Here is a 57,671-nt window from a genome sequence, read left to right as displayed (position 1 = left end):
TCTGATAGAGTAGAGATATGAGGGTACCTCAAATAAACTGCAGCCTAGTTGTACGTAGGGATAGACGGCCCATTAGCGTTAAGGCTTGGAAAACCAAGAACATCTTCGTATAATGGAATATATAATATAGCTAGTAAATGGCGAAATGGTGCAATGATTATCGATAGACGATCTAGGGGGTTTTTTAATTGAAGGTTATGGCGATTGTGCTTGCTGCTGGACAGGGCAAGCGAATGAAATCGAAGTTATATAAAGTGATGCATCCGGTATGCGGCAAGCCGATGGTCGGTCATGTACTGGACGTAGTTAAAGAAGCGGAAGCAGAACGTGCAGTCGTAATCGTTGGACATGGTGCGGAAATGGTGAAGTCGTATTTGGGAGATCGTGCAGAATATGTGCTGCAAGAGCAGCAGCTCGGTACGGGCCATGCCGTAAGCCAAGCAGAAGCTCTGATTGGCGATGAAGAGGGTACGACGATCGTTATTTGCGGCGATACTCCGCTTGTGAAAGCTGCAACAATTACAGCAATGCTTGAGCTCCATCAATCGAGCGGTGCGGCTGCAACCGTACTGACGGCAGCTTTTGCCGATCCAACCGGTTATGGACGCGTTATACGGGGTACTGACGGCACTGTGCAGCGGATCGTAGAGCAGAAGGATTGCTCTGCCGAGGAAGCAGGCGTTAAGGAAATTAATACAGGGACATATTGCTTTGATAACAAAAAGCTATTCGCGGCCCTCGCAAAGGTAACAAACAATAATGCGCAGGGTGAATATTATTTACCCGATGTGATCGGCATCTTCCGCGAAGCTGGAGAATCGGTTCAAGGCTATTGCACGACTGACTTAGCCGAAGCGATTGGTGTAAACGACCGCGTTGCGCTAGCAGAAGCTGAAGGCTTTATGCGTGAGCGGATTAATCGCAATCATCTGCTAGGCGGCGTAACATTAATTGATTCAACTTCAACCTATATAGAGGCTGATGTTCAAATCGGACCGGATACGGTTATTTACCCGGGTACCGTACTGCGAGGTGCTACGGTTATTGGAGAAGATTGTGTAATCGGCCCTCAGGCGGACATTGCAGATAGTACAGTAGGCGATGGCGTAGCCATCAAATATTCGGTTGTTGCAGACTCAATTATTGGCGATAAGAGCGCAGTGGGTCCTTATGCCAATCTGCGTCCAGGCTCAAAGCTCGGCATAGGCTGCAAAATCGGCGATTTCGTCGAGCTTAAAAATGCGTCGCTTGATGACGGCAGCAAGGTGTCCCATTTAAGCTACGTCGGCGATGCAAAGGTCGGCAAAGACGTAAATATTGGCTGCGGCGCGATTACGGTCAATTATGACGGCTACAATAAATTCGTAACCGAGATCGGCGACAATGCTTTCGTCGGTAGCAACGTCAACTTGATTGCTCCTGTGAAAATCGGTGACGGCGCGTATGTTGTGGCTGGCTCAACGGTAACGCATGACGTGCCAGCCGGAGATCTTGCAATCGCGCGCGAGCGTCAAGTCAACAAAGCGGGCTACGCGGATAAAATTCGTGGACGTGCCAAAGCGAAGAAAGATAAAGGCAAGCAATAATTAGTCCTAAGCGACAACATGCAGGGAAGAATTCGTAATCGAATTCGTTCCTGCATGTTTTTTTATGTGGTGAGAAGGAATTAAAAGTTTAATTTTTGGTGGGAGTGGGTAAGTTATAGGGAAATGATTTACGATGCTTCGTTTAGTTCTTCTAAACAAAGCAAACTCTAGGAGGTAATCGATATGGCGATAGCTATGAAGGCGGATCAACGAACGGTCGCGACGAAAGGCGAGTTGCGCCAATTGCGGCTCCAAGGAAAAATACCAGGTGTGATTTATGGAAAACAATTAGACCAAGCAGCGCAAGTAGCTGTGGATGGCAAAGAGCTGCAGGCGCTACTGCGCAGCCAGCCGAATGCTGTGCTGGAGATTAATATTCCTTCACACGGCAAAACGTCTGTGATGATATCGGAAATCCAGCGGGATTCGTTAAGCCGTCAAGTGCTGCATGTGGATTTCCATCAAATAAATATGAATGAAAACGTCCGTGCCAATGTCCGCATACAAGCGGAAGGAGATTCGCAAGGGGTGCGCGAAGGCGGAATCCTCCAAATCATCCTTCATGAGCTTGAGGTACAATGCTTGCCGGGCAGTATTCCTGATGCGGTAGCTGTAGATATCTCGGCGCTAGAGGTTGGCGGAAGCTTGCTGGTTAGCGACTTAAGCCTGCCGAAAGGCGTAGAGGCGCTAGCTGATCCAGAGCAGGTTGTCGTGACTATACTTGCGCCGCAGAAGGAACTTACCGAGGAAGAAGCAGAGAATGCTGCAGTGGAAGCTGCAGAGGCCGATGCTCGTTCTGAGGAAGAGAAGCTTGAAGGCGTCAAAAGCTTGTAGGGATAGCTTATTAGCAGGGAATAGATGCGTAGCGCAATCGGCGCCGTCCAAAATAAGGACGGCGTTGTTTGCTGTTTGTTTGAAAATATAAGACTTTATAGGTTTCAAGCGATAAAGTATTCTTCTATTTCTACGAGAAACGGATACCCTCCTCTTACAGAGGACGGAGAAGCCATTTCTTCTTGGAGGCTTAATCGAAATAATACTGCCTCCGCCGGATACCTCCACGTGTTTACGCTTGCAATAGATTGTGTTACATTTGTCCGTAAAGGAGTGGAGCAAGCGATGAGGTGGATTGCAGGGCTAGGCAATCCCGGCGGCGCTTATCAAGGGACCAGGCATAATGTCGGATTTATGGTCATTGACGAGCTGGCAAAGCGCTGGGGAATTAACGTAACGCAAAATAAATGCAAAGCATTAATCGGCGAGGGCAATGTGCAAGGGATGAAAGTCATCCTTATAAAGCCGATGACATATATGAATTTATCGGGCGAGTCCGTTCGTTCGTTCCTCGATTACTTCAAGGCGGATCTCGAAGACGGGGTCGTGGTATATGATGATTTGGATACTGAAATCGGCAAGCTGCGTCTTCGCTATCAAGGCAGTGCTGGGGGCCATAATGGAATCAAGTCTCTCATCCAGCATTTGGGCACGCAGACGTTCGATCGCGTTCGAATGGGCATTTCCCGGCCACAGCCGGGAATGAATATTGCCGATTACGTGCTTTCGTCATTTCCGAAAAGTGAGCAAGAGAAGCTGTCTGCAATGATTTCAGACGCCTGCGATGCAATAGAATTCAGGCTGAAAGCACCTTTCGAGGAAACAATGGCAAAGTTTAACCGTTAATCTGTTAAATTGCCATTAAGCGGGCATACTGAAGGGAATAACAACCCTTCAGGAGGCATACATATGGCTGTAAACTATATCTGTCGGCATTGCAGAACGTCAATCGGTACCCTTAGCGGGTCGAATATTACCGAGCAGCAGCTCGGTTTCCATTTCTTGACCCCCGAAGAACGCAGCGATATAATAGCGTATGACCCAAATGGAGATGTAACGGTAAAGGTCGTTTGCGATTATTGCCGAGAGGCGATTGATGCGAACCCAGAGCTTCATTTGGTAACAAGTCCACTTCAATGAAGGCAAGTAAATATTGTGAGCCTTAGCGGTTTGGCTGAGGCTTCTTTTCAATGTACAGGGAGCGATCGTATCACTCTCCGATTGTGTATAGAAACGGGGTGTCGCATAAGTTGAAAGCGTTAATTAATGCTTTTGCCGCGGATGCGGACGTTCAGTCCGTCATATCCGGTATTCGTAAAGGCATGCGTGAACAGATGATATCTGGACTCGCAGGCTCTTCCAGGCAGGTGCTTATTGCAGCACTGCAGGAAGATGTAGAGCGTCCAATGCTCGTAGTTACCCATAATATGTTCTCGGCACAGAAAATTGCAGAGGATCTGCAGGAATGTCTTTCCCCAGATAGCGTATTGTTATATCCCGCCAATGAGCTGGTGGCTGCAGAAGCGGCGATCTCGAGTCCTGAGACGCTGGCGCAGCGAATGGACGTGCTGATCAAGCTGTCTAAAGGCTATCGCGGGATTGTTGTCGTGCCGTTCTCCGGAGTTCGTCGTTATTTGCCGATCAGCAGCGTTATGGCAGAAGCGCAAATCGATGTAAAGGTCGGGGATTCACTGCCGATTGACACGTTCCTTCGCCAAATGACGGCGCTCGGCTACACGAGAGCTGACCGGGTTGAGCTTCGCGGCGAGATGAGCGTGCGCGGAGGCATTGTTGATTTTTATCCATTAATGGCTTCTCATGCGTATCGAATCGAATGGTTCGGAGACGATATCGATTCCATTCGTACCTTTGACCCGGCGGATCAGCGTTCTTCCGACAGGTTGGAGTCTTTTGTCGTTCCGCCATGCCAGGAACTGCTGGCCGACGGTCACCGTATGGAAATTGCGGCTGGACACGCGCAGCAGCTTCTAGAGAAGCAGCTTGACAAAATGACGGACCGTACCGCGAAGGACCGTCTTAGAACAGAGCTCGGCGGCGAGATTGAGAGATTGCGCGAACATGTTTATTTCCCTGAGATATATAAGTATGTTTCATTGCTGTATCCAGAGCGGCAAACCATTGTCGATTATATGCCGAGCGATACGCTGCTTATATTAGATGAGCCGACCCGCCTAATCGAGACGTCCAAGCAGTTGGAGCGGGATGAGGCGGAATGGTCGATGCATCTGCTTCAGAACGGCAAATCGCTGCCAGGCTTTGTATTGGCGCGCGATACGGAAGAAATCTTGCATCAACGTCCGTTCCCGACTTTGTTCTTATCCTTGTTTCTAAGACAAATTCCACATTCGCAGCCTCAAAACATCTTAAATATGACCAGCCGTTCGATGCAAAATTTCCATGGACAGATGAATGTGCTCAAGACGGAAATGGAGCGTTGGCATAAAACAGGGGCAACGGTCATGATGCTTGCCGGCAACGCGGAGCGCATGGAACGGATGCGGCGTGTTCTGGATGATTACAGCATTGAAATGCCGACGCTGCTGGAGGGCAACCTGCAGTCCGGATTTGAGCTGCCGTCTTCCCACCTTGTCATTATTACGGAAGGCGAGATGTTCTCGCAGAAGCAGCGCAAAGCTAGGAGATTGGATAAAAAGGTAGACAATGCCGAGCGCATTAAAAGCTACACGGAGCTTAAGGTTGGCGACTACGTCGTTCACCATAATCATGGTATCGGCAAATACGTAGGCATCGGTACGCTTGAAATTGCAGGCATTCATAAAGATTATTTGCATATCCTTTATGCGGGCGGGGATAAGCTGTCCGTTCCGATCGAGCAAGTGGACATGATTCAGAAGTATGTGGGCAACGAGGATAAAGAGCCAAAGGTCAACAAGCTCGGCGGCAGCGAATGGACGCGGGCCAAGAGCAAAGTAAAGGCATCTGTGCAGGATATTGCAGATGATCTCATAAAGCTGTATGCAGAGCGGCAAACGGCGCCAGGCTATTCCTTCGGACAAGATACCTCGTATCAGAATGAGTTCGAGGCGATGTTCCCTTATGATGAAACGCGTGACCAGCTTCGCGCAATTGAAGAAATTAAGAAGGATATGGAAAAAACGCAGCCGATGGATCGACTCCTTTGCGGCGATGTGGGTTATGGCAAAACAGAGGTCGCTATCCGTGCAGCATTTAAAGCGGCGATGGACAGCAAGCAGGTTGCAGTACTGGTGCCGACCACTATTCTGGCACAGCAGCATTATGAGACGTTCCGGGAGCGTTTTGCCGGATATCCGATTAATGTTCAGGTGCTCAGCCGTTTCCGCTCGCGCAAAGAGCAGAACGATACGATGAAGGGTCTAAAATCAGGGACGGTTGATGTCGTTATCGGTACACATCGCTTGCTTTCACAGGATATTATATTCAAATCACTGGGACTGCTGATCGTCGACGAGGAGCAGCGTTTCGGTGTTTCGCATAAAGAGAAGCTGAAAAAGCTGAAAACAAATGTCGATGTACTCACGCTGACAGCGACGCCAATTCCGAGAACGCTGCATATGTCGATGCTCGGCGTACGCGACTTGTCGGTCATTGAGACACCTCCAGAGAATCGCTTTCCAGTTCAAACGTATGTCGTGGAATACAGCCCGTCCCTCGTGCGAGAGTCGATCGAGCGGGAGCTTGCGCGCGGCGGCCAAGTCTATTATCTCTATAACAGGGTGCAAGGCATCTATCAAATGGCCGAGCAGATTAATGCTCTTGTACCAGGAGCTAGAGTTGCGGTTGGGCATGGGCAAATGTCCGAGCAGGAGCTGGAGAAGACGATACTCGATTTCCTTGATGGCGAGTCGGATGTTTTGGTCAGTACGAGCATTATCGAAACAGGCGTAGATATTCCGAACGTCAATACGCTAATTGTGCATGATGCTGATAAAATGGGACTCTCGCAGCTCTATCAGCTGCGCGGCCGTGTTGGACGCTCAAACCGAATTGCGTATGCTTACTTTACGTACCAGCGAGATAAGGTGCTTACCGAGGTAGCAGAGAAGCGTCTGCAGTCGATAAAGGAGTTTACGGAGCTTGGTTCCGGCTTCAAAATCGCAATGCGGGACTTGTCCATACGCGGAGCCGGCAACCTGCTTGGGGCCGAGCAGCATGGATTCATTGCTTCAGTAGGCTTTGATATGTATTCACAGATGCTTGCTGATGAGATTGCGAAGCGCAAGGCAGAGATGAGCGGCGAGGAAATAAAAGAAGAGAAGCCGGTAAGCACGGTAATCGATGTCAGCATCGACGCTTATTTGCCTTCGGATTACATTTACGACAGCATTCAAAAAATTGAAATTTACAAAAAAGTCGCTGCCATTCGCACTTTCGAAGAGTCGGATGATGTAATTGACGAGCTGGTAGACCGGTTTGGCGATCTTCCGCAGGCAGTAAGCAATCTGCTTGCCGTAGCGCGAATGAAAGTATACGGGACGCAATACGGAATGGAGCAAATTAGCGGCAAGGGTGACGATATTCTCCTTCGCTTCGCGACGGGCGAGAAGCGCCGCATTGACCGGAAAAAGGTCGATCAGCTATGTCTGAAGCACGAGAATCGATTCAAGCAGGGAAGCGACCAAGAGCCGAATCCAAGCATCCTGCTGCGAGGCAAAGGATTGAACATGGAGCAGAAGATTCATATGATCGAGCAATTTTTGCAAGGCTATAAAGATACGCTGCTGTATCAGGACCAATTGCAAAATGTGACCCCATAGACAATATTCGCTTTATATGTTCCTTTTCTGATACAATACTATCAAGCTCACAAAATGAAAGGGGATTCAACATGTTACACAATTCACGCAAATTGGCATGGCGCAAGAGCGCGCTGCTTATCGTGGCAGTGCTGCTAGTCATGACAATGGCGGCTTGCGGCGCGAAAGAAACGGAAGTAGCGACTTACAAGGGCGGCAACGTAACCGATAAGGAATTCAATAAGTATTTGGATGTATTCACGGTTATCCAGCCAACTTACGCGCAGCTCATTGAAATTCCGCAATTTAAGGAGCAGTTGCTCCAGCAGTATATTTCTTACAAAATTCTTGGTAGCCAGGCTTCCGATGAATCGGTTAAGACCGCTGAAACAGAAGTGGCTGAACAAATGAAGCAATTCAAGGAGCAGCTAAAAACGAATACGGAATTGAAAGCGGCTCTGGACGAGAAGAAATTGAAAAACAAAGATATGGAAAACTACCTGCTGCTTACCTCGAAGGTTGTGGCACATATGAATTCCCAAGTAACAGATGAGCAAATGAAGTCGGAATATGAAACGAATCTAGTCAATTACGCTACCGTTTCGGTGCGTCATATTCTAGTTGCAACAAAAACAACAGATCAAACGACGCAAGAGGAGAAAGAACTTCGTACAGCTGAAGAGGCTTTGGCACGTGCCAAAGAAGTGAAGCAGAAGCTTGACGCAGGCGGAGATTGGACTGCCCTTGCCAAAGAATATTCTGACGATCCAGGCTCTAAGGAAAAAGGCGGGCTTTATGAAGATCAGAAGAACGGCAATTGGGTAGAAGAGTTCAAGCAAGCTTCATTCAAACAAGAAATTGGCGTTGTGGGTGAGCCGGTTGAAACCGAGTTTGGCTACCATGTTATACTTGTTGAAAAACGCGATACGCCGGCATACGACAAAGTGACGGATGCGACTAAAGAAGAAGTAAAAAGTGCTGTCGCATACACGCTAATGAACAAATATATGACGGACGAGCTGCCTAAACAAGAGATTGTCAGCAAGCTGCCGAAAGCTGAAGAAGAAACACCAGCAAGCGACGCGCCTGCTGGTGACGATGCAGCGGCAACCGATGCTCCAGCTACGGATGCACCTACAGAAGCACCTGCAACGAAATAAGAAATATAAAGGCTTGTCAGACCCCTTAACCGTTCTATGGTTAAGGGGTCTTTTGCAAAAGTATGGAGGTAAGGAAGGATGGCAGGGTGAAAACAAATCATTATTTGCTCTGCAAGGCGACAAGTCTCGTGTGTAAAGCTGCCGATGCGTTTACTGTGCTTGATATATCAGCAAGTGTGTCAATTAACATGCAATTACGGAGCAGATAGATCTATTCGTCAACATGCTGATTCAGCGATCCGAGGAAAACAAAAAATAAAAGATGCAAAAAACTCACCTTGAGCTTAAAGCTAAAGGTGAGTTTTTAATTATATGTAAGCAAATGTGTCATAAAGGAAAGGGATTAAGCATAAATAAGTAGAATGTCATGCATATGTGTAAATATACCTAACTCAATATCAATAAATTTCCCCCTAATAGCCTATTATTGATTAAAAATCTATCCATTTAAAATTTTGGTGTAAAGTATATTGACATACATATTCTGGTCATTCTATAATGAATCCACGAACGTTAGAAAGTGTTTTATAGAGATTGTTCGGAAATAGAGACAAATATAAAGAATTGGGGAGTGGGAAAATGAAAAAGAGAATGTTTTATCAATTCAGCTTGTTGCTAGTCGCGGTGACGATCGTATTGGCAGGCTGCGGAGGCAATAACAACAAAACGGCATCTACGAATGGGGAGACAGATAAAGCAACAAACACAGCGAATTCGGGATCGAGCGCGGAGGGGGAAATTAAAGTAGGCATCTTGCACTCGCAGAGCGGCACGATGGCCATCAGTGAGGTTTCTGTCATTGACGCAGAAATGATGGCCATTGACGAGATTAATGCAGCCGGCGGTGTATTGGGCAAAAAAATCGTGCCCGTACTGGAAGATGGCGCTTCTGATTGGCCGACTTTTGCTGAGAAAGCACGCAAGCTGATTTCGGAGGATAAAGTGGCTGCGGTATTCGGAGGATGGACTTCGGCAAGCCGGAAAGCGATGAAGCCGGTATTCGAAGAGCTGAACGGACTGCTCTGGTATCCCGTGCAGTACGAAGGACTGGAATCATCCCCTAATATTTTTTACACAGGTGCTACGACTAACCAACAGATCGTTCCTTCGGTCTCTTGGCTGCTTGAGAACCGGGGCAAGAAGTTTTATCTGCTCGGTTCAGACTACGTGTTCCCTCGTACTGCGAACCTCGTCATTAAAGAACAATTGAAAGCGGAGGGCGGCGAGCTTGTGGGTGAGGAATACACGCCGCTCGGCCACACGGATTACAGTACGTTGATTAGCAAGATCAAAGAAGCGAAGCCGGATGTTGTATACAACACGCTTAATGGTGACAGCAACGTCGCTTTCTTCAAGCAATTAAAGGACGCGGGCATTACGGCTAAAGATTTGACGACCCTGTCCGTATCGGTTGCGGAGGAAGAAATTCGCGGTATCGGCGTCGATGTGCTGGAAGGTCACTTGGCAGCGTGGAACTACTATCAAACGACAGACACGCCGGCTAACAAGACGTTCGTGGATAATTACAAGAAGAAATACGGAGATGAGCGCGTAACTGCCGATCCGATTGAAGCCGGCTACACAGCGGTATACTTGTGGGCGGCAGCTGTTGAAAAAGCGGGCTCGATCGAAGTGGATAAAGTAAAGGAAGCTGCGAAAGAGCTGGAGTGGGATGCGCCAGAGGGTAAAGTGAAGATTGACGGGGCCACACAGCACATTTACAAAACGGTTCGCATTGGCGAAGTGCAGGCTGACGGTCAATTCAAGGAATTGTGGAATTCGGGCGAAGCGGTTAAGCCGGATCCATATCTGAAAGGCTACGATTGGGCGGCAAGCATTCAGCCGACAGAATAATTCATAAGTAAGCTATGGTCTAATACGCAGCAATACACGAGGGAGTATTCGGCTAACTTCGAATACTCCCTATCTTTTTTTCAAAGGTGAACGGCTACAGTGGTTTACGTTAGAGGGGGGTGGTCATATGGAAGTATTTCTGCTGCAGCTATTTAATGGTTTAAGCATCAGCTCCATTTTGTTGCTAGTTGCCTTAGGTCTAGCGATCACGTTTGGCCTAATGAAGGTTATCAATATGGCGCACGGTGAGTTGATTATGATCGGTGCCTACTCCACGTATCTGACCCAAAATCTTTTTCAAGATTATTTGCCCAAATCCATGTTTGATTGGTATTTCGTGCTAGCGGTGCCGGTCAGCTTTGTGATCGCTTTTATCTTTGGCCTTATTCTTGAAATGTCGCTCATCCGCTTTCTGTATGGCAGGCCTCTCGACAGCTTGCTGGCCACTTGGGGCGTTGGCCTTGTGCTTCAGCAGCTTGCGAGATCCATCTTCGGTGCACCCAACGTAGCGGTGACGAGCCCGGCGTGGCTGAATGGCGGCATGAAGATCATGGATGGCACGCTCTTGCCTTACAAGCGGATTTTTATTATTGCTCTCGTGATCGCTTGCTTAGTTGCCATGTACTTCTATATTTACCGCAGTCATGAGGGAAGAAGGATGCGCGCTGTTATGCAGAACCGTGACATGGCCTCTTGTCTGGGTGTATCGACACGGCGAGTCGATGCCATGACCTTTGCTATCGGGTCGGGTATTGCTGGTATTGCCGGCTGTGCGCTAACGCTGCTTGGTCCAATCGGACCTTCGCTCGGGACGTACTATATTGTCGATGCCTTTATGGTCGTTGTGCTTGGCGGTGTCGGCAAGCTTGTTGGAACTGTGCTTGGTGCGACGGGAATCGGCATGTTTAATACGCTATTTGAATATTGGACGAATGCGTCGCTTGGCAAAGTGCTCGTGTTTGTTTGCATCGTCGCTTTCCTGCAGTGGAAGCCGATGGGACTTGTTGCGATGCGCTCGCGGTCGCTGGATTAGGAAATGAAGGGGGGATGCTCATGCGTTTACAAATGCAAAAATTCACGCCACAGCGTATATGGATTTTGATCGCATACGCGGCAGCCGCTGCGGCGCTATTCTCTGCACCGCTTTTCGTTAGTGATTTCAGGCTTAACCTGCTTGCGAAATTTCTAGCCTTTGCCATCGTTGCATTGGGGCTTGATTTAATATGGGGCTTCACCGGTATCCTGAGCCTGGGCCACGGTATTTTCTTCGGTCTTGGCGCGTATGCCATGGCTATGTATCTGAAGCTTGCGGCAAGCGGAGGCAAGCCGCCCGATTTCATGGGGTGGAGCGGGCTTAAGGAGCTCCCATTATTCTGGCAGCCGTTCCAAAGCTTCTGGTTTGCTGTCGCTATGGGTATCGCCATACCGGCGCTCCTGGCGCTAGTGCTTGGCTATTTCACCTTCCGCAACCGAATTCGCGGCGTTTACTTCACGATACTGACGCAAGCGCTCGTTATTATTACGACAACCCTGCTCATCGGACAACAAGCATTCACGGGTGGGACGAATGGAATTACGGGGTACTCGACCGTGCTTGGCTATTCGATTGGATCTCCGGAAACGAAGCGCGTGCTGTATTACGTCACCGTTGCAGCTCTTATCGCTATATTTATCTTCTGCCGCTATGTCATTGGAAGCCGGTTCGGCAAGGTGCTTCGCGCCATTCGCGACGGGGAGAACAGAGTTCGATTCATCGGATACAACCCGGCGATTTATCAGATGGTCGTATTCACCATATCTGCAGGCATAGCGGGAGTAGCGGGCATGCTGTTTGTGCTCCATGTCGGCATTATTTCACCGTCCATGCTGGGAATCGTGCCTTCCATTGAAATGGTGCTATGGGTTGCGATCGGCGGGCGCGGAACGCTAGTTGGAGCAGCTCTCGGCGCCATTCTAATGAACTGGGCAAAAAGCGAATTCAGTACGGCATATCCGCAAGGCTGGCTTTTCTTCATGGGCTTGCTGTTCGTGGTAGTTGTCGTGTTTCTTCCGAAAGGCGTTGCCGGCTTGATCGGTCAAATAAAGTTTCGCAGAAAAAGGAGAGAGCCGAATCATGAAGGAGTCCGCAATCCTGCTGTGTGATGATGTTACGGTTGAGTTTGATGGGTTTAAGGCTGTTCAAGGGATGAACCTGAAGCTGGAGAAGGGGGAGCTTCGGTTTCTTATAGGGCCCAACGGTGCCGGGAAAACGACGATATTGGACGTGATCTGCGGCAAAGTAAGGCCAAGCGGCGGGCGGGTGACCTTTGGCAAGGTGGATATTACAAAAAAGAAGGAGCATCAAATCGCTGAGCTCGGCATTGGCCGTAAATTTCAGGCGCCTTCGATTTTTCCATCTATGACCGTTTCGGAAAATCTGGAAATTGCTATGCGCCAGAAGAGAACGGTGTTTGCTACGCTGTTTGCCAAAATGGCGGAGGAGGAGCGTTCGCGCATCGATGGACAGCTTGCGATGATTGGCTTGCAGAATAAGGCGGACTGGCGGGCGGGCGGCTTGTCGCATGGCGAGAAGCAGTGGCTGGAGATTGGCATGATGCTGCTTCAGGAGCCGGAAATTTTGCTGCTCGATGAGCCTGTGGCGGGGATGACGGACAAGGAAACGGATAAGACGGGGGAGCTGCTGCATGAGATTGCGCGCAAGCGTTCCATTGTTGTAGTGGAGCATGATATGGAATTCGTACGGAATTTCGCAAGCAAAGTCACGGTCATGCACGAAGGCAAATTGTTGAAAGAAGGCTCTATGGATGAAATTCAGCGGGATGACCGGGTAGCTGAAGTGTACTTGGGGAAAAGGCGGGATGCCGATGTTAGCCGTTCAACAGCTTGAAGCCGGATATGGCGAAAGTGTAATTTTGCGCGATGTGTCTTTGAAGGTGGAACGTGGGCAGGTTGTCTGTCTGCTTGGGCGCAACGGCGTTGGCAAGACGACGCTTATGAAAAGCATTATGGGTTTGTTGAAAGCACGGGAAGGCTCAGTATCCTATAATGCTAAGGACTTAACGAAGAAAGCGCCGGGGCTGAGGGCCAAAAGCGGAATCGGCTACGTGCCGCAGGGACGCGAGATATTTGCGCAGCTGTCTGTTTACGAAAACCTGCTGCTTGGCTTGGAGGCTTCGCGAGTTAAAGCGAAGACAGTGCCGGAAGAGGCAATAGCTAAATTCCCGGTACTGCCGACCATGTACGAGCGCCGGGGCGGCGATCTGAGTGGCGGGCAGCAGCAACAGCTGGCATTCGCAAGAGCGCTTGCCGCAAGGCCGGAGGTGCTGCTGCTTGATGAACCGTGCGAGGGTATTCAGCCCTCCATTGTGGATGATATTCGTGATGTCATCCGTTCGATTAAAGCCGATGGCCAAACAGCTGTGCTGCTAGTTGAGCAAAGCCTTGATTTCGTGAAGAGTGTAGGCGATTATTTCTACGTGCTGGAGAAGGGCGCCATTGCGTGGGAGGGTGGCCTAGAATCATTGGATGATGAGGTCATTCGTAAATATTTGACTGTATAGAGTATAGAGAAATGAACCGGTTCCTCACCAATAGCGAAAGAAGCGCATCAGCCGAAAGGGCGGATGCGCTTCTTTTATTGTGAATATTTCTCGATGGCGGCTTGATAAACCGCCTTGGGACGCAGTCCGACTAATTTATCCATCGGCATCCCATCCTTATAGACGATAACCGTAGGCATCCCCAGCACACCTGCCGCTGATGCGGAAGCGGGCAAATTCTCGCAGTCGACCTTTACAATATCAATTCTTCCATTCAGATCTTGATCCAGCTCTTCCAGAATTCCGAACAGAGTCTTGCAGGGAGGGCACCATGGCGCTCCGTAGTCCACAAGGACGACACCGCTGCTTACAATGGATTCAAGCATGTGGTCCGATTCTGCATTTCTAATGGTCATCTAAATCCTCCTCATTCTTATTAGCCTGATCTCCCTGCTGAATCGAGGTTATTCGATCAACTAAATTGGCTTTGATTTGCGTCAACTGTGCGAGCTGTCGCTCGATTTCAGCAAGCTTTTGCTCATAAACGGGCATGATCTCGGCACAGAATGCTTCTTTGTTTTTTAATACGCAGGTAAGGAAGCTGGAAATTTGCTCTGTTGTTAGACCGAGATTCAAATAAAGCTTAATGGTTGCGACCGTGTCCTCCGCAAGCGGGGAGTAGTCACGGTAGCCGTTAGGCAAACGGATAGAAGTGATCAGCCCTTGCTTCTCGTAATGGCGCAAGGATCTTACGCTTACGTCTGTTAAGTGTGATAACTCACCGATTCTCATGGCGGGGCCCCCGAATGTGTGAAATGGTTTAGATACAGTATAAACGTTGACATTAGTGTCAGGGTCAACTGTTTTTTAGAGTAATCGCCAAATGAAATAGGTTTTTTAACAATTGCTTATTTTTGTAAAAAGTGATATCATATTTATATCAAAACAATATGAGATTAACCAAAGGGGCGGGGTTAAATGAATGAAAAGAAGGCCTGGTATGTTAGTGGATATTTAGCTCTTTTATTGTCGGTCGTGGCAATAGCGGGTGGTGCATATTTAATCATTTATGAGGCTTCCAAGGATATTGTATCGCCGTTGTTCATTGTTGTCGGCATCCTGCTGCTTCTTCTTGCTGCTATCTGCCTATCGTCGCTTATGATCGTACAGCCGAATGAGGCGAAGGTTGTGACATTCTTCGGTACGTACATGGGCTCGGTGCTGGAAAGTGGCTTGTGGATGGTGCTTCCGCTTACGAGCAAAACGAATATTTCGTTGAAGGTACGCAATTTCAACAGCCAGACGCTTAAAGTAAATGACGCGGAAGGTAATCCTGTCGAGATTGGCGCGGTTGTTGTGTTTAAAGTAATGGATACGGCAAGGGCGAGCTATGACGTGGACAATTATGAGCGGTTTGTCGAAATTCAAAGCGAGACGGCCGTTCGGCATATTGCGGCGCAATATCCGTATGATGTATTCTCCGAAGATGCGGCTGTGTCGCTAAGAGGGAATGCGGATGAAGTGGCGGCGGAGCTTAACCGTGAATTGCAAATCCGCCTGTCGGTAGCAGGGGTAAAGGTGCTTGAAACTCGTCTCACTCATTTGGCATATGCACAGGAGATTGCAAGTGCAATGCTTCAGAGGCAGCAGGCTATTGCGATCGTATCGGCGCGTTCGAAGATCGTTGAGGGTGCTGTAGGTATGGTAGATATGGCCCTTCGCCAGCTTGAGGAGAATGGCATTAAGCTGGATGATGAACGCAGAGCCGCGATGGTGAACAATCTTATGGTGGCGATCGTGTCCGATCGTGCCGCGACTCCGGTTATTAATACAGGAACGCTGTACGGCTAGAGGCCAATCCTATGGCAAAAGAAAAGAAAGCATTTCCGCTTCGATTGGATCCGGATCTTCACCGTGCGCTTGAGCAGTGGGCTGCAGATGAATTCCGGAGCGTCAATGGGCACATTGAATTTTTGCTAAGAGAAGCGCTGGGCAAAGCGGGCAGGCTGAAGCGGCCGGTCAAAGAGGAAGAATGAATGAAACAGCTTGTTATGGCAGGAAGAGCGGTTATTGGGACTGATCCCGATAACCGCTTTTTGAACGAAAAAAGGGTTTGTTTCATCTCATGTGTAATAAAACCTAACATGTGAATTGACAATTCCGTATGTTTCGCTCTATACTACGAATTAACGTTAGGTTTTATCACAATTAAATAAAGGCTTTCACGGGTGAATTTGTGTGAGAGCGATAAGTTGTCTAGGGTTCCGTTTAAGCCATTTGCATCGCCCCGTTAGGAGTGAAGTGGTTTAAGTTCTGGTCCGAGAGACGGCGTACAGTGATGGAAGCCCGATAGGCTTCCGGCTGTATAACACGGAAGGATAAAAGCCTGGGAGACTACTCCCGGGCTTTTCATTATTTTCAAATCATGATAGAGGGAGTGATCCTATGCTGGCTGCGCCATCGATGAGCGGAACGATTGAAATTAAAGGATTGCAGAAGGTATACGAGTCGAAAAAAAGCCGGTTTGAAGCGCTGCGAGATATTGATCTTACGATTGGTGAAAACGAGTTCCTAACCATAGTTGGTCCGTCCGGCTGCGGGAAATCAACCCTGCTCCGCATGGTTGCCGGCCTTGATGAGCCAAGCGGCGGGTCACTTCAGGTAGACGGTGAGGAAATTATCGGACCAGGCGCCGACCGCGGCATGGTATTTCAAGGCTATACGCTGTTCCCTTGGCTGACCGTACGCGAGAATATCGAATATGGGCTGAAGCTTAAAGGGGTATGCATTCTGGAGCGGCGTAAAATTTCGAATTATTTCCTGAAGGTGATTCGGTTGGAATCCTTCGACAAGGCCTATCCCAAGCAGTTGTCAGGCGGTATGAAGCAGCGGGTAGCGATCGCGCGCGCGTTAGCTAATCGGCCTAGGGTGCTGCTGATGGATGAACCTTTCGGCGCGCTCGATGCGCAGACCAAGCTGGAGATGCAGGAGATGCTGCTTGAGGTGTGGGAGAAAGAGAAGACGACTGTATTATTCATTACACATGATATTGACGAAGCTATATTCTTATCGCAGCGAATCGTAGTGATGGGCGCGGGCCCTGGGCGTATTTTGAAAGAATTCCGTGTAGAACTGCCAGAAGGCCGCACGCCGGAAGTGCGCGAGCATCCCGATTTTCTTGCTTTGAAGCGGGAGCTGGGGCAATTGTTGAAGCATTAAGCTCATCCTTTTCATTCAACTATTCAGCGATTCATAATAGGAGGCGTGAAAATGAAGAAAACGACTGAAACAGGGCAAGATCGACGTGTTCGAAACGATCAAAAAGAGCTGTCATCTCCTTCGCCCCAAGCTCGACCGCGCCTTCTTAAGGTGCTGGGCATTATTGTTATCGCCATGTTCTTCAGGCATCCTGCAGCTCTCTCCGGAGCGGCAGGATGTTTTTTGTTTAACGGGGCGAAGCGCTGACTCGGATTCTGCCGCAAAATGACTTCTGCATGCAAGCAAAAGGGAGAAATGGGGAATGCTGAAAAAGGATAATAAGGAAGCGGGAGCACGCAGGCCGATGAGTAGGTTGGCCGCCTTTTCGAAAAGAGATGGAACGTTTGGCTAGAACTGTAATCCGTGCATAAGAATTTGGGAGCGGATGAATACTATGGTCAGATTCAAAATCTTTTGAAGGATGTTTCTTCTTCGTTATAAACAAGCAGCAAGTGTCCAGTCGATTCAAAATCCTCTAGGAAAGCGGGGCAACAAGAAATGAAAGCAACTGGAATTGTACGTCGCATCGATGATCTCGGGCGTGTGGTGATTCCGAAGGAGATCCGCCGTACACTGCGTATTCGCGAGGGTGACCCTCTGGAAATATTTGTAGACCGTGATGGCGAAGTTATTCTGAAAAAATATTCTCCTATCGGCGAGCTAGGCGATTTCGCAAAGGAATACGCAGAATCGTTATTCGAGGGCACCAACCACATTACATTGATCACGGACCGGGATACCATAATCGCTGTTGCAGGAGCTTCAAAGAAAGAGCTGCTGGATAAGCAGGTAGGCGCTGTGCTGGAGAGCTGCATGGAGAACCGCAAGACGCTGGCAGAGCCGAATGGCGGAGCCTTTGAGATTGTGAAGGATACGCAGGAAACGTACACCTCTTTCGTGATTGCGCCCATTATCGCGGGTGGCGACCCGATAGGGACGGTTGTGCTGCTTAGCAAGGACGAGTCAGTCAAGATGGCGAATATGGAAACAAAAATGGCAGAAACGGCTGCTGGCTTTTTGGCCAAGCAGATGGAACAGTAGGTCACCTTGTTAGCTGCTAAAAAGGGAAGTAAACTGCAAAAAAACGGAAAATGACAGCTTCTTTGATCGAAAGAAATTTCGATTGGGGAAGCTTTTTCAACGTTTGCCATTGTGAGGTATAATAGTTACCAATATCAATGGCAGAACAGCAGGAGTGTGGGGAATGAAACGCAGGCTGGGGAAATCAGGACGAGCGACGGGATCGTCCGAGCCTGCAAGCAGGCAAAATGCCGATGAAGAAAAGCAGGCGGCTTTGGCGGAAGAATTCATAACGCCTGCCACGCTCGAAGAGTCCGCGGCAGGGAAGGAGACAGGCGGGCTGTCTGGCTCGCTTGCCGAAGGGCGTGTGGAAACGACTCGCGGTTCGAAGGGACTTCTTGCCAGCGGTGTTGTGCTTATGGCAGGAGCAGCGCTGTTGTCCAAGCTTATTGGCGTTTTTCAGAAAATTCCGCTGCAAAATTTGGCTGGAGACCGGGTATTCGGCATTTATAACGCGGTTTACCCCTTCTACCAGCTGGCGGCTGTTCTTGCGACGGCAGGTTTGCCTACGGCTGTATCGCTGCTGATCGCGGAACGTCTTCGCAAGGGCAACGATCCGGAGGGAGTTAGGCGGACGCTTTACGCTGCGCTTCTGCTGCTTGGCGTCACGGGAATTGTCGCATTTGGCTTGATGTGGTCGGGAGCGGAGACGACAGCTGGCTGGATTGGCGATTCGGAGACGGCGGGCGCTATACGCTCCGTATCCTTTGCGCTGTTGCTGTCCCCGTTTGTCGCCGCGCTTAGAGGCTACGCGCAGGGGCTGGGCAGAATGGGCTTGTCGGCTGCTTCGCAGGTCGTGGAGCAAATGATCCGCGTAGGCATCATGCTGCTAGTGCTGGCTCTCAGTTGGTCAGCCGGCTGGGAGGAGTCGACGGTAGCGGCCGGTGTAATGAGCGGTTCGGCATTTGGGGCATGCGCCGCTCTTTTCGTGCTAGTATTCCAATCATGGCGCGCCCGCAGGCGGGAGCGGCTCTCGCCGCAGGCTGGCTTGCTTCGCGCGGAAATGAAGAAGCTTGCCATGATTGCGCTGCCAGTCGCTCTCGGAGCGGCTGTCGTTCCTGTTCTTGGTGTCGTGGACGCCTTTATGGTTCCCCGCTTGCTGCAGGAAGGGGGGGCGACGGAGGCGGAATCTATGTCGTTGTTTGGCATATACAGCCGGGCTCAGCCGCTTGTGCAGCTCGTTGTGATGGTTGCGGGAGCGGCTGCGGCCGCGCTTGTTCCGGGGCTTGTGCTCGCTAGAATGCGCGGGGCTTACAGCCAGCTTCGGGTTCAGCTGTCGTTCACGGAGCGCGCGGCATGGGCTATTGGGGCTGCTGCAGCTCTTGGGCTCGTCATGTTGGCGGAACCGCTGAACATCATGCTGTACCAGGATTCCGCAGGCACGCTTTCGTTCGCGCTTGTAGGCTGCACGGCCTTAGCCGGCAGTGTCAATGCCATTACGGCGCCTGTCCTTCAAGGGCTGGGAGCGGTTCGCGTTCCCGCCGTGCTGCTGCTCGTTGCGGCGCTGCTCAAAGGCGTGTTCAATGCCGTGCTTGTTCCCCTCTACGGCATTGAGGGGGCGGCTTCCGCAGGCATTGCCGCATTAACGGCAGCCGCGCTGCTTGGCACGCTGGCGGTCCGCTTTAAGGCAGCCGAAGCGGGCGCTTCGCTCGCCGGCAGCTGGGGCGCGCGGCGCGGCGCCCGAGAAGGGCGGAGGCCGCTGCTCGGCAGCGCGGCCGCAGGCACGGCCCTTGCGCTCGCGGTCATGGCCGCGGCGCTTGCTGTCGCCGAGCGAGCGCTTGGCGCCGCGCTTGGCGCCGCGCTTGGCGGGCTGCCGCCTAGGGCGGCAGCAGCTGCGCTTGCGCTGACGTGCGTAGCCGTCGGCGCTTGCGCCTTTGGCGCCGCGGCTCTGCGCGGCGGCGCTGTAAGCGCGCGCGAATTGCGCGCGTTGCCGGGCGGCGGCGTGCTTGCCGCGCGGCTGCAGCGCTGGCGGCTTATGCCGCGGGCGCGGGAAGAGGAGTGACGTCGCGACAAGCGGGCCGCGAGTGCCATTCATTTGCGATAATGAACGCAAGTTTTATTAATTTTTCATCATGATATTGAAGTTTTCGCTAATATGGTCCATTATTACTTTTTGGAGAAAAATATAGCCTATCTTTCGGAAATGTGCCGCCAGCTTGGCATGCGTGGGGCATGGCTCTACTCTACATAAGCATGCAGCATCTTTAAGGATTGCGGCCGGCTTGCCCGCAACAAGCAGCCCTAACGCGATCGAAACCATAAAATAGATCAATCCAAAAGGAGGCTGTCGAAGGATGGCAAGTGCACAGCTTACGGTTGTCGGACTTGGTTCAGGCGACCCGGATCAATTGACGCTTGGCGTTTGGCGCAGATTGCTTGCTGCGGAGCGTGTTTTCGTACGCACGGAGCAGCATCCCGCCATGTCTTTGCTCCAAGAGAATGATATTTCGTATACGTCGTTTGACTCGCTTTACGAGCAGCATGATTCTTTTCCGGACGTGTACAAGGCTATCGCAGAGAGGCTGATTACGGAAGCCAAAAGCAGCGAAGAAGGCATTATTTACGGCGTGCCAGGCCACCCCATGGTTGCCGAACGGACGGTTCAGCTGCTCCGCGAGCAATGCCCTGCTGCCGGCATCGAGCTGCGGATTATCGGCGGCGAGAGCTTCCTTGACCAAGCATTTGTCAGCCTTGGCATGGATCCTATCGAAGGCTTCGCGCTGCTTGATGCGGCTGAGCTTCAGCCCTCGCTTCTTCGGCCGCAGCTTCACACGCTGATCGGCCAGGTGTATGATACGTACACGGCATCGGATGTAAAGCTTGCACTGATGGAGCGATATCCAGATGATTACGAAGTCGTCGTCGGACATGCTTTGGGCGTGCCTGCCGAGCAGCAAATTGTTCGCGTGCCGCTATATGAGCTTGATCGCACGCCGGGCTACGGCAATCTGTCTCTGATTTGGGTACCGCGCTCAGAGGACGCGTCGCTGCGCAATCGTTCTTTTGAGCGGCTGCATGAGATCGTGTCTATTCTGCGCAGTCCGGAAGGCTGTCCGTGGGATATGGAGCAGACGCATCAATCTATTCGCAAAAATTTCATCGAAGAGCTGTACGAAGCGCTTGAAGCCATCGACAATGATGACCCGGACGGCATGCAGGAGGAATTCGGCGATGTTATTCTCCAAGTGATGCTTCACAGCCAGATGGAAGAAGAGACGGGCGCATTTTCTGTCTATGATGTGATACAATCACTTAACGAGAAGCTTATTTTCCGCCATCCGCATGTTTTTGGAGAGCAAGGGGCCAGTAATTCGCAAGAAGCGCTGGCGAACTGGGAACAAATGAAGGCCGAGGAGAAACGCCTGAAAGGAACCGATGCGAACCGCAAATCGGTACTCGACGGTATCCCGCCTGACTTGCCTTCTTTGATGAAAGCCTATAAGCTTCAGAAGAAAGCAGCCAAGGTAGGCTTCGATTGGGATGAGATTGGTCCTGTTCTCGGGAAGATTGAAGAGGAGCTTGCCGAGCTTCGCGAAGCGATAGCATCACAGACAGAAGAAGAGCAGGCCTCGGAGCTTGGCGACTTGCTGTTTGCGGTTGTCAACGCCTCGCGCTTCATTCATGCCGATCCCGAAGAGGCGCTTGCGCGTACGAACAAAAAATTCCGCAGCAGATTTGCGTATATTGAGGAGCAGCTTCGTATAAGCGGCAAGCATTTTGACCAGACTGATTTAACAGAAATGGATCGCTTATGGGAAGAGGCAAAGCGCCAATCATCGTTTTGATTTCTCATGAATCGCCTTTTTTCGGCACCATTCGCAAAAAAATTTCAAGCAGCGGCAGGATTTATTTGCAGGTAGGCAGAATAAGTATTCTTCGTGAGAGTAAAAATTGGAAGCAACGGCGGCGCCACAAGCGTCGACCACAAATAATGGTAAACAATTAGGAGGATTTTATAATGAACAAAACAGACTTGATCAACAACATTGCAGAAAAAAGCGGTTTGACTAAACGTGACGTTGAAGCAGTACTTAACGGCTTCTTGGGCGAAGTAACCGATGCACTTGCAGGCGGAGACAAAGTACAATTGATCGGCTTCGGTACTTTCGAAACTCGCAAACGTGCTGGACGCACTGGCCGCAACCCGCAAACAGGCGCTCCAATCGAAATTTCGGAAGCAAAAGTTCCTGCATTCAAAGCAGGCAACAAGTTGAAAGAAGCTATTCAATAATCTATGCGATTAGATAAATTTCTTAAGGTATCCCGGCTGATCAAACGCCGTACCGTTGCAAAGGATGTTTCCGAGCAAGGACGCGTATGGATCAACGGCCGCGAAGCGAAAGCGAGCAGTGCCGTGAAAGCAGGGGATGAGCTCCAAATCCAATACGGCCAGAAAATCGTCACCGTGCGTATCGAACGCACAGCGGAGACGACCCGTAAGGATGAAGCCGGAGAGCTGTATACCTTGGTGAAAGAAGAGCAACGCCAGCGCGAGAACACGCTCGACTGGGAGAAACCGCAATAACATCGAGGCTGCCTACAAGCATAATACTTGTAGGCAGCCTTTTTTTTGAAATATAGGAAAATATATTATTTTGCCGGCTTTCTCTATATTTCTACGCGAAACGTAAGCTTAGCCACCAGAGGACGGCTTCAGCCGTTTACGCTTGAACGTAGAACTTATTTTCTAGTTATCTTCTTTTTTGCGTTTCAATCGTTTCGATTCGGTTTACTTATTCGGAGGACTTTTTCATGAAGGCTTTGCAGCTCCCCATTCCTGAGTATCGGCGGAAGGGTTTTTCTTTGATCGGCCATGCCATTTCATTGTTTTTCAAAAATGCGCTGCCTCTATTGTTAATCGATAGTCTTCCTGCAAGTGAAGACAAAGAGAGACGATCAGCCGGATGATGCTATCATTCAAGAGAGCTAAGTTCTAATTCCCGTCACCGCCCCATAAGCTAGTCTTAACATATAAGGCAGGTTAAGCTTTGTGCTTGCCCCTCTCTTATATTCAACGCAAACCGCATGCCGCGCCGTTTCAGGCCTGCTGGCAGCCGTTTGCGCCTAGACATGTTAAGGAAGCGGAGGACGAGTCTATGGTTGACCAAGGCAAGGGGCAGAAGCGTCAGGAAGTCAAAATGCTTAATCGAAAACTGCTGGAGCTAACGGGCGTCGTGAACGTAGAGAGCTTCGACAGCGAAGAGTTTTTACTTGAGACAGAGCTTGGCTTCCTGGCGGTAAAGGGCCAAAATTTGCATATGAAGCATCTCAGCCTCGAACAGGGAATGGTAGCAATTGAGGGGCTTGTCCATTCGCTCGCCTATATGGATGGCAGCAATGCCTCATCCAAATCCAAGGGATTGTTCGGGAAGCTATTTAAGTGACGCTTAGTATGCAGTGGTTGACGATGGCTGTCATGCTGCTGTCGGGTCTTGGCATGGGAACGGTATTCGACGGCTATCGGGTCGTAACGAATGAGCTGCGGTTCCCGCGTTGGTGGCTCCCGGTGCTTGACGTCATCTATTGGATTGCAGCGGGGCTAATTGTCTTTCGGGTATTGTACGCCAGCAACAATGGCGAGGTGCGGGCGTACGTTTTTATCGGACTGGCTATTGGCATCGTCATCTATTATTTTCTGCTTAGCAGACTCGTCATTGCAATCGTGAAATGGATGATTGGAGCGGTGAGAAAGCTAATCGGATTTATTCTCAAATGTTTGGATATTCTTGTCGTAAAGCCTTTGCTGCTGCTCTACAAAGTGCTGATGGTTATTTTTGCGTTTGGGTCTGCGCTCACTATTTTCATCTTGAAAATTGTGATACAATTAGTCCGTCCATTTTGGAAATTGTTTGTTTGGATGGCAGGACCAGCCACAAGGCCGCTTGGCCGCTGGCTGTCGCGCTATGCATCCAAATGGCAGCTGAGCGAGAAGGCCAGCAGAATGGGACAACAAATCGCTCGATTGTGGAGCAAATGGTTTAGGAGGTAACACCGCTCATGGCAGCAGCAACAGCAGATACTAAGATGCCAGGGAATGCTGGCACGAAACGCCGGTTTAAGCTTTGGATGATGTTCATCGTGCTATTTATGGGCTGGGCGGCGTATACGATCTTTGGCCAGATGCAGCAGAAGAATGCTACCGGCATCAAGCTAAACGCAGTTCAGAGCCAGATTGATGCATCGGTGCAAGAAACCGAAGCGCTCAAACGTCAAGTTGAACGATTAAACGACCCAGAATATATTGAACAGCTAGCAACCAAAGAGCAAGGCATGGTTAAGAAGGGCGTACAGCAAATTTTTAGTGACTAAATAGGGCTCCGAATCGGGTGAACGTCTGTTGACCTTACTTGAACGGTTCGGTTATAATCACGTTAATAGCGTTTTCGCAAAACTTTTAGCATATGCTTATGAACTCAGTTTTGCTTCGCATAACTTTTAGGGAGGAACATTTTATTTTATGGCAATTGAAGTGGGCGCTAAGTTAGAAGGAAAAGTGACAGGCATTACGCATTTTGGGGCATTTGTCGACTTGTCGGGAGGTGTCACGGGTCTTGTTCACATTTCGGAAATTGCTGATAATTACGTCAAAGACGTGAAGGATCACCTGAAAATCGACGATGTCGTGAAAGTAAAAGTGATCAACGTGGACAAAGACGGAAAGATCGGACTTTCCATTAAGCAAGCCATTGACCGGCCAGAAGGCCAACCAGCGCCACAACAACGCGAGCGTCATAGCGGAGGCGGCGGTGGAAGCACTGGCGGTAGTGGTGGTGGTGGTGAACGTTTCAATCGCGGCGGTGGTGGCGGTGGCGGCGGACGTCCCTTCAACAAGCAATCGGCTGGCAGACCGGCATACGGTAAACCGTCATTCGAGGATAAAGTGTCACGGTTCCTGAAAGATAGCGAAGAACGCATCTCCTCTTTGAAGAAGAATACGGAGGGCAAACGCGGCGGACGCGGTGCCAAGCGAGTATAAGCTGAATCGTCATAACACTATACATGGAGCAGAACCTAACCGGTTCTGCTTTTTTTGCATTCATAAGACTTTTATATGTTTCACGCGATAAGGTATGCTTCTATTTCTACGAGGAACGGACACCCTCCTCTTGCAGAGGACGGCGAAGCTGTTTCTTCTTGAAATATAGGAAAGTATATCATTTCACCATACTTTCTCTATATGTCTACGCGAAACGTAAGCGTAGCCGCCAGAGGACGGCTTCAGCCATTTATGCTTGGTTCATTAGGCATATATATATGCTTGATCCAATAAGAAAGCGCTTACTGAATGCTGTCGAAGCGGGGCAAAAAGCGTGTATATAGAACGTGATTGCTTGTATTTGCTACGTTTTTGCACGGTCAGTGTCGTTTAAACTTTATCGTTTCGCTTGAAAAAAATACTTTTCTCTCATCCTCCTTCATTCCCGACACGATACAACGTCCTTTCGCCACTATATGGAAAGCAGTCGACACAGAATTTGTTGGCTCATACTAGCAAGGAGGATATGGACGAGACTCGGCAATCGTATACGGGGCGTATGTTTGGCAGCCTGTAGGCATGCGCCGCGGAGCCGATTATTTTTGTCGGAAAAAACTTTTTGATGTGTTACGTTAACTGACAAACTTCATGCGGACAACCTCCTATAATGAAAAACACATTACATTCGGAAATGGTGGTGTCTGCTCATGGAAAAGGAAAACGCGGTTGTGCTTCCCGGTGTGAAACGGACTGGATTAGCTAGTGCGATGATGCAGAAAGGGCGGGAGTGGGCGGCTGCACGCCGGTTCATTCAAGTCATTTTGGCCAAGAAGTGGACATTTTTACTCGTTGGTGTAGCTTTTTTACTTGGAAGAGCGGTTATTCTTGAATCGCTGATGCCGTTCGCTATTGCATACTTTGCAGTCATTTATTTCATGAGGCGAGATATTTACCCATGGGTAGCCATCTCTCTTGTGGCAGGCAGCTGGCTGGCGGCTGATCCGGCGCCTATGTGGATTGCAATGGAAATCGCGGTGCTGTTTCTATTCCTGAAGGGGCTTGAGGCTTATGAGAGGGCGGAGCTTTCTTCGGCGCCAATATTGGTTTTCGCATCAACGATATTGGTGCAGATGTTTAGCGTCTTTATTGGGGACGAGCTGAGCTGGTATAATTTCATGCTCGTTGTGGTAGAAGCTGCTCTTGGTTTCGTGCTTACGTTGGTGTTCATTCAAGCGATTCCCGTTCTGACGATGACAAAGAAATCTGCCTCACTCAAAAACGAAGAGATCATATGCTTGATGATTTTGCTCGCCTCTGTCATGACGGGGGCAGTTGGGTGGGTGTTCTACGGATTGTCGGCAGAACATGTAATGTCGCGTTATATGCTGCTTCTGTTTGCCTTGGCGGGAGGAGCACCGCTTGGCGCTTCGGTTGGTGTGGTTGCAGGACTTATTCTAAGCTTGGCTGACTTTGGTGCAGTCGTTCAAATGAGCTTACTCGCATTTGCGGGATTGCTGGCTGGCCTGCTGCGTGACGGCGGCAAAATGGCGGCGGCTTTCGGAATGTTGCTTGGCACATCAATTTTATCCATATATGTAGGAAGTCAGGCCGATGTTATGAGCTCGACCTGGGAATCGGTAGCAGCTGCTACGCTGCTTATGATGACGCCGCGAAGCATGATTCGAACGATTTCCCGTTACGTTCCGGGCACGAATGAGCATGCAAAGTCGCAGCATGATTACGCGAAGCGAGTGCGTGAAGTAACGGCAGATCGCGTGTCGCAATATTCGGAGGTGTTCAAGCAGCTAGCTCGAAGCTTTGGCCAGCTTAATAGCAGCGCAACAACGTTAAACAAAGAGGAAGAGATCGGGCATTTTATGAATGCGGTTGCGGAACGAAGCTGTGCAAGCTGCCATCGGCAAAACGCTTGTTGGGAGGACAAGTTCTTTCATACGTACAAAATGATGACGGATATGATGACGGTTGTGGAGGAGGACCGAGTTCCATCTGCCAAGGAAATGCCTAGAGCTTGGTCTGCACATTGCGTGAAAGCCTCACAGGTGCTTATTGATATGAGCCAGCAGTACGAGCTATATCAAAATAATATGCACTGGAAGAAGCAAATATTCGACTCGCGCGGACTTGTAGCTGATCAGCTGCAGGGGGTATCGCAGGTTATGGAGGATTTGGCGAAGGAAATTAAACGGGAGGGGCAGACGCTGCATTTGCAGGAGGAGCAAATTCGTGAGGCGGTGGAAGGACTGGGGTTATCGGTTCAAGGCATCGATATCGTAAGCTTAGAGGAGGGAAATGTAGATATCGAGGTGTATCATTCATTCGGACAGGGCTATGATGAATGCCGCAAAATCATCGCGCCGCTGCTGAGTGATATATTAGGCGAGCATATAGCGGTAAAGTCAGAGATTCCGCCATCGAGGAACGGTGAGCCTACATTGGTGGCTTTCGGATCGGCCAAGCAGTATGAGGTTGAGACGGGTATCGCCGGGGCTGCCAAGGGAGGAGATTTGCTGTCAGGGGACAGCTTCAGTATGGTTGAGCTGGGCAATGGAAAATTCGCAGTGGCAATTAGCGATGGGATGGGGAATGGCGAGCGGGCAAGGCAGGAGAGCAGTGCGGCGCTGTCTATTCTACAGCAGCTGCTACAGTCGGGCATGGATGAGAAGCTTGCGGTGAAATCCGTGAATTCGGTATTGCTGCTTCGATCATCCGATGAAGTATTTGCTACCGTTGATTTGGCGATCGTAGATTTGTACACGGCACAAACGACGTTTATGAAGATAGGCTCTACGCCAAGTTTTATCAAACGAGGAAATGAGGTTATTCCTATTACGGCCAACAACCTGCCTATCGGCATTCTTCAAGATATTGACGTTGATTTCGTATCCATGCAAATGCAGTCAGGAGATACGCTTGTCATGATGAGCGACGGAATATATGATGCGCCGGGGTTAGCGGTCAATAAGGAGCTTTGGATGAAACGAATCATAAGCGAGCTGGCAACGGATGATCCTCAAGAAATGGCAGACGCGCTGCTCGAGAAGGTGGTACGCCACCATAATGGGGAAATTGTTGACGATATGACTGTGCTTGTGGCCCGTATTGATAAGCATTTGCCAGAGTGGGCGTCGTTCCGCTTTCCCGGCGTGACACGCATGGAGCGGCCAAGGACGGTGAGCTGACGGTTTTGTAGAGGACTGTGCGAAATATAGGCGGCACTTGAACGGTGAGCTGGTGTGCGCTTTCAGATGACCACAGAAAGGATCAAGCCTTTTGTTCGTCGGCTTATTTACGGCTGGCGGCCATTAGGCTTTTTATTTGTTGAATCGATGAATGGAGAAAGTGAAGGTTGAGGCTGATGCCTCTATTGCTCTTTACCACGGTGGCGATTCGATGAAACAGGGTCTATGCTACTATTTAGCTTACATAAAGGATAAACCGATGAAAGATATAGGGAACATACATATATGATGAGCAGCAATTGCTGATTTAAAGGAAGATTATCGATCTTTTGCTAGTCTAGCTGTTTATCCCTCTCAAAAAAGGCAAAGCTAATAGAAAGGCTGAGGCGGAGCCTGTGCTTACGAAGCAGTGTTTGATTCTCAAACGCGAAGCTTATGGCTTAAGATGCTGTGTTTTCTCAAACGCGAAGCTTATGGCTTAAGATGCTGTGTTTGATTCTCAAACGCGAAGCTTATGCTTACGATGCAGTGTTTGATTCTCAAACACTTGGGGAGGGTAAACGATAATGAAACAAATATTGTTAATTACGGATGGCTGCTCGAATGTAGGACTAAGTCCGGTAGTGGCAGCCGCGCATGCACAATCGGAGGGAATATCCGTTAATGTGGTCGGCGTGCTTGATCACGGGGACGTAGGTGAGCTCGGTGCTGCAGAGATTGACGAGATTGCGCGGGCAGGCGGCGGGCTCAGCAGAATGGTTAACATGCGTCAGCTGTCTCAGACCGTGCAGATGATGACGCGCAAGACCGTGGTGCAGACGATTCAACTCGCGGTGCAGAAGGAATTGAAGCAGGTGCTGGGGAACGCGTCGATTGAGGCGCTGCCGCCGGAGAAACGCGGCGAAGTCGTGCGCGTTATTGATGAGCTTGGTGAGACATCGAGGCTCCAAGTGGCTTTGCTGATCGATGCCAGCGCCAGCATGAAGCCGAAGCTCGCGGCAGTAGAGGATGCTATCCATGACTTGATGCTGAGTCTTCAAGCAAGGCAAGGGAAAAGCGAAATATCAGTTTTTCATTTCCCTGGATCCAGGCATGGCGACGACTGCATATTGGACCTCGATTGGACGAGTCACCTGAATGGCGTGCATGCCATCTTTCCGAAATTGCAGATGGGCGGAACGACGCCTACAGGTCCTGCGATTATGCATATTGTTGATTTTTATCGCAAGGGCGATTATGGTAGACAGAGCAGAGATGAAACGGATGGGATGATGAGTGACTACGTCGTTTAAGGTTGACCTTCGCCGCGGGATGATGGTGACCGGCAAGTGGAAGCAAGGGAGATACCGGGTGGAGAGGTTGCTTGGTGAGGGCGCAAACGGTAAAGTATATCTCGTACAGCGCGACCGCAGCTGGTATGCGATGAAGCTTGGCATCGATGCGCTTGATCTTCAATCTGAAGTTAATGTGCTGCAATCTATTGCCAAGCAGAAGCCGCAAGGGCAAGAGTCCTATTTATTTGACGTGGACGATTTATATGGGCCGGATGGCAGAGAATATCCTTTTTATGTGATGCGTTACGTGCTGGGATCCAAAGCTGACGACTTCTTGAAGCGGCAGGGCGCAGAATGGTTTCCGCTGGTAGGCCTTAATTTGCTAGGGAAGCTGGCTAAGCTGCATCAGGCAGGCTGGGTATTTGGCGATTTGAAGGTGGAGAATGTGCTGGTAGCCGATTATGGACATGTCGAGCTCGTGGATTATGGAGGCGTGACGGCGATAGGCAAGAGCATCCGGCAGTTTACAGAGATCTATGACCGAGGCTATTGGAACGGCGGCTCACGCTCTGCAGACGCGCAGTATGATCTATTTTCATTCGCGGTGTTGTGCATACAGCTGCATGAGCCTAAACGGCTGCAGCACTTAACGGTAGAACTATTGCCGCAGAATCGATCAGCCAGCGAGCTTATGCAGATCGTCGAAAGCAGTCTGGCTTTGAAGCCAGTTGCAGGCTGGCTGCGAAAGGCGTTCGATGGGCAATTCGCAGATGCGGGCGATGCTGCTGCAGCTTGGCGGTTGTTGATGCATAGGCGTGACACCCATAGGACATCCTCGACGCCTTTCTGGCTAAAAGGGCTTGCAGCCGCTTCTGCCGTGCTGCTAGGAATATCGGTATATTGGCTGCTGCGTAATTTGATGTAGCGGCAGCTTGGAAATGAAGGTGAGGTATTACAATGAATTTGCAGAGGGAACTGGAGAAGGAAGCGGAGGATCGGGGGTTATGGTCTCCTGGTGATGTCATCGTTGTTGCCGTATCCGGCGGTCCGGACTCCATGGCGCTTTTGCATATGCTCTCTTCTATCGCTAAAAGAAGTGCGATTACCGTTATTGCTGCACACGTTAATCACGGCTTTCGTGTGGAGGAATCCGCGCATGAGATGAAGGTCGTTCAATCCTTTGCGGAGCAGCTTGGCGTCGTATTTGAGTCGGTTACGCTTGATATGCCGGCTTATATAGAAGAAACACGCATGAACGGGCAAGCTGCCTCGCGCGAGCGGCGATATGCATTCCTGCATCAAATTGCCGAACGGTATCAAGCCTCGCGCATCGCGCTTGCACATCATGCGGATGATCAAGCCGAGACGGTGCTGATGCGAATAGTCAGGGGAGCAGGTTTAACAGGACTTGCCGGAATGTCTCTAAAAAGAAGAGAAAAAAACGTGGAACTTATTCGTCCGCTGCTTCGTATGAACAAGTCAGACCTTCTGCGTTACTGCGAAGAGCATCATATTCCTTACTGTACGGATAGCAGCAACAAGGAACGCTATTATTTCCGAAATATCATTCGGCTAGATATTTTGCCTTATCTGTCCAGACATAATCCGCAGCTCTCCCAATCGCTTCAGCGGCTTGCAGAAGTGGCGGGTGCGGAAGATGATTGGATGGAGAAACAAACCGATGCATTATTTGCGCAGCTCGTAACGTTATCCCCCAATGAATGCGCGATTAGCTGCCTCGATTTGCGCGGTCTCCACGTCGCTTTACAAAGGAGATTGATTAAACTAATATTAAGTTATCTTTCTAAGGAAACGGAAAAGATATCCTTCGAGCAGATTGAGACGATGCGGTTAGCCGCTTCCGCGCATGCGCCGGCAACCTGGCGTACGGATGCTGGCGCCGGTATTCGCTGTGTTCGCGAGTACGATGGGATGCGCTTCATTAGCGAATCTCAGCTTTCGTCAGGAGAGGCAAGCGACTACTGGCATGAAGCGGGTTGGGATGAGAATAGCCTTGCGGTTATACCGAGCGGCTGGACGTTTGAGTTTATCCGAGCGTCCGCGAGCGACAGCTGCAAGCCCGTATCACGCTACGAGGCCTGCTTTGATGCTTCGGAGTTAATTTATCCGCTCGTCGTTCGAAATCGACGGCCGGGCGACAGAATTCAAGTTTTAGGATTAAATGGTTCGAAAAAAGTGCAAGATATGTTCGTTGACGAGAAGATTGCACCGTTGAAGCGGGAGCTTTATCCGCTGTTGTTCGACGCGGCAGGGAAATTGCTCTGGATACCCGGCATCCGCAGATCAAGTCACGCGCTTACGAACGAGCACACCAAGGACGTGTTATTCATAAAGGCGCGAAACGAATAAGAAGCACTGGTACACTCATAAACATAGTTAAGGCGTAGGGGGATTTCTACTTTGCAGAACGATATTCAAGAAGTATTGTACGATGCGCAGCAAATCGGTGATAAGGTGAAGGAGCTTGGCGAAACGCTAAGCAAAGATTTCAATGGGCGTAACCCGCTCGTTATTTGTGTTTTGAAAGGCGCGTTTATTTTCATGGCCGATTTGGTTAAAGAAATTACAGTGCCGCTCGAAATTGATTTCATGGCTGTATCCAGCTATGGACAATCAACCAAATCATCCGGGGTTGTGAAGATCATCAAGGATTTGGACGTCTCGGTCGAAGGCCGCGATGTTCTTATTGTTGAGGATATTATCGATAGCGGGCTAACGCTAAGCTACCTCATTGATGTTCTGGAGCGTCGTAACGCGAAGTCGGTTACGGTTGTAACCTTGTTCGATAAGCCAGCTCGCCGCACCGTGGAGCTTGAGGCTGACTACAAGGGATTTACGCTGCCTGACGAGTTTGTTGTCGGCTACGGTTTGGATTTCGCGGAAAAGTACCGCAATCTCCCTTATATCGGCATTTTGAAGCCGCAGGTTTATGAGAAATAGTTGCGATTCACCCGTACATGCCCTTCTCCGTACACCTCTATTGTTATGGAAAGTCATGATATGGTAAAATATTTTAAGCGTCTGAGAGGAGGTTGGGGATGAATCGGATCATCCGTAATACTGGTTTTTATTTAATTATATTTTTGGTGACCGTTGGGATTTTTCAATTTATCAGCAGCCAAAATAACACGACCGTTGGATTGCGATACGATGAACTCGTAAATGCAATTGAATCAGGAAATGTTAAAGAGTTAAGTCTTAAGTACGAGAACCAATCTTATTTTGTTTCCGGTAAATATAAAGTGAAGCCTGCAGATGCTGAAAACGATCAATTCGTATCGAGGACGGGCATTAGCGCCGAGCCTAAGATAGCTGAATGGTCGAAGCAGTACGGCTTTGCTTATGAAACGAAAGAAATGGATCAACCTAGCATCTGGCTAACGTTCCTTACCTCCATTATTCCGTTTGTTATCATCTTTGTCCTGTTCTTCTTCTTAATGAATCAAGCGCAGGGCGGCGGCGGCAAAGTGATGAACTTTGGCAAGAGCAAAGCGCGGCTTTACGATAACGAGAAGAAACGGATTACATTTGATGATGTTGCCGGTGCTGATGAGGAGAAGCAAGAACTTGTCGAAGTGGTTGACTTCTTGAAGGATCCGCGGAAATTCAACTTGGTTGGTGCTCGCATACCTAAGGGTGTATTGCTTGTGGGTCCTCCAGGTACAGGTAAAACCTTGCTAGCCCGTGCAGTAGCCGGTGAAGCAGGCGTGCCGTTCTTCAGTATCTCCGGTTCTGATTTCGTTGAGATGTTCGTCGGTGTCGGCGCATCCCGTGTTCGCGATTTGTTCGAGAATGCGAAGAAAAATGCTCCATGTATTATTTTTATCGATGAGATTGATGCTGTAGGTCGTCAGCGCGGAGCCGGACTTGGCGGCGGGCATGATGAGCGTGAGCAAACACTCAACCAATTGCTAGTTGAGATGGATGGCTTCGGCGCTAACGAAGGAATTATTATCGTTGCGGCAACGAACCGTCCTGATATTCTCGATCCAGCCCTTCTACGCCCAGGACGCTTTGACCGTCAGATTACAGTTGACCGTCCAGATGTGAAAGGCCGCGAAGCGGTACTGAAAGTACATGCGCGCAACAAGCCGCTGTCTAAGGATGTTAAGCTTGAGGTTATTGCGAAGCGCACAACTGGCTTTAGCGGTGCAGATCTCGAAAACTTACTTAATGAAGCGGCGCTGCTTGCTGCGCGTCGGAACAAAAAAGATATCGCGATGGTTGAGGTTGACGATGCGATTGACCGGATCATTGTCGGCACGGAGAAGAAAAGCCGTGTTGTCAGCGACCGTGAGAAACGAATTGTCGCTTACCATGAAGCGGGACATACGATTGCAGGCTTCTTCTTGGAGCATGCGGATATGGTTCATAAGGTTACGATTATTCCTCGCGGACGCGCTGGCGGTTACGTCATTATGCTTCCGAAAGAAGACCGTATGCTTGTAACGAAGCAGGAGCTTCTCGATAAAATTACCGGCTTGCTTGCTGGACGCGTCGCGGAAGAGCTCTTTATTGGAGAGATTGGAACGGGCGCTTACAGCGACTTTAAACAAGCGACTAGCATCGTACGCGCAATGATTATGGAGTACGGTATGAGCGATAAGCTCGGACCAATGCAATTCGGCAGCTCGCAAGGTCAAGTATTCCTCGGCCGCGATATCGGGCATGAGCAGAACTATTCGGATGCCATTGCTTATGAGATCGATCAAGAAATGCAGTCTATTATTACTGGCTGTTATGATCGTGCAAAGAAGCTGTTGTCCGAGAAGAGCAAGGAAATGCATTTGATTGCCCAAACGCTGCTTAGCGAAGAGACGCTTGAGCTTGAGCAAATCAAACGTTTAGTCGAAACAGGTTCTTTGGATGGGGCATCATCTTCCGATGGAGCAGCAGGTACGGTTGAACCAACAACAGAGCCGATTGTAGAAACGATTGGCGACGTTAAGGTCCGTATCCAAACTCGTGAGCAGGATGAAGTGAAAGGTCCAAGCTTAGAGAAGCGCGACAACACAGACGAACCAGACAAGAACGAGTAGAGTATTGGAGTTATGGCTAGCTATAGTCGTTCTGCTACTTGTAAGAGTAGCGGGACGACTATTTTTTACTTTATTAATGTTCGGATTTAGCCTATAATACAGGTATAAACCACAAGCGGAAAACAAGAAAGCTAACGTGAAGGTTTATATTTTTTTGGCCGTGTATTACATAAATGTTACATTGATTTGAAAATGATGATTTTGTGTCACAAAACCTGACATTAAGTCATTGACGTTTATTTTTTTGTAACTATAATGAAATAATAGCGGCCAGTAACAGCAAGACTAAGAAGGTATAACAGGGGTTGCACAGCTTTAACAAAACAAGAAGCAAGGGAGAGAATACGCATGAAAAAAACTTTTAGTCTTATGCTCGTGATGATGATCGCGTTGACACTTGTATTGTCGGCTTGTGGAGCAAAGAATAACAATGAGGGCGGAACAAACGGAGGTACCAACGAAGGTACTAAGGTAGAGTCCGACGGGACAGGCAAAGACTTCAAAATCGGTATGGTAACGGATGTCGGCGGCGTACATGACAAATCCTTTAACCAAAGCGCATGGGAAGCTCTTGAGACTGTAACAGCCGAAACGGGTGCAGCTACGAAATTCCTAGAGAGCAAAGGCGAAGCGGATATGGAGCCAAACCTGAACAGCTTCGTTAAAGATGGTTACAACCTAACTTGGGGTATCGGTTTCTTGTTCAACGATGCGCTAAGCAAAGTGGCAAAAGAAAACCCAGATGCTAAGCTTGCTGTTATTGATAGCGTAATTGAAGCGCCAAACGTTGCTTCTATTACTTTTGCTGAGCACGAAGGCTCCTTCCTGGTAGGCGTTGTTGCGGGTCTTATGACGAAAACAAACAAAATCGGTTTTGTAGGCGGAATGGAAATTCCGGTTATCAAAAAGTTTGAAGCTGGTTTCAAAGCAGGCGTTGCTGCTGTTAAGCCGGATGCTAAAGTTGAAGTTGACTACACAGGCGACTTCGGCAAGCCTGACCTTGGTAAATTGGCTGCAGCTACAATGTACGATGGCGGCGTTGATATTATTTTCCACGCAGCTGGCGGAACGGGTAACGGCGTATTCAATGAAGCAAAAGCACGTAAAGACAATGGCGATGCCGTTTGGGTTATCGGCGTAGATAAAGACCAATCCCTGGAGTTCGGCGATGAAATCACGCTTACTTCGATGATGAAGGGCGTAGAAGCTGCTGTTCATAAAGTATCAAAGGACTTAATCGCAGGCAACTTCGCAGGCGGTACAACGCAAGAGCTTGGCTTGAAAGATGATGCTGTAGGCTTGCCGGATACATCTTCTAAGAACGTCCCTGCTGATGTACTTGAAAAAGTGGCGGAATACAAAGCAAAAATCGTTAGCGGCGAAATCAAAGTACCTACTGAATAGTTTTCGCTATTCCTTGGTATCCTTTGTTTGAGGTTCGTTTGCAGATTGCATCAGACAAGACCGGCTTCGGCCGGTCTTTATTCTTTTTTATTTTAAGAAATATGTGTATAATGTGCTTGCGCTACATGTTTTTATAGCGGTAGAACCGGGGAGATGATAAGGAATGGACCGGAGCTTAACGGCAGTACAATTAAAAGGGATAACGAAACGGTTTCCTGGGTTGGTAGCCAATGATTCCATCAATTTCGAGTTAAAAAAGGGTGAAATCCACGCCTTGCTTGGCGAGAACGGCGCAGGCAAATCAACACTAATGAATATCTTGTTCGGTTTATATCAGCCTGACGAAGGCGAGATTTGGATTAACGGAAATCAGACGGTTATCGAAGGTGCTTCGCGAGCTATTGAATTAGGTATTGGAATGGTGCATCAGCATTTCAAGCTCGTACAACCTTTCACGGTTGCAGAGAATATTGTGCTTGGCAATGAGCCTGTCAAAGGGTTGAAAATTGACTATAAGCTTGCAAATGAGAAGGTTCGGACGATTTCTGAACGTTATGGTCTGAAGGTAGACCCTCAGGCGCGAATTAAAGATATCACGGTCGGCATGCAGCAGCGCGTAGAAATTTTAAAAACGTTGTATCGCGGAGCGGAAATCGTTATTTTCGATGAACCGACTGCCGTATTGACTGTGCAGGAAATCGAAGAACTCATTGAGATCATTCGAAACCTTGCTGCGGAAGGCAAATCGATTATTATCATTACGCATAAGCTGAAAGAGGTTATGGCTCTTGCGGATTCTGTAACCGTTATTAGACGAGGCAAGGTGATCAAGACCGTCACAACCGATGAAACGAATGAGCAGCAGCTTGCTGAGCTTATGGTGGGCCGTGATGTTTCGTTTGAAGTGAAGAAAACAAAACGCGAGCCTGGCGAGGTAATTCTTGCGGTGGACAATCTGCAGATGAAGGGCGAGCAAGGCAAAAACGCATTGAACGGTGTCAACCTCGCGATTCGGGCCGGCGAGATTCTTGGCATTGCAGGCGTTGACGGCAACGGGCAAAGCGAGCTAATCTATGCGATTACGGGGATGCGGAAGGCCGATGGAGGCGCTGTGAAGCTGAATGGGCGCGATATGACCAACTATTCCCCACGTGACGTATCAGTTGCAGGCGTTGGTCACATCCCTGAGGACAGGCATAAGCATGGTCTCGTGCTAGAGTTCAGCGTCAGCGAGAACATGATCCTCAACACATATTTCGAACCGGAATTCGGAAAATCAATGTTTATTGACTATAAAGCGATGGATGCGCTCTCGGATAAGCTGGTCAAAGAGTTTGATGTTCGCTCATCCGGCATCCACACGCATGCACGCGCGCTGTCTGGAGGCAATCAGCAGAAAGCGATTATCGCAAGGGAGCTGCATAAGGATCCAGATCTGCTAATTGCAGTTCAGCCTACGCGGGGGCTTGATATTGGTGCGATTGAATATGTTCATAAGCGTCTAATACAAGCCCGGAACGAGGGTAAGGCGATTCTGCTGGTCTCTTTTGAGCTTGATGAGCTTTATGCTCTGTCTGACCGCATAGCGGTTATGTACGAAGGCAGGCTGATGGGCGAGGTAGACGCAGAGCAGAGAGACGATCAACAGCTGGGCCTCATGATGGCTGGCAACAAGGCAACTGCGGAAAGGAGGGGATAGCGCATATGGAAATGTTGAGAAAAATATTTAGTAAATCGTCTATCCTCATCCCTCTGATTGCGATTGTTCTCGGTCTAATTGTAGGGGCAATTGCGATGCTGGCGGGAGGTTACAATCCCATACTTGCCTATTCGTCATTGCTGGATAAGCTGTTCAGCACGCCTTACAACCTTGGTGAAGCGATTCGGGCCATTACGCCGCTCATATTTACCGGTCTTGCGGTATCGTTTGCATTCCGAACCGGGTTATTCAATATCGGGGTAGAAGGACAGTTTGTCATGGGTATGACAGGCGCAACGATCATTGGCGTTTTACTCGATCTACCGTGGTACATCCACGCTCCGCTTGCAATAATAACTGGCGCGGTGTTCGGCGGATTGTGGGCTGGCATTGCAGGCTATCTGAAAGCGAAGCGCGGCGTTAACGAGGTTATTTCCTCCATCATGCTCAATTGGATCGCCTTGTTTCTGTCGAACTTTATTGTTGCGAAGTACCTTGTCGAGAAGGGACAACAGAAATCAATGGCGGTTCACGAATCCGCTATGGTCAAAATCGATTGGCTGATCAAGCTGACGGACAATGCCCGGATGCACTGGGGAACCATCATTGCGATCGTCTGCGTTATCATATTTTACATCGTACTCTGGCGTACAAAGCAAGGCTATGAGCTGCGTGCGGTTGGCCACAATCCCGATGCAGCCCTGTATGCGGGGATGAATGTCAATGTAACGATGGTGAAATCGATGTTCATAAGCGGTATGTTTGCAGGACTTGGCGGGGTTTTTGAAATTCTAGGTGTATTCGGCAATCAGACTGTGATGGCTGCTTCTCCTGGCTATGGGTTTGACGGTATTGCAGTAGCATTGCTTGGGGGCAATACCCCAATAGGCGTTCTGTTAGGCGCTGTTTTATTCGGCGGGTTAAGTTACGGCTCAGCCGGTATGAGCTTTGGTGCAGGCGTTCCTCCGGAGGTTGTTCGCATCGTGATCGGTGCCGTTATTTTCTTCGTTGCTTCGCATGGATTAGTGAAGTGGTTCCTTAAGCCTTTTCTAAATAAACGTGCGAGCAAGCGGAAGGAGGCGGCGTAGATGAACGTACTCGAAATCATTGGACAGCTCATTAATACAACGCTTGTCTTTTCTACCGCGCTGATCTTTACGGCGCTCGGGGGAATGTACTCGGAGCGCTCGGGTGTCGTTAACATCGGTCTCGAAGGCTTAATGGTGTCAGGCGCGTTTGCTGCGGCTGTCGCTACCGAATATGCCATTCAAGCGGGTCTTGGCGGCGTTTCACCTTGGATTGGTTTTATAGCGGCAGCCGTCTACGGCGTACTGTTCTCATTACTGCATGCGATATCGACGATTACGTTTCGGGCGGATCAAACGGTTGTGGGTGTCGTTATTAATATTTTATCGCTAGGCTTAGCCCTTTATCTGACAAAAAGCCTGTATGCAGGCTCGGGGCAGACACCACTGCTTGAGAACGTGTTTCATAAATGGCAGATTCCGTTTCTATCGGACATCCCTCTGCTTGGCAGGGCGATATTTACTGCATACCCGACAACGTATATCGCGCTCGCACTTGCTGTTATCAGCTACTACATTCTGTTCCGCACGCCTTTCGGGCTGCGTCTTCGCGCGGTTGGCGAGCATCCGAGCTCGGCAGATACAGTAGGGATTAGCGTGTCCAAATACCGTTACATCGGCGTATTGCTCAGTGGAGCGCTGGCAGGTCTTGGCGGTGCTACGATTACGCTGACAACGACAAGCAGCTTTGCGCATAATACGATTTCGGGCCAAGGCTTCATCGCGCTTGCCGCGTTGATATTCGGCAAGTGGAATCCGCTTGGCTTAGTAGGCGCAGCAATGTTTTTCGGTCTCGCACAAGCGCTCAGAAGCTTTATGCAGCGATTTGAATTTGCACAGCAAATTCCGGCAGAGTTCTTCTATATGCTGCCTTATGTATTGACCTTGATCGTTCTAGCGGGTGCCGTTGGCCGTTCCAATGCGCCTTCTGCGCTTGGTCAGCCATACGATCCAGCAAAACGTTAATGGAAGACAAAAGTCTCTTTCCCTTGAGGAGAGAGACTTTTCTATTTATACAGCAAGGCAATCGATTCTTTTCCCTTAATTGCCTAATATCGCCATATTGGGCGTGAATCGTCGAAATGGCTCGGATTTTATGCGAAGAAAGCCCGTTTGCTGCGAATGCTGCCCGGATACAGCTATAAGAAAAATTAATTTGAAGCAGTAGGCCCAAAAAGGGCTTTCACGCATTGACAGTAGCATCTACCGCGTGTAAATTAAAACTTAATCAAATGAATTTATCCCTTTTGGTTTAAACTATAGGTAAGCGACTTTCTAAGTTTGTGCATCAATTCACAAAGTTGAGCTTGCCGTATAACGGAATGGGCATACCCCATCCCTCATAAGAGGAGAGGATCTACTGTGGAAGCACTGGCGCTGGAACGCAAGGCGGAGCAAAACCGCGAGCTGCGTGAACGGTTGTTACAGTTGAAGAAAGAACGGAATGCTATTATTCTAGCTCATTATTATCAGCGTGATGAAATACAAGAGGTAGCGGATTTCCGCGGCGACTCCTTTTTGCTTGCGCAGAAGGCGGCCCAGACGGATGCTGACGTTATCGTTTTCTGCGGCGTTCACTTTATGGGTGAGAGCGCTAAGATTCTTGCACCTAACAAAACGGTTATTATACCCGATGAGCGCGCCGGTTGCCCAATGGCAGACATGGTCAGCGTTGATGGCTTGCGCAAGCTGAAAGCGCAGCATCCGAACGCAAAGGTAGTAACCTACATTAACTCGTCTGCAGAAATTAAAGCAGAGACGGATATTTGCTGTACATCAGCAAACGCGGTTAAGGTTGTGAACTCGGTTGAGGGCGATGAAGTGATCTGGGTACCGGATAAAAACCTTGGCCACTATGTGCAGCAGAACACAGATAAGAAGATGATTATCTGGGAAGGCTACTGCAACACGCATGACATGCTTACGGTCAAAGACGTTGAGGAAATGAAAGCGAAATATCCGAACGCACAGTTTGTCGTTCATCCAGAGTGCCGTCCCGAAGTTGTGGAGTTAGGTGACTTTGTCGGCAGTACAACAGCCATTATCAAATATTGCAAGGAATCCGATTGCCAAGAGTTCATCGTGGGCACGGAGGATGGCACTGGCTACCAGCTTCGTCTAGACAGCCCGGGCAAGACCTTCCATTTTGCATCCAAATATTTGGTTTGCCCGAATATGAAGGTGAATAATTTGAAGAAGCTTGTGAAAGCTTTGGAAACGATGCAGCCTCAAATTTACGTACCGCCTCATGTTGCGGATCAAGCCCGTCTTTCCTTGGAGCGCATGCTGCTTGTGAAGTAAGAAACGCTACTTTTATGTTCGCAAGATTAGCTTCGCTGTAAATTTTATGCCTATATTCCATGAAAAGACGTAAGCAGACGGCAGTGAGCCGGGTTTCACCGTTTACGCTTGGGGGAGCCATGATGATTCCTAGATATTTAGTAGATGTGCAGCTTAGTGAGCTGCCTGTTGTTGAAAAAGATGTCATCGTAATCGGGGCCGGCATTGCCGGTCTTTTTACCGCTATACGGGCAAGTGAGAACAATTCCGTTCTAATGATTACGAAAAAATCGCTGCTCGACAGCAATACAAGGTATGCACAAGGCGGAATAGCCGCTGTAATATCGGATGAGGATTCTCCAGCTTACCATAGACAGGACACGCTCATAGCAGGAGCTGGACTGTGCTCGGATGAAGCCGTCGATGTATTAGTGCACGAGGGACCTAAAGGCGTTCGCAGCTTAATTAAGATGGGAACGCAATTCGACTTGGAGAATGGCGAGTTTGCGCTGACGAAAGAAGGCGCTCACAGCCAGCGGCGGATTTTGCATGCCAACGGTGACGCTACCGGCTTCGAGATTGTTCGGGCTTTATCGGAAACCGCGGTTGCGAATGATCGAATCGAGGTGTGGGATGACCATTTTGTCATCGATTTGGTTACGCAAGACGGCGTATGCTGTGGAGCTATCGTGCAAAAGCCAGGCGGACAGCGTTTATTCGTCAAAGGCAAAGCCGTTATTCTCAGCTCAGGCGGTGCCGGGCAGCTATACCGCTACACAACAAATCCTGAGGTCGCAACAGGTGACGGCATTGCCATGGCTTACCGTGCAGGAGCATACATACAAGACGTAGAGTTCATTCAATTTCATCCGACTTCACTCTGTTACCCTGGAGCGCCGAGATTTTTAATTTCGGAGGCTGTCCGGGGCGAGGGTGCGTATCTTCGCAATATCAAGGGAGAACGATTCATGGAGCGTTATCATGAGCAGCAGGAGCTGGCTCCTAGGGACGTTGTTGCGCGCGCAATCGTTAGCGAAATGGAAGAGACGAAGTCAACCTTTGTTTATATCGATATTACGCATGAATCACCAGAGATGGTCAAGCACCGTTTTCCTACTATATACGAATACTGTTTGAGATACGGTCTTGATCTGACCTCGGATTGGATTCCGGTAGCCCCAGCCATGCATTATATGATGGGCGGAGTGAAAACGGACTTAAATGGAGAAACAAACATTAAGCGTTTGTTCGCATGCGGAGAGGTTTCATCAACCGGCGTACATGGAGCTAATCGATTGGCAAGCAATTCGCTGTCTGAAGCGATCGTGTTTGGCAGACGAATCATTAAGCGAATCGAAGAGCTTACGGAAAATACCGTTATCCCCGTTATCGACAAAGACACGGAGCGAATCAACACCTCGATTCAAGCGGTAGTCGAAAGACGTCTTAAGCTTCAAAAAATAATGGTTCGTTATGCAGGCTTGCGCCGAGATGCCAAAGGATTGATCAAAGGGCTGGAGGAATTGAAGCGTCAGCTTCCGATTTATCAGTCAGTGCTTACCGAGCGTGAGGAATATGAATTTGCGAACCTGCTCACATGCGCTTTACTGACTACAGAGGCTGCGCTCTCTCGCGAGGAAAGCCGCGGAGCGCATTATCGTGAGGATTTCCCGGCTCGCGACGATGAAATGTGGAGAAAGCATACGGTGTTACACCGTCTATATGGACTGACGGAGGAGCGAATAGAGAATGTTTGAATGGACGGCAGGCGGATATGATACGGCGGTGCGCGAGCAAATTCGCGGCTGGCTTGCAGAGGATATTGGCAGTGGAGACATCACGACAGAGACGACTATACCAAGGGATTCGCGTTCTAAGGCTGTTATCCATGTCAAAGAAAGCGGTATTGTTGCTGGAATTCCAATCGCTAAGCTTGTATTCGAGGTCGTGGATGCATCACTTGTATTCCAGCCTCACGTAAACGATGGGGATCATGTCGTTAAAGGAACGGTACTTGCTACAGTAGAAGGCAGCACGCACAGCTTGCTAATAGGGGAACGACTAGCGCTTAACCTGATGCAAAGGCTGTCTGGCATTGCGATGAAGACGGATGCATTTGTCCGTGCGCTTGAAGGCTTGCCGGTAAGGCTAGTCGATACGCGCAAAACGACGCCAGGCCACCGCATGCTTGAGAAGTACGCAGTACGCGTAGGCGGCGGAGCCAATCACCGCTTCGGCTTATATGATGCTGTAATGATCAAGGATAACCATATTAAAGGTTCAGGCGGCATTCGTGCAGCTGTTGAGGCTGCGCGCAGCAAAATCCCCCATACGATGAAAATTGAAGTGGAGACGGAATCGCTGGAGCAGGTGGGCGAAGCGCTCGCTTGCGGGGCGGACATTATCATGCTGGACAACATGGCTCCGGCTATGATGAGAGAAGCGGTAGCCCAAATCAAGCTAGCATCCCCGCATGTTATCGTAGAAGCGTCAGGCGGCGTTTCATTAGAAACAATTAAGGGTATTGCAGATTGTGGAGTCGATGTCATTTCCGTTGGAGGATTGACCTATTCTTTCCAAGCGCTGGACATTAGCTTGGATTTGAATGCGAAGAAGGGTGGGGAACTGCTTTGATCCTCGTCATTGACGTCGGAAACACGAATATCGTACTTGGCATTTACAAAGGAAAAGAGCTCCTTCATCATTGGCGTCTAAGCACGAATCGTTCTGCCACAGTAGATGAATATGGCATAAACATCCATAACCTGTTTCATTATGCGGGCGTTAAGCTTGAGCAGATGGAAGGGGTCATTATTTCCTCTGTCGTGCCTCCTTTGATGCGCACGTTAGAGCAGCTATGTCTGAAATATATGCGAAAAATTCCTTTAGTTGTAGGTCCTGGCGTGAAAACCGGATTGAATATCCGTTATGAAAATCCGCGTGAGGTTGGCGCCGATCGTATCGTTAATTCAGTGGCGGGTATCGTTAAATACGGGTCGCCGCTTATTGTCGTTGATTTCGGTACGGCAACGACGTTCGACTATATTGATGAAGGCGGCAACTACTTAGGCGGAGCAATCGTTCCGGGGATAGGCATTTCGACTGAAGCGCTTTACCAGCGTGCGGCAAAGCTGCCGCGTATTGAACTTGTAAAGCCGAAGAGCGTCATAGGCCGAAATCCGGTTACATCGATGCAGGCTGGCATTATTTTTGGCTATGCGGGCCAAGTAGATGGTATCGTCAAACGTATTCGTACCGAATTTGGCGTTTCGCCGCGCGTCATAGCGACGGGAGGGCTAGCGGAGTTAATTGCCGCCGAATCGGAAACGATAGAAGAGGTCGATCCGCTGCTGACCCTGGAAGGTCTTCGAATCATATATGAACGCAATCAGGAGGGATTATAATGGATAATCAGCTGAAGGACGTGCTGGTGCGGGGAACGGCATGGGACGGAAAGATTCGAGTGTTCGCGGCTCGTACGACTCAGCTTGTTGAGGAGCTCCGCAAAAGGCATGATACCTATCCAACGGCTACGGCCGCCCTTGGTCGGACATTGACGGCAGGAGCCATCATGGGAGCCATGCTGAAAGGACAGGAGAAGCTGACGATTCAAGTGAAGGGCGATGGTCCGGTTGGTCAAATCGCCGTTGATGCGAATGCGGAAGGCGAGGTTCGCGGCTACGTTGACAACCCTCATGTACACTTGCCCAGCAATGCGCAAGGGAAGCTGGATGTAGCAGGCGCAGTCGGAAGCAGTGGATATCTTCATATCACAAAGGATTTGGGAATGAAGGAGCCATATCGCGGCAGCGTTCCGATTGTGTCGGGTGAGCTTGGTGAAGACTTTACGTATTATTTCGCTGTTTCGGAGCAGACGCCTTCCGCTGTTGGATTGGGCGTGCTGGTGGATACGGATAATCATGCCGTGCTGGAATCTGGCGGATTCATCGTACAGCTCCTGCCTGGACTGTCGGATGAAGAAATAACGCGGCTGGAGCAAGCGATAGCATCCTTGCCGCCTGTGACGACCCTTCTATTCGAGGGGGAAACGCCTGAGGGCCTGCTCCGCCGAATTGTTGGCGAGGGTGAGCTTCACATACACGATACCATGGATTTAAAGTTTCAGTGCTTTTGCTCATCCGAGCGCGTGGAGCAGACGCTTCTTAGCTTAGGCGAGCATGAACTGCAGCAAATTATAGATGAAGACGGAAAAGCGGAAGTCGTTTGCCAATTTTGCAACGAAGCGTATACATTTGAACGGGCTCAGCTGGAGCTGCTGCTTGCTCAAGCGAAACCGAAGCCGATCCAATAAATTGGAGGCCTTAGGGGAATGAGGAAATACGAGGTGCTTAGGACCGTTGTTATCCTTCAAGCCGTTTGTATGGTCGTATTGACGGTAGTCGTGATTATAAAGGTGTGGCCGGGGAATGACCGCCAGCTGGATAATCAGGCACCAACGAATGTCGGGAGCGAAGAAGAGCCTATAGACCCGGGTAAAGTGGAGCCATCGCCTGGAGGAGACCAATCAATTCAGGAAAATGGACGGCGAGTCATTGCTAGAGTAGGCAAAGAGACGATTACGGCAGCTGATTTGCAGGGCGAGCTCGAGAAGCAATATGGGGAAGCCACCCTGCGATCGTTAATGGTGCGTAGAGCGATTGATCTAGAGTCGGCGGCATTTGATCTGAGCATATCAGCAGATGAACAAAGCCGTGAGCTGGCGAAGATGGTTGAAGGTTATGAAAGCGAGTCGCGCTATTATGAAGTGATGCAGGAGCAGCTCGGTATGAGTAGGGAACAGGTGCTGGATGAGTTGAATTATCGGCTGCTTATGGAGAAAATCGTCATCCGTAGTATTAACATTACTGACGAAGAGGTTGATCGCTACATTGCGGACCATCCTGAAGAATTCGAAGCAAGAACGCAGCTTCATCTGCAATGGATTATGACCGAGACATCGAAGGAAGCGAATTCGGTACTCGGACTGCTTACGGACGGTGCGGATTTCGCTGAGCTGGCGCGTACCTATTCAATCGATTCCTTCACAGCGGATGGAGGCGGAGATCTCGGCTTGATTGATGCGGATGATCCATTCTACAATTCCGAGATGCTCGAAACAGCGAGCAGATTGCAGGTTGCCGAGATGGCTGGTCCAATAAAGGTGGATGGCGGATTTGCCGTAATTCGACTAATCGAACGACAAATGACCACCACGATGACGGGACGAAGGCTGCATGATGCCGTTCGCAAGCAGCTGGCGCTTGAACAAGCTGATTCGCTCTCCGAAATGGAAGATAAGCTGCTGGCCAAATATGATGCAGTGAAAATCGAATAGCATCTCATATAGGCAACGTTTTCAATGGAGTGAGAAAGTCACTATTGACAAGGGATACAAGACATTGTTAAGATGGAATTAGTGAAAATACCAACTGAATTAGTCGGAATAAGGAGGCAGTTATTTCCATGGCCAAAATCGTACAAAGTGTTCTTGATCTTATCGGTGATACTCCGTTAGTTCGTTTAAACCGTCTCGTACCTGAAGGTAGCGCAGAAGTATATGTTAAGCTTGAGTACCAGAATCCGGGTGCAAGCGTCAAAGACCGTATTGCAATCAGCATGATCGAAGTAGCTGAGCAAGAGGGAATTATCAAGCCAGGCGATACGATTATTGAGCCTACAAGCGGCAATACAGGAATCGGACTAGCACTTGTAGCAGCGGCAAAAGGCTATAAGGCTATCCTTGTAATGCCAGAAACAATGAGTATTGAGCGTCGCAACCTGCTTCGTGCTTATGGCGCAGAGCTTGTATTGACACCAGGGTCTGAAGGAATGAACGGCGCTGTTCGCAAAGCGGAAGAGCTTGCAGCTGAACATCCTAACTACTTCCTGCCGCAGCAATTCAAAAACCAAGCAAACGTTAAGGTACACCGCGAGACAACTGGACCTGAGATCGTTGAAGCAATCAACTCGCTTGATGGCAAATTGGATGCGTTCGTAGCAGGTATCGGTACGGGCGGTACTATTTCCGGTACGGGCGAAGTGCTTAAGAAAAACTTTGAAGGCATCAAAATTTACGCAGTAGAGCCGGCTGCTTCGCCGATCCTATCCGGCGGTAAACCGGGCGCTCACAAAATCCAAGGAATCGGAGCAAACTTCGTACCTGACATTTTGAACCGCGAAATTTATGATGCTGTTATTACGATTGAGAACGAGGATGCATTCGATTATGCTCGTCGTGCTGCGAAAGAAGAAGGCATTCTTTGCGGTATTTCTTCTGGTGCTGCGATTTATGCAGCCTTGCAAGTGGCGAAAGAGCTTGGTGCAGGCAAACGTGTAGTAGCGATTGTTCCAAGTAACGGCGAACGTTACCTTTCAACTCCACTATTCAACTTCGAAAACTAATTTCTGATGCTTATAGCCAACAGCCTTTCATTCCTCGGAATGGAAGGCTTTCTTTTTAACTAGCTATTCGGTATACTGAGCAAAATAAGTGAAGTTATCGGGGGTTGAGGGTGATGGTCACCGCTAAGGAGCAGTGGACTCGGTGGCACGCCGAACGGAAATATACAACGCTGCCGCTGATTATGGAAATACCATTTCAGCTCGAGCTTCGGGCAGGGGTTTTATCGTGGGAAGAGGTATGGCAGGACGCTTCGCCGTATGCTTTCGTTTTAGAGAGCGGGAAGGACGGACGATACTCCTATCTGGGCTTGCATCCGGATGCGATTATTCGAGGGAAAGGCATGTCTGCGGAATCGGTAGCTTTTCGGTCATTAGAGGAGCAGAGCAAGCGCGCATGGAGCGGAAAGCCGCTTGAAGTAGTACGGGAGTGGATGAGTGGCAAAACCGGACCAAGGGTTGCTGATGGTCCCAAATGGATTGGCGGCTGTGTCGGGTTCTGGGGATATGACGTTATTCGTTCCATAGAGCGCTTGCCGATGCTTGCATTGGATGATCGAAGCATTCCGGATTACTTATTCATGCAAGTCAATGAGCTATGGATTATAGACCATGTGGATGAGAAGGTTTACTGTGCTGTCCATACGGAGATTGATCTTGGCAGTGATGAGGCGGAGCTAAGCGCAGCGTATGAGAATGCCCTCTTTAGAGCGAGCGGCATGACCGATTATTGGCTGACTTGGTTTGATGAGGACAAGGCCAAAGAAAGAGCGGCGACAACTCGGAGGAAACGACTACAGCTGCTAGACGATGATCAACTGCAGATGGATATGTCTTCTCTTGCTGTTATAACCTCTCCTTTTCCGAAGGAAGCTTATATGGAAGCTGTTCGCCGCATACAGCGATATATAGAGCAGGGTGACGTGTTCCAAGTGAATTTATCGGTACGACAGAGCAAAGAAATCGTATCATCGCCGGAAGAACTTTATGAATGGCTGCGATTAATTAATCCATCCCCTTACATGGGCTTCCTGCGCTGTCCTGATTTCCAGCTGGTATCGGCCTCACCTGAGCTATTGGTTGAGCTGAAGGAGACTAAGCTTGCAACAAGACCGATTGCCGGAACTCGCAGGCGCGGTCGCACGGAGGAGGAGGACCGTCGCTTGGCAGACGAGCTCCTCTCGAATGAGAAGGAACGAGCTGAGCATATCATGCTGGTCGACTTGGAGCGAAATGATCTTGGGCGCATTTCCGCTTACGGCACAGTGAAGGTAGAAGAGCTGATGGTCATCGAGCAGTATTCGCATGTGATGCATCTGGTATCGCAAGTAGAAGGGCAGTTGGCGCAAGGCAAGGATGCTTATGATGTTATTTCAGCTACTTTTCCTGGTGGAACGATTACAGGTGCCCCGAAGATTCGGACGATGGAGATCATCGAGGAGCTGGAGCCAACGCGCAGAGGTCCCTACACGGGCTCGCTTGGCTGGATTGACTACAATGGCGATATGGAATTTAATATCATTATAAGAACGATGGCTCTGCAGGATGGGGCCGTTCATATTCAAGCAGGTGCTGGTATTGTTATTGATTCGGACCCGGAGCGGGAATATAAGGAATCATTGAACAAAGCAAAGGCGTTGTGGAAGGCCATTCAATACAGCGAACGGTATGCGGCGCATAGACAGGCAGCAGAGCCGGATAAAGGGGGAGCCTTAACATGATATTGGTAATCGATAATTATGATTCTTTTACGTACAATCTCGTTCAGTATTTGGGTGAGCTTGGTGAAGACATTACGGTGAAGCGCAATGACGAGATCGATTTGGCAGGAATCGAAGCGATGGCACCCGATCACATTCTAATTTCGCCAGGCCCCTGTTCCCCGAATGAAGCGGGTATCAGCCTTTCTCTTATTGAGCATTTCAAAGGGAAAATTCCTATTTTCGGTGTTTGCTTAGGGCATCAGTCTATCGGACAAGCCTTTGGCGGCGAGGTTGTTCGCGCCGAGAAGCTCATGCACGGCAAGACTTCCGCGATCCATCATCAGGGGAAATCCATATTCGAGGGAATGCCCTCGCCGTTTACGGCAACGCGCTATCACTCCCTTATTGTACGTCGTGAAACGCTGCCAGACTGTCTGGAAATTACAGCAGAAACAGAGGAAGGCGAAATTATGGGCCTTCGTCATAAGGAATATCCGATTGAGGGCGTACAATTTCACCCTGAATCGATCATAACGGAGCATGGCCTTACAATGCTTCGTAATTTCTTGCAAAACCGGACGGGCGCAGTGCGATGAAAATCGGACTGAACGGCACCGTTTTGGAAGCAAGTGAAGCCGTGATCTCAGTTTATGATCACGGTTTTTTGTACGGTATGGGCTTGTTCGAAACCTTTCGTACCTATAACGGGGTACCTTTTTTATTAGATCGACATTTGAATCGTCTGCATGCGGGCTGCGAGCAGTTGGGCATTCGATACCAGAGCGATCCCAAACAAATCGCTGCATGGGTAAAAGAACTGATCGCAGCAAATGGATTGGAGGATGCTTATATCCGAATGACCGTTAGCGCCGGGGAAGCGGAGCTGGGCTTGCCGACCGGTGATTATGAGCGTCCGACTGTACTTATGTTAGTGAAGGCTCTGCCGTCCATAAATGATGAGGTTCATATGCGCGGAAGGGAGCTGCGGCTTATGAAGACGCGGCGGAACACCCCGGAAGGTGATGTTCGCTACAAGTCTCTCCATTATATGAACAATATTATTGCGAAGCGGGAGCTGCTCGCAAGCGGAGCCTCGGCGGGAGCGGAAGGGCTCATGCTGAGCTATGAGGGATGGCTGGCGGAGGGGATTGTCAGCAACTTGTTTTTCGTTATGGATAACGTTGTATGCACGCCGGCGATTTCAACCGGCATATTGCCGGGCATTACGCGTGAGCGTGTGCTGGAACTGGCGAGCGGCAAAGGATTTCAAACAGAGGAAGGGTTATATAGCTGGGATATGCTGCTGCAGGCGGGCGAGGTTTGGCTGACCAACTCGATTCAGGAGCTCGTGCCTGTTACGAGGTTAACCGACATTTTGGGACAGACTCACATTGTAGGTAACGGGGAGGCTGGCGCTCTAACTAGGCAGCTGTTAACGCTATATAGGAAATTGACGACGACAAATGGAGAGATGTATTAGCTAGTACCATCTAAAGGGCAGACTTAGAGAAAATACAAAGGAAGGCGGTAATCAAGTGAAGCAGCGGCCGATTTTCTATAAAAGAGTATACGAATTTGGAGATGGAGCGACGCTTGCGTTAGGCAATCGGACACTCATTATGGGGATTCTGAATGCAACACCTGATTCGTTCTCGGATGGGGGGCGCTACATGAATATTGAGGCAGCCGTTGCTCATGCAGAAGCGATGGCGTTGGCTGGCGCGGACATGCTCGATATTGGGGGAGAGTCTACTCGTCCAGGGTTCGAGCCGGTTAGTCTTGAAGAAGAGCTGCGCCGGATTGTTCCCGTTATTCGGGCAGTGCGTAAAGCGCTACCGCATATGCCACTCTCAATTGACACCTATAAAGCGGAGGCGGCTCGTCAAGCATTGGAGGCTGGCGCCCATATCATCAATGATATTTGGGGCTTGAAGGGTGACCCCAATATGGCGCCGGTTGCGGCGGAATACGGATGTCCGGTCATAATTAGTCATAACCGACATTCGAGGGATTATAACGATTTGGTTCCGGATGTGCTTGCCGACCTGATTGGAAGCGTGCGCTTGGCACAGGCAGCTGGAGTTAAGGAAGATCAAATATGGCTGGATCCGGGTATTGGTTTTGCAAAAACCCATGAAGATAATCTCGAACTGATGGGCCATTTATCAGAGGTAGCAGGACTCGGGTACCCCGTTCTCCTTGGTACCTCGCGCAAACGATTCATTAAGCAAACGTTGAATCTGCCTGTTGAAGAGCTTGTTGAAGGTACGGCAGCAACTGTTGTCCTTGGCATCGCACAAGGCTGCCAAATCATGCGGGTTCATGACGTAGGTGCAATCAAGCGCGCTGCACTAATGGCTGACGCTATCATATACCGCGATTAAAAGAAGCAAAAGCAATGCGTTATTTAGACAGATACGCATGCAATAACGTTGGGAGAGTGGATATAATGGACAACATGATTATTAAAGGGATGAGGTTTTACGGATACCACGGCGTATTCCCTGAAGAGAACAAGCTCGGACAGAAATACGAGGTTGATATCGAGCTTGCAATGGATTTAGAGCAGGCGGCAGCGACCGATGATCTAACTTGTACGGTTAATTATGCTGAGGTCCATGCGCTGGCCAAAACGATTGTGGAAGGTCCTGCTTTTAAGCTGATCGAAGCTTTAACTGGTCACATTGCATCACGGGTACTGGAAGCTTATACTATGGTAAATGAAGTGACAGTTCGAGTAACAAAGCCAAACCCGCCGTTCGATATCCATTTTGACGGAGTAACGGTGGAGCTGCGTAGAAAGCGGGATGCTGATGGACGAACAATTCCCGCATAATGGGGCAGCGGCTTATATTGCACTTGGATCGAACATGGGGAACAGGGAGCAATTGCTGTTGTCGGCGATTAGCTTGATAGACGAGCATCCAAGCATCGAGGTAAATCGCGTATCCGGCTTGTATGAGACGGAACCGGTAGGCTATACGGAGCAACCACCTTTTCTCAATATGGTGTTGGCTGTACAATCGACATTATCTCCGATAGAATTGCTGCGTCAGCTTCTAGCCTTCGAGCAGCAATTAGGGAGAGTTCGACAAATACGTTGGGGACCTAGAACCATTGACCTCGATCTGCTCCTATATGATAATGTCAGAATGGATCAAGAGGAACTAACCTTGCCGCATCCGCGCATGATGGAGCGGGCGTTTGTCCTTGTGCCGCTGCATGATGTGCTGGATCAATCGCATCTGCTGCAGCAGGAGGTAGGCGCAGCGTCAGAAGCGGCGCTTCTGGATGGAAAGGAAGGCATTACGTTATGGAAAACAATCAATTGGCGCAGCGCGTCAGAGCCTTTCGAAAGCTGAAGGGCTACACTCAGCAAGAGCTGGCCAAGGAGCTTGGCGTATCAGTAGCCGTGCTCGGCTCATTAGAGCGTGGAACAAGAAAGACCGACCCGAAGCTGCTGGGGCATATCGCCAAAACGTTAGGAATCAGCTACGAGGAGTTAATGTCGGATGATCGCGAATAGCGATGCTGCATTTCTTTCATTTGAACCATACCCAATCAGAAGGGGAGCAAGGAGCGACATGCTAAAATCGGAGACAGCGCGATGAAGATCAGAGTGGTGCTAGCACCGATGCCTGGCGTGTGCAATCCTGCTTTTCAATTGATTGCAAAGGAATTTGGAACAGGACTTGTATGTGTGGATATGGTTAACGACAAAGCTATTCTTCACGGCTACAAATGAACGCTTGAAATGCTGCTCGTTGACGAACGCGAGAAATCGCTCAGCCTTCAATTATTCGGCGGGGCCGGAATTGCTTGTCGATAAAATGTACGAAATGGTTTCGTCAGTTGTAGAAGCGGTTACGAACCAGTAACAGTGAAGATGCGTACTGGCTGGGATGATGAGCATATATTTGCTGTCGAGAATGCGCGTGCCGTTGAACGCGCGGGCGGCAAGGCCGTAAGCGTACATGCTCGCGCGTGCGAGCAGCTGTATACAGGCAAGGCCAATTGGGACATCATAAAAGATGTCAAAGAAGCGGTATCTATTCCTGTTATAGGAAATGGCGACGTTTTCTCACTAGAGGATGCCAAGCGCCTTCTGGATCATACGGGCTGCGTCGGCGTAATGATTGGTCGCGGTGCATTAGGAACCCCATAGAAGCTGTACCGGACCATTCAATATTTAACAAACGGCGAGCTGCTTAGCGATCTAACACAGTGCGAGAAAATGGAAGTAGCTATTAATTTGGACCGCTTAGTTGCGCTTAAGAATGAAATAGCTGCCGTCAGGGAGATGCGCAAGCATCTTGCGTGTTATCTGAAGGGACTGCCAGGCGGAGCGAGGGTAAAGGTTGTCATCATGGAAGAAACCGGACGCGACCCTTTGGCAGCCCATCTAGTGAACTATGTTCGAGTGCTTGAGGAAGAAGAGGAGTTCTAGTCTCCTGCAGTTACGGCTGTCGGAGCATCAGGTACTGCTGAAGAGATGTATACTAATCCAACCATAGACCGGTTACAGGCAGCGAATGAAAATCGAAGCTCACCGACACCATTCGACAAAAGCCGCTATCAAGCGGGCTTCTGCTTCCGTTTTGACAATTGAAACGGTTTCAATGGCTCGTCTGGCTTTGATTGACATTCAGTTAACCTTGCAATATAATCGTGCAATATAATATAACGAATACATCAAGTGCCTCCAATTAACAGTAGGTATGAGGAGCAGGAAGCGTAATATATTAGGTATCAGTGAATTCATACAAGGTATGAAAAATTAGTCACATGACAGGAGAATCGGAAAGATGAACGATAAGCAAATCATTCTGACTCAAGAAGGGCTGCGAAAGCTTGAAGATGAATTAGAGAACCTAAAATCGGTCAAGCGTCGTGAAGTTGCTGAACGTATTAAAGTAGCGATTGGCTATGGTGATATAAGCGAGAACTCGGAGTACGAGGATGCGAAGAATGAGCAGGCGTTTATCGAAGGACGCGTTCTTACCCTTGAGAAAATGCTGCGCAATGCGCGTATAATAAATAATGACGATATTGATATTGATACCGTTAGCATCGGTTCGATCGTGACGGTTGAAGATATGGAATATGGAGACACAATGGAATATTCCATTGTAGGAACGGCAGAGGCTGACCCGCTGCAAAACAAGATCTCAAATGAAAGTCCGGTAGGCAAAGCGATTTTGGGCAAGAAAAAAGGAACGGTTGTCGAAGTCAGCGTACCTGTCGGCATGATTCAATACAAAATTCTCGACATCAAAAAATAAGGTTTGCTATGCGCGGATCAGAAAGCTTCCTTGTAGGAAGCTTTTTGAACGTTTAAAATATAAGAACGTATAGATGGATACTGATGCGGCGCTTATATTTTATCGGAAAATGATTGCATGCCGCAATAATCTGGTCACAGCTGCTTATGCTTGCCGAATGATCAAGGAGATGAAGAAGTGGAACATGAAAACAATGAGCAGGAGCTAAGCGAGCTCTTGCAAATTCGCAGAGACAAATTAGACGAGCTTAGAGGGTTAGGCGTCGATCCTTTCGGACGGAAGTTTGAGCGGACACATAACGCAAAAGAAATCGTGCAAGCCAATGAAGGACATAGCAAGGAAGAGCTGGAAGGACAAGCCGTTTCCGTGCGTATCGCAGGACGCATCATGCAAAAACGCGGCATGGGAAAAGCCGGCTTTGCTACGATTCAGGATTTGAGCGGAAAGATTCAAATCTATGTACGTAAAGATACCGTCGAAGAGCACAAGTTTGCCGCATTCGATCTGCTCGATATTGGCGATATCATCGGTGTGCAGGGTGTCGTGTTCAAAACAAATACGGGCGAGGTTTCAGTCAAAGCCCATGACATTGAAGTGTTGACGAAATCGTTGCTTCCGCTGCCTGATAAATATCACGGCCTGAAGGATGTAGAGCTTCGTTACCGCCAACGTTATGTTGATCTCATCGTGAACCCTGACGTACAGCAAACCTTTATTACACGTTCCAAAATCATTCAATCGATGCGCCGCTACCTGGATTCCCGCGGTTATCTAGAGGTAGAAACGCCAACCCTGCATTCCATTGCAGGCGGTGCGGCAGCTCGTCCGTTCGAGACACATCATAATGCGCTTGATATGCAGCTTTATATGCGTATCGCAATCGAGCTTCATTTGAAACGTCTCATCGTCGGCGGGTTAGAGAAGGTTTACGAAATTGGCCGCGTATATCGTAATGAAGGAATGTCGACGCGGCATAATCCAGAGTTTACGATGATTGAGCTATATGAGGCTTACGCGGACTACAAGGATATTATGGCATTGACAGAGAACGTCATTGCACATATCGCCCAAGAAGTGCTTGGCACGACGACGATCACTTATCAAGGGCAAGAAATTGATTTAACGCCGCAATGGCGCCGAGTATCCATGGTTGAGATTGTTAAGGAAACGACTGGCGTTGATTTCGGCGTGGAAATGAGCGATGAAGAAGCACACCGCTTGGCTAAGGAGCATAAGGTTGGGGTTGATGCTCATATGACCTTTGGCCATATCCTTAATGCCTTTTTTGAGCAGTTCTGTGAGCACACCTTGATTCAGCCGACTTTTGTAACCGGGCATCCGGTCGCTATTTCACCGCTTGCGAAAAAGAGCGAAGCAGATCCGCGTTTCACAGATCGTTTCGAGTTGTTTATTGTGGCTCGCGAACATGCGAATGCTTTTACCGAGCTCAATGATCCTATCGATCAACGCGAACGGTTCGAATCACAGCTGGTTGAACGTGAGCATGGTAATGATGAAGCTCATGAGATGGATGAGGACTTTATCCGTGCTTTAGAATACGGTATGCCGCCTACTGGGGGGCTTGGTATCGGAATAGACCGCTTGATTATGCTATTGACAGATGCACCGTCCATCCGTGACGTGCTGTTGTTCCCTCATATGAGGGACCAATAGTCTGCTGAATAACGCAGTATATAGATTCGCCGGGACTGATTAGTCTCGGCGTTTTTTATTGGCTAATATCTAGCTTATACAGCATCAATTCTTAAAATCTACCAAAATATGCTCTATTATTTAATAGGCCTATTGATTTGTGAGATTCATATGGTATATTAGAACTATAAAGCAGAGCACGATAACGGCAAACCTATCGAAAGGTAGGGACGCAAAGCTAAAGGGCCTTCCGACAGATGGCAGCCAGCTACCGAATGGACAAGCTTTTTTTTGTTTTCTCTTTAAATGAATGAGTAAAGCTTCATACGATAACGGCAAACCTATCGAAAGGTAGGGACGCAAAGCTAAAGGGCCTTCTGACAGATGGCAGCCAGCTACCGAAAGGGGTTTTTTTTATGCGCAAATTTATTTTGTTAATCGCAGCTTTTATCCTGTTTGCTTCTATTAATGCAACGCCTGCTCAGGCTAGTGAAGCAAGCCAATGGTTGGATACGACTGGTCTAAGCAATGGTGTCGTGGCTGTTGATTATCCGGTTAACGCTAAAGTGAAAACGAAACTTATGATTGCAAAAGGACAAGCTAATTATACGTACAACCTAACTGCAGGTGGAAAAGCAGAACAATTTCCGCTGCAGCTTGGTAACGGACAATATACAATATCGGTATTAGAAAACGCATCGGCAAACAAGTACAAGCTGGTAGCAAAGCAAAACGTTACTCTTAGTTTGAAAGACAGCAAAGTACTTTATCTCAACTCCATTCAAAACATTAATTGGACCGATACAAGCAATGCGATTGTGAAGGCAAAAGAGCTTACAAAAAACAAAAAAACGGATAGCGAGAAAGTAAAGGCTGTTTATGACTATGTAATTACAAACATTAACTATGACAATCAATTAGCCGCGAACCTCTCAGTTGATTACTTGCCAAGTATTGATCGTACGTTCAAATCCAAAAAAGACATTTGCTATGGATATGCTGCATTGTTTGCAGGGATGCTTCGCAGCTTGGATATTCCGACAAAGTTAATGATGGGGAATTCGGAATACGTTAATGTATATCACGCTTGGAACGAGGTTTACTTGGATGGCAAATGGGTCATTATCGATACAACAGTTGATGCAGGCCTTAAAAAAGGCAACAAAAAGTTCGAACAAATTAAAAATGCTTCGAAATACACGGTCTCGAAACAATATTAAGGGGTAGAACAACGAGCTAGCGTACTTGCGCTTAGCTCGTTTTTTTTGTAAGTTCCTTCATTATATAGCCTACATAGTAAACGTAGTTTTCAGTCGATTTTATGAACACAAAAATGATTTTGCTAAAACCGAAAAAAACACTTGCAATGCTATAGGCGAACGTGATATATTATCTAGGTCGCCAACGAGACACACGGTCGACATGAAAGAAAAGATTGTTCTTTGAAAACTGAACAACGAGTAATAACTGCCTCGCAAATCCTTCGGGATAAGCGAAAAAGCGATAACAAAGTAATGAGCATTTCAAACACCAATTTGGAGAGTTTGATCCTGGCTCAGGACGAACGCTGGCGGCGTGCCTAATACAT

Annotated in this window: 54 protein-coding genes, 1 pseudogene and 3 riboswitches; of the genes and pseudogenes, 53 read left to right on the top strand and 2 right to left on the bottom strand. The window is 49.0% G+C overall.

The window, feature by feature from the left end:
• Positions 1–188: 188 nt before the first annotated feature.
• The 11 genes from glmU (at position 189) to urtE (ending at position 13,751) form a co-directional block, all read left to right on the top strand.
• On the top strand, positions 189–1,586 hold the full coding sequence (gene glmU / locus AB4Z29_RS28525) for a bifunctional UDP-N-acetylglucosamine diphosphorylase/glucosamine-1-phosphate N-acetyltransferase GlmU (protein ID WP_441946351.1): 1,398 nt from the start codon (positions 189–191) through the stop codon (positions 1,584–1,586).
• A gap of 183 nt (positions 1,587–1,769) precedes the next feature.
• A complete protein-coding gene (locus AB4Z29_RS28520; protein WP_441946350.1) occupies positions 1,770–2,420 on the top strand; it encodes a 50S ribosomal protein L25 in 651 nt (216 codons plus the stop codon).
• Between the two features lie 285 nt (positions 2,421–2,705).
• Positions 2,706–3,266, top strand: a complete 561-nt coding sequence (gene pth, locus AB4Z29_RS28515; RefSeq protein ID WP_441946349.1) for an aminoacyl-tRNA hydrolase — start codon at positions 2,706–2,708, stop codon at positions 3,264–3,266.
• A gap of 63 nt (positions 3,267–3,329) precedes the next feature.
• A complete protein-coding gene (locus tag AB4Z29_RS28510) occupies positions 3,330–3,560 on the top strand; it encodes an anti-sigma-F factor Fin (RefSeq protein WP_441946348.1) in 231 nt (76 codons plus the stop codon).
• A 50-nt stretch (positions 3,561–3,610) separates the two neighbouring features.
• Positions 3,611–7,198, top strand: coding sequence for a transcription-repair coupling factor (gene mfd / locus AB4Z29_RS28505; RefSeq protein ID WP_441946347.1), 3,588 nt, complete (start codon positions 3,611–3,613; stop codon positions 7,196–7,198).
• Between the two features lie 71 nt (positions 7,199–7,269).
• Positions 7,270–8,337 (top strand): foldase protein PrsA, encoded by a 1,068-nt coding sequence (locus AB4Z29_RS28500; RefSeq protein ID WP_441946346.1) that lies wholly within the window; start codon positions 7,270–7,272, stop codon positions 8,335–8,337.
• Positions 8,338–8,916: 579 nt separating this feature from the next.
• Positions 8,917–10,191 carry an urea ABC transporter substrate-binding protein gene (urtA, locus tag AB4Z29_RS28495; RefSeq protein WP_441946345.1) on the top strand — a complete coding sequence of 425 codons (1,275 nt, stop codon included), beginning with the start codon at positions 8,917–8,919 and terminating at the stop codon, positions 10,189–10,191.
• Positions 10,192–10,318: 127 nt separating this feature from the next.
• The gene (urtB, locus tag AB4Z29_RS28490; protein WP_441946344.1) at positions 10,319–11,224 is read left to right on the top strand and encodes an urea ABC transporter permease subunit UrtB; all 906 of its coding nucleotides are present in this window, start codon (positions 10,319–10,321) and stop codon (positions 11,222–11,224) included.
• A 20-nt stretch (positions 11,225–11,244) separates the two neighbouring features.
• Entirely contained in the window at positions 11,245–12,333 is a 1,089-nt protein-coding gene (gene urtC / locus AB4Z29_RS28485) for an urea ABC transporter permease subunit UrtC (RefSeq protein ID WP_441946343.1), read from the top strand.
• Positions 12,305–13,078 (top strand): urea ABC transporter ATP-binding protein UrtD, encoded by a 774-nt coding sequence (urtD, locus tag AB4Z29_RS28480; protein ID WP_441946342.1) that lies wholly within the window; start codon positions 12,305–12,307, stop codon positions 13,076–13,078. Before urtC ends, urtD begins: the two co-directional genes overlap by 29 nt.
• Positions 13,056–13,751, top strand: coding sequence for an urea ABC transporter ATP-binding subunit UrtE (gene urtE / locus AB4Z29_RS28475; protein ID WP_441946341.1), 696 nt, complete (start codon positions 13,056–13,058; stop codon positions 13,749–13,751). Before urtD ends, urtE begins: the two co-directional genes overlap by 23 nt.
• A gap of 74 nt (positions 13,752–13,825) precedes the next feature.
• Here urtE and AB4Z29_RS28470 read toward each other — a convergent pair whose 3' ends face one another.
• A complete protein-coding gene (locus AB4Z29_RS28470; RefSeq protein WP_441946340.1) occupies positions 13,826–14,146 on the bottom strand; it encodes a thioredoxin family protein in 321 nt (106 codons plus the stop codon).
• Positions 14,136–14,522 carry a MerR family transcriptional regulator gene (locus tag AB4Z29_RS28465; RefSeq protein ID WP_441946339.1) on the bottom strand — a complete coding sequence of 129 codons (387 nt, stop codon included), beginning with the start codon at positions 14,520–14,522 and terminating at the stop codon, positions 14,136–14,138. Before AB4Z29_RS28465 ends, AB4Z29_RS28470 begins: the two co-directional genes overlap by 11 nt.
• 186 nt (positions 14,523–14,708) lie before the next feature.
• Here AB4Z29_RS28465 and AB4Z29_RS28460 point away from each other — a divergent pair, with 186 nt between their 5' ends.
• The 42 genes and pseudogenes from AB4Z29_RS28460 to AB4Z29_RS28255 all read left to right on the top strand — a co-directional run bounded on the left by AB4Z29_RS28460 (position 14,709) and on the right by AB4Z29_RS28255 (position 57,303).
• The gene (locus AB4Z29_RS28460; RefSeq protein WP_441946338.1) at positions 14,709–15,581 is read left to right on the top strand and encodes an SPFH domain-containing protein; all 873 of its coding nucleotides are present in this window, start codon (positions 14,709–14,711) and stop codon (positions 15,579–15,581) included.
• 11 nt (positions 15,582–15,592) lie between these two features.
• A complete protein-coding gene (locus AB4Z29_RS28455; protein ID WP_441946337.1) occupies positions 15,593–15,766 on the top strand; it encodes a toxin-antitoxin system HicB family antitoxin in 174 nt (57 codons plus the stop codon).
• 209 nt (positions 15,767–15,975) lie between these two features.
• Positions 15,976–16,125, top strand: a riboswitch (guanidine-I (ykkC/yxkD leader).
• 50 nt (positions 16,126–16,175) lie between these two features.
• The gene (locus tag AB4Z29_RS28450; protein ID WP_441946336.1) at positions 16,176–16,949 is read left to right on the top strand and encodes an ABC transporter ATP-binding protein; all 774 of its coding nucleotides are present in this window, start codon (positions 16,176–16,178) and stop codon (positions 16,947–16,949) included.
• Between the two features lie 51 nt (positions 16,950–17,000).
• Positions 17,001–17,195, top strand: a complete 195-nt coding sequence (locus AB4Z29_RS28445) for a hypothetical protein (protein WP_441946335.1) — start codon at positions 17,001–17,003, stop codon at positions 17,193–17,195.
• Positions 17,196–17,486: 291 nt separating this feature from the next.
• Positions 17,487–18,029, top strand: a complete 543-nt coding sequence (gene spoVT / locus AB4Z29_RS28440; RefSeq protein ID WP_183571260.1) for a stage V sporulation protein T — start codon at positions 17,487–17,489, stop codon at positions 18,027–18,029.
• Between the two features lie 163 nt (positions 18,030–18,192).
• Positions 18,193–20,070 carry a polysaccharide biosynthesis protein gene (locus AB4Z29_RS28435; protein ID WP_441946334.1) on the top strand — a complete coding sequence of 626 codons (1,878 nt, stop codon included), beginning with the start codon at positions 18,193–18,195 and terminating at the stop codon, positions 20,068–20,070.
• Positions 20,071–20,362: 292 nt separating this feature from the next.
• Positions 20,363–21,853 (top strand): nucleoside triphosphate pyrophosphohydrolase, encoded by a 1,491-nt coding sequence (mazG, locus tag AB4Z29_RS28430; RefSeq protein WP_441946333.1) that lies wholly within the window; start codon positions 20,363–20,365, stop codon positions 21,851–21,853.
• 173 nt (positions 21,854–22,026) lie between these two features.
• Positions 22,027–22,299 carry an HU family DNA-binding protein gene (locus AB4Z29_RS28425; protein WP_053373361.1) on the top strand — a complete coding sequence of 91 codons (273 nt, stop codon included), beginning with the start codon at positions 22,027–22,029 and terminating at the stop codon, positions 22,297–22,299.
• A gap of 3 nt (positions 22,300–22,302) precedes the next feature.
• Positions 22,303–22,593, top strand: coding sequence for an RNA-binding S4 domain-containing protein (locus AB4Z29_RS28420; protein WP_183571266.1), 291 nt, complete (start codon positions 22,303–22,305; stop codon positions 22,591–22,593).
• Between the two features lie 227 nt (positions 22,594–22,820).
• Complete coding sequence (locus AB4Z29_RS28415) at positions 22,821–22,976, top strand: hypothetical protein (protein ID WP_441946331.1); 156 nt, start codon at positions 22,821–22,823, stop codon at positions 22,974–22,976.
• Between the two features lie 188 nt (positions 22,977–23,164).
• A complete protein-coding gene (gene yabP / locus AB4Z29_RS28410; protein ID WP_183571270.1) occupies positions 23,165–23,452 on the top strand; it encodes a sporulation protein YabP in 288 nt (95 codons plus the stop codon).
• Positions 23,449–24,057: a spore cortex biosynthesis protein YabQ gene (gene yabQ / locus AB4Z29_RS28405; protein WP_441946330.1), complete on the top strand. Its 609-nt coding sequence runs from the start codon at positions 23,449–23,451 to the stop codon at positions 24,055–24,057. The genes yabP and yabQ overlap by 4 nt, the downstream gene beginning before the upstream one ends.
• Positions 24,058–24,065: 8 nt before the next feature.
• Positions 24,066–24,377 (top strand): FtsB family cell division protein, encoded by a 312-nt coding sequence (locus AB4Z29_RS28400; protein WP_441946329.1) that lies wholly within the window; start codon positions 24,066–24,068, stop codon positions 24,375–24,377.
• Between the two features lie 148 nt (positions 24,378–24,525).
• Positions 24,526–25,044, top strand: a complete 519-nt coding sequence (locus AB4Z29_RS28395; protein WP_076271298.1) for a S1 domain-containing RNA-binding protein — start codon at positions 24,526–24,528, stop codon at positions 25,042–25,044.
• Between the two features lie 707 nt (positions 25,045–25,751).
• The gene (spoIIE, locus tag AB4Z29_RS28390) at positions 25,752–28,244 is read left to right on the top strand and encodes a stage II sporulation protein E (RefSeq protein WP_441946328.1); all 2,493 of its coding nucleotides are present in this window, start codon (positions 25,752–25,754) and stop codon (positions 28,242–28,244) included.
• A gap of 566 nt (positions 28,245–28,810) precedes the next feature.
• Positions 28,811–29,536 carry a hypothetical protein gene (locus AB4Z29_RS28385; RefSeq protein ID WP_441946327.1) on the top strand — a complete coding sequence of 242 codons (726 nt, stop codon included), beginning with the start codon at positions 28,811–28,813 and terminating at the stop codon, positions 29,534–29,536.
• Positions 29,520–30,443, top strand: a complete 924-nt coding sequence (locus tag AB4Z29_RS28380) for a protein kinase domain-containing protein (protein WP_441946326.1) — start codon at positions 29,520–29,522, stop codon at positions 30,441–30,443. Before AB4Z29_RS28385 ends, AB4Z29_RS28380 begins: the two co-directional genes overlap by 17 nt.
• Before the next feature lie 32 nt (positions 30,444–30,475).
• The gene (tilS, locus tag AB4Z29_RS28375) at positions 30,476–31,888 is read left to right on the top strand and encodes a tRNA lysidine(34) synthetase TilS (RefSeq protein ID WP_441946325.1); all 1,413 of its coding nucleotides are present in this window, start codon (positions 30,476–30,478) and stop codon (positions 31,886–31,888) included.
• A 51-nt stretch (positions 31,889–31,939) separates the two neighbouring features.
• Positions 31,940–32,479: a hypoxanthine phosphoribosyltransferase gene (gene hpt, locus AB4Z29_RS28370; protein WP_441946324.1), complete on the top strand. Its 540-nt coding sequence runs from the start codon at positions 31,940–31,942 to the stop codon at positions 32,477–32,479.
• 98 nt (positions 32,480–32,577) lie between these two features.
• Positions 32,578–34,578 carry an ATP-dependent zinc metalloprotease FtsH gene (gene ftsH, locus AB4Z29_RS28365; RefSeq protein ID WP_441946323.1) on the top strand — a complete coding sequence of 667 codons (2,001 nt, stop codon included), beginning with the start codon at positions 32,578–32,580 and terminating at the stop codon, positions 34,576–34,578.
• A gap of 348 nt (positions 34,579–34,926) precedes the next feature.
• Positions 34,927–35,982 (top strand): BMP family lipoprotein, encoded by a 1,056-nt coding sequence (locus AB4Z29_RS28360; protein WP_441946322.1) that lies wholly within the window; start codon positions 34,927–34,929, stop codon positions 35,980–35,982.
• A gap of 163 nt (positions 35,983–36,145) precedes the next feature.
• The gene (locus tag AB4Z29_RS28355) at positions 36,146–37,681 is read left to right on the top strand and encodes an ABC transporter ATP-binding protein (protein ID WP_441946321.1); all 1,536 of its coding nucleotides are present in this window, start codon (positions 36,146–36,148) and stop codon (positions 37,679–37,681) included.
• Between the two features lie 5 nt (positions 37,682–37,686).
• Positions 37,687–38,769: an ABC transporter permease gene (locus AB4Z29_RS28350; RefSeq protein ID WP_441946320.1), complete on the top strand. Its 1,083-nt coding sequence runs from the start codon at positions 37,687–37,689 to the stop codon at positions 38,767–38,769.
• A complete protein-coding gene (locus AB4Z29_RS28345) occupies positions 38,770–39,732 on the top strand; it encodes an ABC transporter permease (protein WP_441946319.1) in 963 nt (320 codons plus the stop codon).
• A 396-nt stretch (positions 39,733–40,128) separates the two neighbouring features.
• A complete protein-coding gene (nadA, locus tag AB4Z29_RS28340) occupies positions 40,129–41,067 on the top strand; it encodes a quinolinate synthase NadA (protein WP_183571296.1) in 939 nt (312 codons plus the stop codon).
• Positions 41,068–41,189: 122 nt separating this feature from the next.
• The gene (gene nadB / locus AB4Z29_RS28335) at positions 41,190–42,803 is read left to right on the top strand and encodes an L-aspartate oxidase (protein ID WP_441946365.1); all 1,614 of its coding nucleotides are present in this window, start codon (positions 41,190–41,192) and stop codon (positions 42,801–42,803) included.
• A complete protein-coding gene (gene nadC / locus AB4Z29_RS28330) occupies positions 42,796–43,680 on the top strand; it encodes a carboxylating nicotinate-nucleotide diphosphorylase (RefSeq protein WP_441946318.1) in 885 nt (294 codons plus the stop codon). The genes nadB and nadC overlap by 8 nt, the downstream gene beginning before the upstream one ends.
• Positions 43,677–44,450 (top strand): type III pantothenate kinase, encoded by a 774-nt coding sequence (locus tag AB4Z29_RS28325; protein ID WP_441946317.1) that lies wholly within the window; start codon positions 43,677–43,679, stop codon positions 44,448–44,450. Before nadC ends, AB4Z29_RS28325 begins: the two co-directional genes overlap by 4 nt.
• Positions 44,450–45,358, top strand: coding sequence for an Hsp33 family molecular chaperone HslO (gene hslO, locus AB4Z29_RS28320; RefSeq protein WP_441946316.1), 909 nt, complete (start codon positions 44,450–44,452; stop codon positions 45,356–45,358). Before AB4Z29_RS28325 ends, hslO begins: the two co-directional genes overlap by 1 nt.
• Before the next feature lie 18 nt (positions 45,359–45,376).
• On the top strand, positions 45,377–46,381 hold the full coding sequence (locus AB4Z29_RS28315) for a peptidylprolyl isomerase (RefSeq protein ID WP_441946315.1): 1,005 nt from the start codon (positions 45,377–45,379) through the stop codon (positions 46,379–46,381).
• 128 nt (positions 46,382–46,509) lie between these two features.
• Positions 46,510–47,448: a cysteine synthase A gene (cysK, locus tag AB4Z29_RS28310; protein WP_441946314.1), complete on the top strand. Its 939-nt coding sequence runs from the start codon at positions 46,510–46,512 to the stop codon at positions 47,446–47,448.
• Positions 47,449–47,561: 113 nt separating this feature from the next.
• Positions 47,562–49,166: an anthranilate synthase component I family protein gene (locus AB4Z29_RS28305; protein WP_441946313.1), complete on the top strand. Its 1,605-nt coding sequence runs from the start codon at positions 47,562–47,564 to the stop codon at positions 49,164–49,166.
• Positions 49,163–49,744 (top strand): aminodeoxychorismate/anthranilate synthase component II, encoded by a 582-nt coding sequence (gene pabA / locus AB4Z29_RS28300; RefSeq protein ID WP_441946312.1) that lies wholly within the window; start codon positions 49,163–49,165, stop codon positions 49,742–49,744. The genes AB4Z29_RS28305 and pabA overlap by 4 nt, the downstream gene beginning before the upstream one ends.
• Positions 49,741–50,628, top strand: a complete 888-nt coding sequence (gene pabC / locus AB4Z29_RS28295; RefSeq protein ID WP_441946311.1) for an aminodeoxychorismate lyase — start codon at positions 49,741–49,743, stop codon at positions 50,626–50,628. The genes pabA and pabC overlap by 4 nt, the downstream gene beginning before the upstream one ends.
• 55 nt (positions 50,629–50,683) lie before the next feature.
• Positions 50,684–51,532 (top strand): dihydropteroate synthase, encoded by an 849-nt coding sequence (gene folP / locus AB4Z29_RS28290; RefSeq protein ID WP_441946310.1) that lies wholly within the window; start codon positions 50,684–50,686, stop codon positions 51,530–51,532.
• Between the two features lie 65 nt (positions 51,533–51,597).
• Positions 51,598–51,984: a dihydroneopterin aldolase gene (gene folB, locus AB4Z29_RS28285; protein WP_441946309.1), complete on the top strand. Its 387-nt coding sequence runs from the start codon at positions 51,598–51,600 to the stop codon at positions 51,982–51,984.
• Positions 51,962–52,510 carry a 2-amino-4-hydroxy-6-hydroxymethyldihydropteridine diphosphokinase gene (gene folK, locus AB4Z29_RS28280; protein WP_441946308.1) on the top strand — a complete coding sequence of 183 codons (549 nt, stop codon included), beginning with the start codon at positions 51,962–51,964 and terminating at the stop codon, positions 52,508–52,510. The genes folB and folK overlap by 23 nt, the downstream gene beginning before the upstream one ends.
• On the top strand, positions 52,462–52,674 hold the full coding sequence (locus AB4Z29_RS28275) for a helix-turn-helix domain-containing protein (protein ID WP_114383855.1): 213 nt from the start codon (positions 52,462–52,464) through the stop codon (positions 52,672–52,674). Before folK ends, AB4Z29_RS28275 begins: the two co-directional genes overlap by 49 nt.
• Before the next feature lie 81 nt (positions 52,675–52,755).
• A pseudogene (locus AB4Z29_RS28270) lies at positions 52,756–53,595 on the top strand (tRNA-dihydrouridine synthase).
• 358 nt (positions 53,596–53,953) lie between these two features.
• Positions 53,954–54,430, top strand: coding sequence for a transcription elongation factor GreA (greA, locus tag AB4Z29_RS28265; protein ID WP_441946307.1), 477 nt, complete (start codon positions 53,954–53,956; stop codon positions 54,428–54,430).
• Between the two features lie 177 nt (positions 54,431–54,607).
• Positions 54,608–56,104 (top strand): lysine--tRNA ligase, encoded by a 1,497-nt coding sequence (gene lysS, locus AB4Z29_RS28260; protein WP_441946306.1) that lies wholly within the window; start codon positions 54,608–54,610, stop codon positions 56,102–56,104.
• 176 nt (positions 56,105–56,280) lie between these two features.
• A riboswitch (cyclic di-GMP riboswitch) is annotated at positions 56,281–56,359 on the top strand.
• 48 nt (positions 56,360–56,407) lie between these two features.
• Positions 56,408–56,486: riboswitch (cyclic di-GMP riboswitch) on the top strand.
• A 13-nt stretch (positions 56,487–56,499) separates the two neighbouring features.
• The gene (locus AB4Z29_RS28255) at positions 56,500–57,303 is read left to right on the top strand and encodes a transglutaminase-like domain-containing protein (protein ID WP_441946305.1); all 804 of its coding nucleotides are present in this window, start codon (positions 56,500–56,502) and stop codon (positions 57,301–57,303) included.
• Positions 57,304–57,671: the final 368 nt, after the last annotated feature.

Source organism: Paenibacillus sp. 2TAB23, from assembly GCF_052115165.1.
Classification (GTDB): domain Bacteria; phylum Bacillota; class Bacilli; order Paenibacillales; family Paenibacillaceae; genus Pristimantibacillus.
This window is presented reverse-complemented; position numbering and strand designations above follow the sequence as displayed.

What these genes read in the sequence shown, in the direction of transcription:
- mazG (WP_441946333.1), top strand. Translation starts at nt 20,363, where the DNA reads ATGGCAAGTGCACAGCTTACGGTTGTCGGACTTGGTTCAGGCGACCCG.
- mfd (WP_441946347.1), top strand. Translation starts at nt 3,611, where the DNA reads ATGTACAGGGAGCGATCGTATCACTCTCCGATTGTGTATAGAAACGGG.
- hslO (WP_441946316.1), top strand. Translation starts at nt 44,450, where the DNA reads ATGGATAATCAGCTGAAGGACGTGCTGGTGCGGGGAACGGCATGGGAC.
- urtB (WP_441946344.1), top strand. Translation starts at nt 10,319, where the DNA reads ATGGAAGTATTTCTGCTGCAGCTATTTAATGGTTTAAGCATCAGCTCC.
- pabC (WP_441946311.1), top strand. Translation starts at nt 49,741, where the DNA reads ATGAAAATCGGACTGAACGGCACCGTTTTGGAAGCAAGTGAAGCCGTG.
- greA (WP_441946307.1), top strand. Translation starts at nt 53,954, where the DNA reads ATGAACGATAAGCAAATCATTCTGACTCAAGAAGGGCTGCGAAAGCTT.
- AB4Z29_RS28415 (WP_441946331.1), top strand. Translation starts at nt 22,821, where the DNA reads ATGAAGGCTTTGCAGCTCCCCATTCCTGAGTATCGGCGGAAGGGTTTT.
- pabA (WP_441946312.1), top strand. Translation starts at nt 49,163, where the DNA reads ATGATATTGGTAATCGATAATTATGATTCTTTTACGTACAATCTCGTT.
- AB4Z29_RS28500 (WP_441946346.1), top strand. Translation starts at nt 7,270, where the DNA reads ATGTTACACAATTCACGCAAATTGGCATGGCGCAAGAGCGCGCTGCTT.
- pth (WP_441946349.1), top strand. Translation starts at nt 2,706, where the DNA reads ATGAGGTGGATTGCAGGGCTAGGCAATCCCGGCGGCGCTTATCAAGGG.
- AB4Z29_RS28425 (WP_053373361.1), top strand. Translation starts at nt 22,027, where the DNA reads ATGAACAAAACAGACTTGATCAACAACATTGCAGAAAAAAGCGGTTTG.
- AB4Z29_RS28465 (WP_441946339.1), bottom strand. Translation starts at nt 14,522, where the DNA reads ATGAGAATCGGTGAGTTATCACACTTAACAGACGTAAGCGTAAGATCC.
- AB4Z29_RS28355 (WP_441946321.1), top strand. Translation starts at nt 36,146, where the DNA reads ATGGACCGGAGCTTAACGGCAGTACAATTAAAAGGGATAACGAAACGG.
- AB4Z29_RS28520 (WP_441946350.1), top strand. Translation starts at nt 1,770, where the DNA reads ATGGCGATAGCTATGAAGGCGGATCAACGAACGGTCGCGACGAAAGGC.
- folK (WP_441946308.1), top strand. Translation starts at nt 51,962, where the DNA reads ATGGACGAACAATTCCCGCATAATGGGGCAGCGGCTTATATTGCACTT.
- urtE (WP_441946341.1), top strand. Translation starts at nt 13,056, where the DNA reads ATGTTAGCCGTTCAACAGCTTGAAGCCGGATATGGCGAAAGTGTAATT.
- AB4Z29_RS28350 (WP_441946320.1), top strand. Translation starts at nt 37,687, where the DNA reads ATGGAAATGTTGAGAAAAATATTTAGTAAATCGTCTATCCTCATCCCT.
- AB4Z29_RS28395 (WP_076271298.1), top strand. Translation starts at nt 24,526, where the DNA reads ATGGCAATTGAAGTGGGCGCTAAGTTAGAAGGAAAAGTGACAGGCATT.
- AB4Z29_RS28345 (WP_441946319.1), top strand. Translation starts at nt 38,770, where the DNA reads ATGAACGTACTCGAAATCATTGGACAGCTCATTAATACAACGCTTGTC.
- folB (WP_441946309.1), top strand. Translation starts at nt 51,598, where the DNA reads ATGGACAACATGATTATTAAAGGGATGAGGTTTTACGGATACCACGGC.
- AB4Z29_RS28420 (WP_183571266.1), top strand. Translation starts at nt 22,303, where the DNA reads ATGCGATTAGATAAATTTCTTAAGGTATCCCGGCTGATCAAACGCCGT.
- yabP (WP_183571270.1), top strand. Translation starts at nt 23,165, where the DNA reads ATGGTTGACCAAGGCAAGGGGCAGAAGCGTCAGGAAGTCAAAATGCTT.
- AB4Z29_RS28315 (WP_441946315.1), top strand. Translation starts at nt 45,377, where the DNA reads ATGAGGAAATACGAGGTGCTTAGGACCGTTGTTATCCTTCAAGCCGTT.
- AB4Z29_RS28445 (WP_441946335.1), top strand. Translation starts at nt 17,001, where the DNA reads ATGAAGAAAACGACTGAAACAGGGCAAGATCGACGTGTTCGAAACGAT.
- AB4Z29_RS28450 (WP_441946336.1), top strand. Translation starts at nt 16,176, where the DNA reads ATGCTGGCTGCGCCATCGATGAGCGGAACGATTGAAATTAAAGGATTG.
- nadB (WP_441946365.1), top strand. Translation starts at nt 41,190, where the DNA reads ATGATTCCTAGATATTTAGTAGATGTGCAGCTTAGTGAGCTGCCTGTT.
- tilS (WP_441946325.1), top strand. Translation starts at nt 30,476, where the DNA reads ATGAATTTGCAGAGGGAACTGGAGAAGGAAGCGGAGGATCGGGGGTTA.
- cysK (WP_441946314.1), top strand. Translation starts at nt 46,510, where the DNA reads ATGGCCAAAATCGTACAAAGTGTTCTTGATCTTATCGGTGATACTCCG.
- AB4Z29_RS28435 (WP_441946334.1), top strand. Translation starts at nt 18,193, where the DNA reads ATGAAACGCAGGCTGGGGAAATCAGGACGAGCGACGGGATCGTCCGAG.
- spoVT (WP_183571260.1), top strand. Translation starts at nt 17,487, where the DNA reads ATGAAAGCAACTGGAATTGTACGTCGCATCGATGATCTCGGGCGTGTG.
- AB4Z29_RS28255 (WP_441946305.1), top strand. Translation starts at nt 56,500, where the DNA reads ATGCGCAAATTTATTTTGTTAATCGCAGCTTTTATCCTGTTTGCTTCT.
- urtA (WP_441946345.1), top strand. Translation starts at nt 8,917, where the DNA reads ATGAAAAAGAGAATGTTTTATCAATTCAGCTTGTTGCTAGTCGCGGTG.
- AB4Z29_RS28455 (WP_441946337.1), top strand. Translation starts at nt 15,593, where the DNA reads ATGGCAAAAGAAAAGAAAGCATTTCCGCTTCGATTGGATCCGGATCTT.
- ftsH (WP_441946323.1), top strand. Translation starts at nt 32,578, where the DNA reads ATGAATCGGATCATCCGTAATACTGGTTTTTATTTAATTATATTTTTG.
- AB4Z29_RS28385 (WP_441946327.1), top strand. Translation starts at nt 28,811, where the DNA reads ATGAAACAAATATTGTTAATTACGGATGGCTGCTCGAATGTAGGACTA.
- nadC (WP_441946318.1), top strand. Translation starts at nt 42,796, where the DNA reads ATGTTTGAATGGACGGCAGGCGGATATGATACGGCGGTGCGCGAGCAA.
- AB4Z29_RS28360 (WP_441946322.1), top strand. Translation starts at nt 34,927, where the DNA reads ATGAAAAAAACTTTTAGTCTTATGCTCGTGATGATGATCGCGTTGACA.
- AB4Z29_RS28470 (WP_441946340.1), bottom strand. Translation starts at nt 14,146, where the DNA reads ATGACCATTAGAAATGCAGAATCGGACCACATGCTTGAATCCATTGTA.
- AB4Z29_RS28305 (WP_441946313.1), top strand. Translation starts at nt 47,562, where the DNA reads ATGGTCACCGCTAAGGAGCAGTGGACTCGGTGGCACGCCGAACGGAAA.
- AB4Z29_RS28510 (WP_441946348.1), top strand. Translation starts at nt 3,330, where the DNA reads ATGGCTGTAAACTATATCTGTCGGCATTGCAGAACGTCAATCGGTACC.
- AB4Z29_RS28460 (WP_441946338.1), top strand. Translation starts at nt 14,709, where the DNA reads ATGAATGAAAAGAAGGCCTGGTATGTTAGTGGATATTTAGCTCTTTTA.
- urtD (WP_441946342.1), top strand. Translation starts at nt 12,305, where the DNA reads ATGAAGGAGTCCGCAATCCTGCTGTGTGATGATGTTACGGTTGAGTTT.
- AB4Z29_RS28400 (WP_441946329.1), top strand. Translation starts at nt 24,066, where the DNA reads ATGGCAGCAGCAACAGCAGATACTAAGATGCCAGGGAATGCTGGCACG.
- AB4Z29_RS28275 (WP_114383855.1), top strand. Translation starts at nt 52,462, where the DNA reads ATGGAAAACAATCAATTGGCGCAGCGCGTCAGAGCCTTTCGAAAGCTG.
- spoIIE (WP_441946328.1), top strand. Translation starts at nt 25,752, where the DNA reads ATGGAAAAGGAAAACGCGGTTGTGCTTCCCGGTGTGAAACGGACTGGA.
- urtC (WP_441946343.1), top strand. Translation starts at nt 11,245, where the DNA reads ATGCGTTTACAAATGCAAAAATTCACGCCACAGCGTATATGGATTTTG.